Annotated in this window: 53 protein-coding genes; 28 read left to right on the top strand and 25 right to left on the bottom strand. The window is 61.2% G+C overall.

Translation table 11 applies throughout. The features are described 5' to 3' along the window. Positions 1-55 precede the first annotated feature (55 nt). From H585_RS22995 to H585_RS23000, 7 genes are all read right to left on the bottom strand, one after another. Positions 56-304 carry a hypothetical protein gene (locus H585_RS22995; RefSeq protein WP_138708163.1) on the bottom strand — a complete coding sequence of 83 codons (249 nt, stop codon included), beginning with the start codon at positions 302-304 and terminating at the stop codon, positions 56-58. Between the two features lie 72 nt (positions 305-376). Then, positions 377-742 carry a hypothetical protein gene (locus H585_RS0105210; protein WP_027367043.1) on the bottom strand — a complete coding sequence of 122 codons (366 nt, stop codon included), beginning with the start codon at positions 740-742 and terminating at the stop codon, positions 377-379. 405 nt (positions 743-1,147) lie between these two features. Further along, a complete protein-coding gene (locus H585_RS0105215; RefSeq protein WP_027367044.1) occupies positions 1,148-1,489 on the bottom strand; it encodes a DHCW motif cupin fold protein in 342 nt (113 codons plus the stop codon). A 403-nt stretch (positions 1,490-1,892) separates the two neighbouring features. Further along, positions 1,893-3,917 (bottom strand): methyl-accepting chemotaxis protein, encoded by a 2,025-nt coding sequence (locus tag H585_RS0105220; RefSeq protein WP_027367045.1) that lies wholly within the window; start codon positions 3,915-3,917, stop codon positions 1,893-1,895. A gap of 9 nt (positions 3,918-3,926) precedes the next feature. Then, positions 3,927-4,397, bottom strand: coding sequence for a cytochrome c family protein (locus H585_RS0105225; RefSeq protein WP_034627193.1), 471 nt, complete (start codon positions 4,395-4,397; stop codon positions 3,927-3,929). Positions 4,398-4,693: 296 nt separating this feature from the next. After that, on the bottom strand, positions 4,694-5,665 hold the full coding sequence (gluQRS, locus tag H585_RS0105230; RefSeq protein ID WP_027367047.1) for a tRNA glutamyl-Q(34) synthetase GluQRS: 972 nt from the start codon (positions 5,663-5,665) through the stop codon (positions 4,694-4,696). Between the two features lie 241 nt (positions 5,666-5,906). After that, positions 5,907-6,128, bottom strand: a complete 222-nt coding sequence (locus H585_RS23000) for a hypothetical protein (RefSeq protein WP_138708164.1) — start codon at positions 6,126-6,128, stop codon at positions 5,907-5,909. On the opposite strand from H585_RS23000, the gene dapF reads away from it, so the two are divergent. Together dapF and H585_RS0105240 are read left to right on the top strand one after the other, a co-directional pair. Beyond that, positions 6,127-6,975 carry a diaminopimelate epimerase gene (dapF, locus tag H585_RS0105235; protein WP_027367048.1) on the top strand — a complete coding sequence of 283 codons (849 nt, stop codon included), beginning with the start codon at positions 6,127-6,129 and terminating at the stop codon, positions 6,973-6,975. The genes H585_RS23000 and dapF overlap by 2 nt on opposite strands. A gap of 170 nt (positions 6,976-7,145) precedes the next feature. Further along, positions 7,146-8,336 carry an MFS transporter gene (locus H585_RS0105240; protein ID WP_027367049.1) on the top strand — a complete coding sequence of 397 codons (1,191 nt, stop codon included), beginning with the start codon at positions 7,146-7,148 and terminating at the stop codon, positions 8,334-8,336. Between the two features lie 273 nt (positions 8,337-8,609). On the opposite strand, the gene H585_RS0105245 is transcribed toward H585_RS0105240, so the two are convergent. From H585_RS0105245 to H585_RS0105265, 5 genes are all read right to left on the bottom strand, one after another. Next, positions 8,610-9,491 carry a cell division protein FtsX gene (locus H585_RS0105245; RefSeq protein ID WP_027367050.1) on the bottom strand — a complete coding sequence of 294 codons (882 nt, stop codon included), beginning with the start codon at positions 9,489-9,491 and terminating at the stop codon, positions 8,610-8,612. After that, the gene (gene ftsE, locus H585_RS0105250) at positions 9,491-10,192 is read right to left on the bottom strand and encodes a cell division ATP-binding protein FtsE (RefSeq protein ID WP_027367051.1); all 702 of its coding nucleotides are present in this window, start codon (positions 10,190-10,192) and stop codon (positions 9,491-9,493) included. Before ftsE ends, H585_RS0105245 begins: the two co-directional genes overlap by 1 nt. Positions 10,193-10,363: 171 nt before the next feature. Continuing rightward, entirely contained in the window at positions 10,364-10,882 is a 519-nt protein-coding gene (locus H585_RS0105255) for a PH domain-containing protein (RefSeq protein ID WP_014259343.1), read from the bottom strand. A gap of 11 nt (positions 10,883-10,893) precedes the next feature. Then, positions 10,894-11,787 (bottom strand): RluA family pseudouridine synthase, encoded by an 894-nt coding sequence (locus tag H585_RS0105260; protein ID WP_014259342.1) that lies wholly within the window; start codon positions 11,785-11,787, stop codon positions 10,894-10,896. Between the two features lie 46 nt (positions 11,788-11,833). Continuing rightward, positions 11,834-12,997: an ABC transporter substrate-binding protein gene (locus H585_RS0105265; protein ID WP_027367052.1), complete on the bottom strand. Its 1,164-nt coding sequence runs from the start codon at positions 12,995-12,997 to the stop codon at positions 11,834-11,836. Positions 12,998-13,374: 377 nt separating this feature from the next. On the opposite strand from H585_RS0105265, the gene H585_RS0105270 reads away from it, so the two are divergent. The 3 genes from H585_RS0105270 to H585_RS23455 all read left to right on the top strand — a co-directional run bounded on the left by H585_RS0105270 (position 13,375) and on the right by H585_RS23455 (position 14,194). Further along, on the top strand, positions 13,375-13,623 hold the full coding sequence (locus H585_RS0105270) for a hypothetical protein (protein WP_027367053.1): 249 nt from the start codon (positions 13,375-13,377) through the stop codon (positions 13,621-13,623). Next, positions 13,620-13,814, top strand: a complete 195-nt coding sequence (locus H585_RS0105275) for a hypothetical protein (RefSeq protein ID WP_014259339.1) — start codon at positions 13,620-13,622, stop codon at positions 13,812-13,814. Before H585_RS0105270 ends, H585_RS0105275 begins: the two co-directional genes overlap by 4 nt. 215 nt (positions 13,815-14,029) lie before the next feature. Then, a complete protein-coding gene (locus H585_RS23455) occupies positions 14,030-14,194 on the top strand; it encodes a hypothetical protein (protein WP_005984657.1) in 165 nt (54 codons plus the stop codon). A 714-nt stretch (positions 14,195-14,908) separates the two neighbouring features. Here H585_RS23455 and H585_RS0105285 read toward each other — a convergent pair. The 5 genes from H585_RS0105285 to H585_RS0105305 form a co-directional block, all read right to left on the bottom strand. Next, on the bottom strand, positions 14,909-15,805 hold the full coding sequence (locus H585_RS0105285) for a tetratricopeptide repeat protein (RefSeq protein ID WP_027367054.1): 897 nt from the start codon (positions 15,803-15,805) through the stop codon (positions 14,909-14,911). A 37-nt stretch (positions 15,806-15,842) separates the two neighbouring features. After that, on the bottom strand, positions 15,843-18,326 hold the full coding sequence (gyrA, locus tag H585_RS0105290) for a DNA gyrase subunit A (RefSeq protein WP_027367055.1): 2,484 nt from the start codon (positions 18,324-18,326) through the stop codon (positions 15,843-15,845). A 153-nt stretch (positions 18,327-18,479) separates the two neighbouring features. Beyond that, on the bottom strand, positions 18,480-20,903 hold the full coding sequence (gene gyrB, locus H585_RS0105295; RefSeq protein WP_027367056.1) for a DNA topoisomerase (ATP-hydrolyzing) subunit B: 2,424 nt from the start codon (positions 20,901-20,903) through the stop codon (positions 18,480-18,482). Positions 20,904-20,906: 3 nt separating this feature from the next. After that, positions 20,907-22,070 (bottom strand): DNA polymerase III subunit beta, encoded by a 1,164-nt coding sequence (gene dnaN / locus H585_RS0105300; RefSeq protein ID WP_027367057.1) that lies wholly within the window; start codon positions 22,068-22,070, stop codon positions 20,907-20,909. A 135-nt stretch (positions 22,071-22,205) separates the two neighbouring features. Beyond that, positions 22,206-23,516, bottom strand: coding sequence for a DnaA ATPase domain-containing protein (locus H585_RS0105305; RefSeq protein WP_027367058.1), 1,311 nt, complete (start codon positions 23,514-23,516; stop codon positions 22,206-22,208). Between the two features lie 277 nt (positions 23,517-23,793). Between H585_RS0105305 and H585_RS0105310 the strand changes: the two genes are divergently transcribed. After that, positions 23,794-24,966 carry a homocysteine biosynthesis protein gene (locus tag H585_RS0105310; protein WP_027367059.1) on the top strand — a complete coding sequence of 391 codons (1,173 nt, stop codon included), beginning with the start codon at positions 23,794-23,796 and terminating at the stop codon, positions 24,964-24,966. Positions 24,967-25,261: 295 nt separating this feature from the next. On the opposite strand, the gene H585_RS0105315 is transcribed toward H585_RS0105310, so the two are convergent. Beyond that, a complete protein-coding gene (locus H585_RS0105315) occupies positions 25,262-26,089 on the bottom strand; it encodes a hypothetical protein (protein ID WP_138708165.1) in 828 nt (275 codons plus the stop codon). Between the two features lie 738 nt (positions 26,090-26,827). Further along, complete coding sequence (gene rlmN / locus H585_RS0105320) at positions 26,828-27,916, bottom strand: dual-specificity RNA methyltransferase RlmN (RefSeq protein ID WP_027367061.1); 1,089 nt, start codon at positions 27,914-27,916, stop codon at positions 26,828-26,830. Positions 27,917-28,578: 662 nt separating this feature from the next. On the opposite strand from rlmN, the gene H585_RS0105325 reads away from it, so the two are divergent. From H585_RS0105325 to fliQ, 15 genes are all read left to right on the top strand, one after another. After that, positions 28,579-30,582, top strand: coding sequence for a hybrid sensor histidine kinase/response regulator (locus H585_RS0105325; protein WP_081678590.1), 2,004 nt, complete (start codon positions 28,579-28,581; stop codon positions 30,580-30,582). Next, the gene (locus H585_RS0105330; RefSeq protein ID WP_027367063.1) at positions 30,579-32,198 is read left to right on the top strand and encodes a PAS domain-containing sensor histidine kinase; all 1,620 of its coding nucleotides are present in this window, start codon (positions 30,579-30,581) and stop codon (positions 32,196-32,198) included. Before H585_RS0105325 ends, H585_RS0105330 begins: the two co-directional genes overlap by 4 nt. 10 nt (positions 32,199-32,208) lie before the next feature. Then, positions 32,209-32,565 carry a response regulator gene (locus tag H585_RS0105335; RefSeq protein ID WP_027367064.1) on the top strand — a complete coding sequence of 119 codons (357 nt, stop codon included), beginning with the start codon at positions 32,209-32,211 and terminating at the stop codon, positions 32,563-32,565. 341 nt (positions 32,566-32,906) lie between these two features. Continuing rightward, positions 32,907-33,593, top strand: a complete 687-nt coding sequence (locus H585_RS20870) for a carbonic anhydrase (protein ID WP_034627197.1) — start codon at positions 32,907-32,909, stop codon at positions 33,591-33,593. Between the two features lie 256 nt (positions 33,594-33,849). Further along, a complete protein-coding gene (gene era, locus H585_RS0105345) occupies positions 33,850-34,773 on the top strand; it encodes a GTPase Era (RefSeq protein WP_027367065.1) in 924 nt (307 codons plus the stop codon). 66 nt (positions 34,774-34,839) lie between these two features. Then, the gene (locus tag H585_RS0105350; RefSeq protein WP_027367066.1) at positions 34,840-35,556 is read left to right on the top strand and encodes a YggS family pyridoxal phosphate-dependent enzyme; all 717 of its coding nucleotides are present in this window, start codon (positions 34,840-34,842) and stop codon (positions 35,554-35,556) included. Between the two features lie 44 nt (positions 35,557-35,600). Then, the gene (locus H585_RS0105355; protein ID WP_005984686.1) at positions 35,601-36,362 is read left to right on the top strand and encodes a flagellar motor protein; all 762 of its coding nucleotides are present in this window, start codon (positions 35,601-35,603) and stop codon (positions 36,360-36,362) included. A gap of 21 nt (positions 36,363-36,383) precedes the next feature. After that, entirely contained in the window at positions 36,384-37,232 is an 849-nt protein-coding gene (locus H585_RS0105360; protein WP_027367067.1) for an OmpA/MotB family protein, read from the top strand. Positions 37,233-37,235: 3 nt separating this feature from the next. Then, positions 37,236-37,967, top strand: a complete 732-nt coding sequence (locus tag H585_RS0105365) for an OmpA/MotB family protein (protein WP_014259324.1) — start codon at positions 37,236-37,238, stop codon at positions 37,965-37,967. 17 nt (positions 37,968-37,984) lie between these two features. Further along, positions 37,985-38,506, top strand: a complete 522-nt coding sequence (locus H585_RS0105370) for a flagellar basal body-associated FliL family protein (protein ID WP_027367068.1) — start codon at positions 37,985-37,987, stop codon at positions 38,504-38,506. Positions 38,507-38,557: 51 nt separating this feature from the next. Further along, positions 38,558-39,535 carry a flagellar motor switch protein FliM gene (fliM, locus tag H585_RS0105375; protein ID WP_014259322.1) on the top strand — a complete coding sequence of 326 codons (978 nt, stop codon included), beginning with the start codon at positions 38,558-38,560 and terminating at the stop codon, positions 39,533-39,535. Positions 39,536-39,565: 30 nt separating this feature from the next. Next, positions 39,566-40,111, top strand: coding sequence for a flagellar motor switch protein FliN (fliN, locus tag H585_RS0105380; RefSeq protein ID WP_027367069.1), 546 nt, complete (start codon positions 39,566-39,568; stop codon positions 40,109-40,111). Positions 40,112-40,118: 7 nt separating this feature from the next. Next, on the top strand, positions 40,119-40,460 hold the full coding sequence (gene fliO / locus H585_RS0105385) for a flagellar biosynthetic protein FliO (protein WP_027367070.1): 342 nt from the start codon (positions 40,119-40,121) through the stop codon (positions 40,458-40,460). Then, positions 40,390-41,181 (top strand): flagellar type III secretion system pore protein FliP, encoded by a 792-nt coding sequence (gene fliP / locus H585_RS0105390; RefSeq protein WP_027367071.1) that lies wholly within the window; start codon positions 40,390-40,392, stop codon positions 41,179-41,181. Before fliO ends, fliP begins: the two co-directional genes overlap by 71 nt. Before the next feature lie 22 nt (positions 41,182-41,203). Next, positions 41,204-41,473 (top strand): flagellar biosynthesis protein FliQ, encoded by a 270-nt coding sequence (fliQ, locus tag H585_RS0105395; protein ID WP_014259319.1) that lies wholly within the window; start codon positions 41,204-41,206, stop codon positions 41,471-41,473. A 204-nt stretch (positions 41,474-41,677) separates the two neighbouring features. Here the strand turns inward: fliQ and rlmB are convergent, their stop codons facing one another. Continuing rightward, on the bottom strand, positions 41,678-42,466 hold the full coding sequence (gene rlmB / locus H585_RS0105400) for a 23S rRNA (guanosine(2251)-2'-O)-methyltransferase RlmB (protein ID WP_027367072.1): 789 nt from the start codon (positions 42,464-42,466) through the stop codon (positions 41,678-41,680). Positions 42,467-42,703: 237 nt separating this feature from the next. On the opposite strand from rlmB, the gene H585_RS0105405 reads away from it, so the two are divergent. Next, on the top strand, positions 42,704-44,356 hold the full coding sequence (locus H585_RS0105405; RefSeq protein ID WP_027367073.1) for a lytic transglycosylase domain-containing protein: 1,653 nt from the start codon (positions 42,704-42,706) through the stop codon (positions 44,354-44,356). 192 nt (positions 44,357-44,548) lie between these two features. Here the strand turns inward: H585_RS0105405 and aroE are convergent, their stop codons facing one another. Beyond that, positions 44,549-45,466, bottom strand: a complete 918-nt coding sequence (aroE, locus tag H585_RS0105410; RefSeq protein WP_027367074.1) for a shikimate dehydrogenase — start codon at positions 45,464-45,466, stop codon at positions 44,549-44,551. 776 nt (positions 45,467-46,242) lie between these two features. Between aroE and H585_RS0105415 the strand changes: the two genes are divergently transcribed. Continuing rightward, entirely contained in the window at positions 46,243-48,297 is a 2,055-nt protein-coding gene (locus tag H585_RS0105415; RefSeq protein WP_027367075.1) for a methyl-accepting chemotaxis protein, read from the top strand. 173 nt (positions 48,298-48,470) lie between these two features. On the opposite strand, the gene H585_RS0105420 is transcribed toward H585_RS0105415, so the two are convergent. From H585_RS0105420 to H585_RS0105430, 3 genes are all read right to left on the bottom strand, one after another. Further along, complete coding sequence (locus H585_RS0105420) at positions 48,471-49,748, bottom strand: DUF401 family protein (RefSeq protein ID WP_027367076.1); 1,278 nt, start codon at positions 49,746-49,748, stop codon at positions 48,471-48,473. Positions 49,749-49,863: 115 nt separating this feature from the next. Further along, a complete protein-coding gene (locus H585_RS0105425) occupies positions 49,864-50,058 on the bottom strand; it encodes a hypothetical protein (protein WP_027367077.1) in 195 nt (64 codons plus the stop codon). Then, positions 50,055-52,073, bottom strand: coding sequence for a monovalent cation:proton antiporter family protein (locus H585_RS0105430; RefSeq protein WP_027367078.1), 2,019 nt, complete (start codon positions 52,071-52,073; stop codon positions 50,055-50,057). The genes H585_RS0105425 and H585_RS0105430 overlap by 4 nt, the downstream gene beginning before the upstream one ends. A 113-nt stretch (positions 52,074-52,186) precedes the next feature. On the opposite strand from H585_RS0105430, the gene H585_RS0105435 reads away from it, so the two are divergent. The 4 genes from H585_RS0105435 (at position 52,187) to H585_RS0105450 (ending at position 54,526) form a co-directional block, all read left to right on the top strand. Beyond that, positions 52,187-52,879, top strand: coding sequence for a DUF1538 domain-containing protein (locus H585_RS0105435; protein WP_027367079.1), 693 nt, complete (start codon positions 52,187-52,189; stop codon positions 52,877-52,879). Then, on the top strand, positions 52,876-53,604 hold the full coding sequence (locus H585_RS0105440) for a DUF1538 domain-containing protein (protein ID WP_027367080.1): 729 nt from the start codon (positions 52,876-52,878) through the stop codon (positions 53,602-53,604). Before H585_RS0105435 ends, H585_RS0105440 begins: the two co-directional genes overlap by 4 nt. Beyond that, positions 53,601-53,960, top strand: coding sequence for a P-II family nitrogen regulator (locus H585_RS0105445; protein WP_027367081.1), 360 nt, complete (start codon positions 53,601-53,603; stop codon positions 53,958-53,960). The genes H585_RS0105440 and H585_RS0105445 overlap by 4 nt, the downstream gene beginning before the upstream one ends. Positions 53,961-54,058: 98 nt before the next feature. Then, positions 54,059-54,526: a hypothetical protein gene (locus tag H585_RS0105450; RefSeq protein WP_027367082.1), complete on the top strand. Its 468-nt coding sequence runs from the start codon at positions 54,059-54,061 to the stop codon at positions 54,524-54,526. Positions 54,527-54,726: 200 nt separating this feature from the next. Here H585_RS0105450 and H585_RS0105455 read toward each other — a convergent pair whose 3' ends face one another. Further along, positions 54,727-55,716 carry a zinc-dependent alcohol dehydrogenase family protein gene (locus H585_RS0105455; protein ID WP_027367083.1) on the bottom strand — a complete coding sequence of 330 codons (990 nt, stop codon included), beginning with the start codon at positions 55,714-55,716 and terminating at the stop codon, positions 54,727-54,729. A 135-nt stretch (positions 55,717-55,851) separates the two neighbouring features. Here H585_RS0105455 and H585_RS0105460 point away from each other — a divergent pair, with 135 nt between their 5' ends. Then, the gene (locus H585_RS0105460) at positions 55,852-57,039 is read left to right on the top strand and encodes an HDOD domain-containing protein (RefSeq protein ID WP_027367084.1); all 1,188 of its coding nucleotides are present in this window, start codon (positions 55,852-55,854) and stop codon (positions 57,037-57,039) included. Positions 57,040-57,106: the final 67 nt, after the last annotated feature.

The raw sequence follows: 57,106 nt of genomic DNA on the forward strand, positions 1-57,106 counted from the left end.
CCTTTCGATAGATATTAATAAAGCACGAGGCAAAAATGAAGAAGTGGATAAGGATTTAAAAAAGCGCCCGACAACTACTAAGCTTCTCATCAAGCTCTTTTACTAGCTTTTCAGATTCCAGAACAAGATTGATAACATCCGTTTTTAATATATAAATTTTTTCCCCTTCTTTGTTTTTACCATTCCTATGAATTATATCATGCCTAGTAAGTATCCGCTTGCTTAGCTCCTGAATAGATGGAAATTCAATTTTAAATGTAGTGGTGTATATGTCTTTTGCCTTTCCAAGGTTATGCCAACTCATATCAAGAACAAACTCTTCAATTCGGGTGTTTATCGATTCAAATGTCGTATATATTTCCGAGAGTTTAAATTTTTAGCCTTGAAAATCTTTAACACTTTGCACAAAATTACGCTTATATTCTTCGTTAAACCTAACCAAGCTGTAAAATGTATCAGAAAGATATGCTTTTAGAGCTGTAATATCATTTGCATATAACAGCTTATAAGCAGTGTACTCATAGCCTGTTGGATAAGTTGTCTCTAAAAGCTTATTGATATCAATTGTTGCATCCTGAAAGGCATCCAGATGCTTAGCCGAGGAGAAAATCGCCTCTGAGAGGTAGTCATCAAAAAAATCTTCTGTAGGCTTCTTTGTCCAAGCGTCCGATATCTCCTCTAAATCTGATACGAGCTCTTTAATTGTCTCCTCTTCAACAACATCTCCAAACTCATTGCTCAATTCTTCAGCTGCGTCGTAGGGACCGCCATATATGTACTGATATCCACCCTCCCTTGACTCATATGGGGTGCGCTATGCCGGATTCTCATAATGGTCTAAGAACCAATTCCGCATTACATCAATCTTCTCTTCAGCATTCAAACCACTCAGCTCTTTCTTGGACACTGAACGACCAAAAAAATATGGATTCAAATTATTGGACATACAAAATAGCCCCTAATTAGAGATATTCCCAAATTAATGCATGGTTTTACTTCACAAATATGCTTTGTAAATGCCAGTAAAACTCTTAGTGCACAGGAAGACCAAGCAGTATGCCACAAGGAAACGCCTTGACCGACCTAGGGTAACAATTCGTTATGAGAGTAAAAGGCATTTCAAAACCTGAGCACAGCCCCCCTCTCCTCAATCGACTATGAACAACTTGGCTCCCGTCGCGGTGTAGGACTGGTGGGCTTCCGCGTTGTCCGCGACCTGATAGCTCACACCGGGAGTCAGCGTGAATGTCCTGCCGTCCTCCAGGGTGGTCTCCAGCTTGCCCTCCAGACACAGCAGGATGTGCCCCTTGCTGCACCAGTGATCGGCCCGGTAGCCTGGCGAGTATTCGACCATGCGCACCCGGATCGGGTTCTTGGGATCGCCGAAGGAGCGGGTGCGCCAGTAGGCGACGCCCGTGTCTCCCTTGTGCTCCGTCCTCTCCACATTGTCCCAGTCTGTCGTGCCGAACGGGATTTCATCCATTCTCATGGCGCTCTCCAGAAGTATCGGTGATTAGGCTTCAGGTTATCCTTAGCGGGTGGGACAAAAAAAGCAACTTTTGAGCGGTCTAATCGTTTGTAATCTTTAGGAGAGCTGAAGAAAATGAACAAGAGGGAGGGGGTTGTCACGGCTCGCGCAGCGCGGCATCTGCTTGCGCGTGCCGCTAACACGATTCACGCCAGCCCCATGAAGAATGGCTCTTTGACGGGCCACATAAGAAAAGGCCGAAAGGAGCAGGTTTGGCGGATCCTGGGCTGGGTGCCCGGAGGAGGGTGCTCCCTTCGGCCGGTATGAAAGTCGTGTGGAAGGAATCTCATTTATCCTTCCACCGATGGAAAAGCAAGTTATGTATACGCCTTGCACCACAAGGCCTGTGCAGGCTTCGATACGTTTAACTGGTCTGCATCTCACCGATGATGTGCTTGAGGTCGTGCGCCAGGCGCGCAAGATCCTGGATTGCAGAGGCCGACTGATTCATGGCCGAGGCCGTTTCACTGGCTATACGGTTGATGGATTCCGTAGAGCGGTTGATCTGTTCGCTGGCCGCGGATTGCTCTTCGCTGGCCGTGGCGATGGAACGCACCTGGTCGGCGGTCTCCTCTATCATGCGCACGATCTCGTGCAGGGCTTGTCCCGAGAGGTTGGCCTTCTCGGCGCTCAGGGCGATGGCCGCCACGGCTTCCTCGGTATTGTGCACGCTCTTGCGCGTGCTTTCCTGGATGGAAGCGATGTAGTCGCCGACTTCCCTGGTGGCGGCCATGGTCTTTTCGGCCAGCTTGCGCACTTCGTCGGCCACCACGGCGAAACCGCGGCCCGCGTCGCCGGCCCTGGCCGCCTCGATGGCCGCGTTGAGCGCCAGCAGGTTGGTCTGGTCCGCGATATCCTCGATGACCGTGATGATCTTGCCGATGCCCTCGGCCTGCTGACCCAGGTCGGTCATGTCCTTCTTCAGTCCGTCCGTCTGACCGGCCACTCGGTTTATGAGCGCCATGGCCTGCTCGACCACATCCTCGCCCTGCTGGGCCTTGTCCTTGGTTCGTTCGGCCAGTTCGGAAGCCCTGGACGCGGTCTTGGCCACTTCGAGCACCGAGGCGTTCATCTGCTCCATGGCGGTGGCCGCCTCGCCGGTCATGTTTTGCTGGGAATCCGCGCCGTGGCTTGACTGCTCTATCTGGGCCGCCAGTTCTTCGCTGGCCGAGGACACTTGGTCGGCCACGCTGTCCGCCTGCTGCGCCGCCGTGGCGATGCGCTCGTTCTGCTTTTCGATGAGCAACTGCTGGCTGCGGATATCCGTTAGGTCGGAGTACAGGGTGAAGGCGCCGATGAGCTTGCCGTCCAGGTCCAGGAGCGGTGCCACGTCGGCTCTGGCGTATTTCTGCTCGCCGGCCAGGTTCAAGAACTCGAGGTTGTGGTTCTGGATCGCCTTCTTCTCGCGCAGGGCTCGTCCCGTGGAGGTTTGGCGCTTGGGGTCGTTGTGGAAGAATTCGCCGACGATCATGCCGTGGTAGTCCTCGGGTTTGCCCTTGCGGCCGACGAGCGCCAGCGCCGCGGGCGTGACGAAGGTCAGGCGCTCGTTGGTGTCCGTGACCACGCAGGGCAGGGTCATGCCGCTCAGAATGCCCTTGGAGAATCCGAGCTGCTCTTTGAGCTTGGAGACCATGCTGGCGAGGTTGTTGGAAAGCTGGCCCAGCTCGTCGCTGTTGCTGATGTTGAAAGAGGCGGCGAAATCGCCGTCGGCCACGCGGTGGGCGGCGGAGTTGATGGACAGCAGAGGCCGTATGACCACGCGCTGTATGAAATAAAGGACCGCACCCATGAGCACGATCAGGCCGGTCAGGGAGATGGCCGCGGTCTCGAGGGCATTCGCTTGGATGGTGGACATGGTCGAGCTTACGTCCTGCATGACCACAAGCTCGCCCAATATGGGTTCGCTGGCGCCGTGACAGTGGTGACAGGCCGGCTCGTTGGGGATCGACATGGTCCGCGCGAACCAGTCGCGGCCCTCCAGGGTCAGCAGGCGACCCTGCTCCAAAGGCTCCTTGAGGGATGCTTGGATCATTTCCGCCAGCTCAGGAGCGGCGGCGGACAGGAGGTCCTTGCGCAGGATGGACTTGTCGGTGGAGTAGGTGACGTTGCCCTTGTAGTTGGTCAGATGAACGCGCACATCCGGGTATTTTTCAGCCAGGAAAGCGAACTCCGCGTTGGTGCCCTCGTCGTCGCCCACGACCATGGGTTTCTCCACGGCCATGCGGATCAGCTCGGAAGCCCTGGTCACGGAGGCGTCGAGCTGGTCGACCATGCCGTCCCGCTGTAGAAAGGTGGTCATGCCGATGAGACAGATGAACACGACAATGGAAATGCTGCTGATGAGCAACGAAATGCGTACGTTTAGATGGTGTCGGATGTAATCCAGCATTTCGGTCTCCTAATGCGCGCCGCTGTGCACAAGCGGCTTGAAGTTGAACGACCCTACACGCTCGGAGTTATGACAGGCCTCGCAGGCCTTTATGGTGATTTGACGACTGATGTGCGTCGGGTCGCCCGTTTCGGAGTGCTCCTTGCCGGGGCCGTGGCACGTCTCGCAGCCCACGTCCGCCAGGTGGGGCGTCTGCTCGATGCTCACGAAACCGCCCTGGCCGTAGCCTGTGGTGTGGCATGCATAGCACTCTTGCAATTCGTTGGGCTTGAGGTCGGAGGCCATCTTGGTCACGGCCTTCCAGGAGTAGGCCTTCTTGGAATGCTGGCTGTAGGCCGCATATTCGGATTCGTGGCATTGCGCACAGGCCTTGCTGCCCACGTAGGCGCTTCCGAATGCGATATCCGGGGATATGGCTAAAGAAAAAGTAAACAGAAGCAGACTGATCTGCTTGTAAATCCGCAAAGCATTCACTTCCATGCACCATGCCTCTTTTTCAAATGCCATGAGCAAGCTGTAGCAATTAGCCAATTAACCGCACGGACTCCTGGATGCGCCCGTCATCTGCTGAAAATCATGAAGCGAAAAAGACTATCCCAGCTCACATGCAATCCGCCGTGATTAAGAACAGCCTACAAAATTGAAATGTAGCTACTAGTAATCTTGATAAATGTCAAAATTACGGCACAAAAAATGGATAGATCTATTTATGCTGAAATAGACATGAGGTTGAATAACGACGTTGAATGCACGTTCAATATAGTGTGTTGCTGGTGCTATGCGCCCAGGATCATGTATTCCGCGTCGTCTTCCACTTTCAATGGCCTATCGGGAATTCTGGCTGGATTGAAGGGCTCCAAAAGTTCGTGGATCTTTATCGAGCGTAGCTCCGGCATCAATTCGGCTTTCCAGGCCAAATATCCCAGCACTGCCTCGGGGCGTGCGCCGTTCGCACGAAGACGCCGGATCTCAAGGCTGCCGTGACGTTTGGACAGGCGCACACCCGTGCTGTCCACCAGGAGCGGAACGTGCAGGAAGTCAGGCGGATCATAGCCGAGCAGCTTGAACAGGGCGACCTGCGCGGGAGTGGAAGACAGAAGGTCGGCTCCACGCACCACCAGATTTATGTCCATTTCGCCGTCGTCCACCACCACGGCCAACTGGTAGGCATGCACGCCGTCGGAACGGCGCAGGGCGAAATCCCCCGCCGTAAGGGCTGGGTCCACTGTTATTCGCCCATGCAAAAGGTCCGTGAAGCTCACTGATTCGGCAGGGCAGCGCAGGCGCATGGCCGGGCTGCGGCCGGCGCGTTCCTTCTTCCGGCGCTCCTCTACATTGAGCAGTCGGCACGCGCCGCCGTAAATCGGAGCCTCTTCTCCCGCATGCGGGGCCGAGGCAGCCGTGCGCAGTTCCTTGCGCGTGCAGTAGCAGGGATAGACCAGGCCGCGCTCGGCCAACCGGCTCAACGCCTCGTCGTAAAGGGCAAGGCGCTGGGACTGCACATACGGCTCGTACGGGCCGCCCTTGTCCGGTCCTTCGTCCCAATCCAGGCCGAGCCAGGCCAAGTCTTCCAGCAAACCCGCCATATACTCGGGCCGGGAGCGTTCCGGGTCCAGATCCTCGATGCGCAGGACCATGCGCCCGCCTTGGGAACGCACGGCCAGCCAGCCAAGCAGCGCGGCCCAGGCGTTGCCGAGGTGCATGCTGCCCGTGGGGCTGGGGGCGAAACGTCCGCGAATGGCACGCATATATGTCTCTGGATATTAATATGTTGAAGCGCCGTTGGGCGCAGGTTTGGGTCGGCATTGAATCGCCAGCCGCGAGTGATGTCAACGGTTCCAGCCTACGGATGATGCCCGACAAAAGCAGCGGCGGCCGCGACCCGCAATAGTCGAGTCACGGCCGCCGCCATGGGGAGGTGTCGAACGAGTGCGCGGCGGCCCTGGCCCGGTGGGTCGTAGTTCCGCGTTTCAGGTTCGCTTAATACCACTATTTCGGCATTCCCGGCATGCCGAAAAATGCAATTCGCGACCGGCCGGCGACGAAATTGCCGGCAAAGATTGATTCGCGAATCAATCTTTGCCAATCAATACCTTTCACCCGCGCTTTGTCAATGCTTTCCGGACCACCGCGACTTGCCTGCCCTCGACAGAGGCTTGCACTCTCTGTTATTTTGCGAGTCACTTTTGAAGCAGAGAGGCGCAAGCGCATGTTGGATACCCTCGGGCAGCAGATGCCCTTCGTTAAGATGCAGGGCAGTGGCAACGACTTCGTGGTCATCGACAACCGCGACAGGCGCGTGCCGGTGGAAGCCATGGCCGACTGGGCAAAGGCCGTGTGCCGCAGAGCCTTCGGCATCGGCGCCGATGGCATATTTTTTCTTGAGAATCCGCCGGCCGACCGTCTCGGCGTGGATTTCGTCTGGCATTTCTACAACGCGGACGGCTCGCGGGCCGAGATGTGCGGCAACGGCTCGCGTTGCGCCGCACGCCTGGCCTACCTGCTGGGCATGGCCCCGGCGCGCCATGTCATCGGCACCGACGCCGGACCCGTGCGCGCCGAGGTGCTCGACTCCGGCCTGGTCAAAGTGCAGCTAACCCCGGCCAAGGACGCCCGCCTGGACATCGCCCTGCCCGCCGAGGACCAGACCTTGCGCGCCCATTTCGTGAACACCGGCGTGCCGCACACGGTCATCTTCGTGGACAACGTGGCCAAGGTGGACCTGCCCGACCTGGGCCGCACCGTGCGCTACCACGAAACCTTCCGGCCCAAGGGCACCAACGCGAACTTCGCCCAGGTGGTGGACAAGCAGACCATGCTGCTGCGCACCTACGAGCGCGGCGTGGAGGCCGAGACCTACGCCTGCGGCACCGGCGCGTCCGCCGCCGTGTACCTGTCGCACAAGCTTGGGCTGACCGGACCGGAGGTCAACGTGACCACCAGCGGCGGCGAGCAGCTGACCATCAGCGTGGATGGGGACAACGTCTTCCTGGCCGGAGCCGCCACGGTCACGTTCACTGGGGATCTTTTGTTGGAGAGCGTCGGATTGAAGCTGTAGTAGTTTTAGGCTGTAGCCGGAGAGGGGCGTTGCCCCTCTCCGGACCTCTCCCCACCAGGACGTAACGACGCCCTGGACCCCGTGTTTGGGACGTGAAGCCCATTTGTTCGGGTGCCGTCCATCCGCGCCGCCATTTCCTCCCCCACGACTTTCCTGTAAGGCTTCAGCCCATGCGCAAGCTCTATCTTGATCCACGACTGCAGATGGTCTTTGGTGTCACGCTCATGGTCGTACTGGGCGTGTCCTCCATATTTCCCGTCATTCCGGATATCATGGCCGAGTTCGGGCTTTCTCCGGCGGAGGTCGGGCTAATCATCACCGCTTTCACGCTGCCGGGCATCGTCATGGCCCCAGTCGGCGGCATGCTCGCCGACCGCCTGGGACGCAAAGCCGTGCTCGTGCCCGCGCTGGTTCTGTTCGGCGTGGCCGGTACCCTCTGCGCCTTCGCGCCAAGCCTGTCCTGGCTGCTCGGGCTGCGCTTTCTCCAGGGCATGGGTGCGGGCGCGCTGGGCGTTCTGGCCAACACGCTCATCGGCGACTTGTGCCATGGCCCACAACTCACGCAAGCAATGGGCTACAACGCGGGTGTGCTCAGCTTCGGCACGGCGATCTACCCGGCCATCGGCGGCCTGCTCGGGCTTATCGGCTGGCATGTGCCGTTCATTCTGCCCATCGTGGCCCTGCCCTTGGCCTGGGTCATCATGCGCAAGCTGGACGTCTCGCCGCCCGAGCGCAGCGAAAATTTCGGGGCCTACCTGCGCTCGGCCCTGAAAAGCATGCGTAACGGCCCGGTCCGTTATATTTTCCTGGCCACCACGGTTTCCTTCATCCTGCTCTACGGTCCGGTGGTCACCTTTCTGCCCATTCTTTTGAGCAGGCGCTTCGAGGCCTCGCCCGCAACCATCGGCCTGATAGTATCCTCGGCATCGCTGTTCTCGGCCCTGGCCTCCTCGCAACTCGGGCGGCTGTCCATGCGCTTCGGCGAAACCAAGCTGCTCGGCGCGAGCTACGTGTTCTACGCCTTGTCCTTCGGCTTGGTGCCCTTCCTGAACGGCAAGTGGCTTTTCTTCCTTCCCCTGGGACTCTTCGGCATGGCCCAAGGCTTGGCCATGCCCAGCATCACCACGCTCCTCACCAGGCTCGCACCGCGCGAGTACCGTGGCGGCTACATGGCCGTGTACGGCATGCTTCTACGCTTGAGCCAGACCGTGGCCCCGCCGCTCATGGCCGGCGTGCACGCCCTGTTCGGCATCGCCGCCGTATACTGGACCGGCAGCGCACTGGCCCTGGCCATGCTAGTCACGGTGCTCTTGCTCCTGCAGCCATCCGCCTGCCGGGCCGAGGCCGAAGGCAAGCTGTAACGCTTGGCACCCATAATGAAAGAATAAAGGTCGGCTGAAACCGCTACGAAATACGCGGGTCCAGGGCCGCGTCGGCCCTGGTGGGAGGGGTCCGGGGAGGGCAAAGCCCTTCCTGGTCTTAGAGCAGATTGCTTTTAAGACGACCGCTCCGGCGTTGACGGCGCAAGTGAATTGCGCCTACGCCTACGCGGCGGCAAGCCATGCTGACGCATGGCTTGCAAAGCATTTTCAAAAGCAAAATGCTCTAAGCAGTCGGCCTTGGATTGTAGGCGATCAGCGCGAGACGGCCACCCAACTGCTCAGCACGCACACGCCCGTGAGCACGGCGGCCAGGGACAGCACCGTGGTCTGCGGCAGGAACTGGACCTGGATAAGCAGCGGCGGGACATTCAGCATGGAATCGGCCGTGAGTTGCAGGAGCTTGAGCAGCCCCAGGGCCAGAAAGCTGCCCACTGCGCCGAGCACGGCGCCCTCGACCAGGAGCGGCATGCGGATGTAGCTCTCGGTGGCGCCCACCAGGTGCAGTATTTCGAGCTCGCTTCTGCGCGAGTAGAGGGACAGCTTGATGGTGTTGCCCACGGACAGGCCGGCCACCACGGCCAGGAAGCTCACCAGCAGCCAGACCATCCTGTTGCTCAGCCTGCTCCAGGTGCGCGCCATGTCGTACTGCAACGGATTGTAGTGCACTGAATCCAGGCCGGGCAGCTTCCTGAGCTTGTCCAGCATCGCCTTGGCCCAATCCGTTTTCTCCGTGGGCACGCTGAAGTTCAGCAGGGCCGTGGCGGGCAGGAGCTTGTCCGCATCCTTCATCCAACCGAAACGGCCGCCCGTGCCGCCGGCGTTCAGGGACGTCGCCAAGTGATCCAAGGCCTGCTTGGGCGTATAGGTCTGCATGGATTCCAGCCCCTCCAACTGGCGCAGCTCCCGCCATTGCGCCTCCACCTGATTCTGGTTGCCGTCGGAGCGCCAGTAAAGATGGAATTCCACATGGCCCTGGGTCGCGGCGATGCGCTGCTCCAGGTTGTGCAGGAAAAGCAGGAACAGTCCGGCCAGGAAGGCCACCAGCGTCACTGCGGCCAAGGTTAGCAGCTGAGCCCAGGGGTGCAGGGCCATTTCTTTCACGCCGCGCCAGACCAAGCGCAAGAAGGTGCGCATTACAGCCACTCCTCGGGCACGCCCTCGACCTCGTCCAGGGGGAAGCTCGCGGCGGCAATGCCGCCGTGCTCCAGATGCAGAACCTTGGCCTCGGGTTGGGAATGCACGATATCCGGGCTGTGCGTGGCCATGATGATGGTCGTGCCGAAGGTATGGAACTGCTTGAACACGTCCATGAGCCGTGTGGATAGCTCCGGGTCCAGGTTGCCCGTGGGCTCGTCGGCCAGGATGAGTTGCGGATTGATGACCACCGAGCGGGCGATGGCCACGCGTTGCTGCTCTCCGCCCGAAAGCTTCTCGCACTGCACGTGGGCCTTGTCCTCCAGCTCCAGGGCGCGCAGCACGGCCCGCACGCGGCGCTCGACGAGCTGCTGCGGCGTGCCGCGCACCTCCAGGGCCAGGGCCACGTTGTCGAAAGCCGTACGCAGGGGCAGAATCTTGAAGTCTTGGAAGACCACGCCGATCTGCCGACGCAACTGCGGCAACTGCCTGCGGTGGAGCCCCTTGAGTTGAAAGCCGGCCACCTGCGCCAGGCCGCGCGTGAGCGGCAACGCGCCGTACAAAAGACGCAGTAGCGTGGTTTTGCCTGCTCCGGACGGCCCGGTGAGAAAGAGGAAATCGCCCTTGTGCAGGGAGAAGGAGATGTTCTTCAAGGCCCAATTGGACCCGAAATTGTAGGATACCTTTGTCAGCCGGAGCATGAGAAAGAGCCTAAATCGGATCGGCCCAGGAGTCCAGGCGCTATGCAGGAGCGGGCCAGTCAACGCTGAGAGGGCGATCCGCCAAGGCTTTACGCATAGCCAGGGGCATCATCCCGGCAGGAATAAGTCCAAGTCTCCTGCCTTATCGGCACAGCCGCCTTGCAAGTTCCATCAATACCCGGTCAGCGCCTCCAACCGACGGCGGAAGCGGCGCGCCTCGGGCGAATCGATGAGCGGGCAGGCCAACCAGAGATGCTGCAGGAAATCCTGGCGGCCCTTGGGCGAGATATGCACGTGGGCCCTGCGGCCGTCCTTGCTTCGATAATCGATGCGCAGGCGGCGCAGGGACCAGGCCGGCGCGCTCGCGGAGCTGCTGGTAAGCTCTGCTCCATCGATACGCGCCAGCGGGATGACCTGGCGCAGGAAGCCGTGTTTGACGATCAGGCTCGTGTCCGTCAGCTCGTAGCGGATGGGCACGCCGATGGCCAGCAAACCTAGCCCGGCCAGGAGTGGCGGCAACAGGATAATGAGCGCCGAGGATTTCTCTTCGGCCGGAGCGTCGTACAGGTGCCAGATTCCGCCAAGCAGCGGGAGCATGAGAGCCGTGCCGATGGTGACGGCTATCCACAAATCCACTCTGCTGGGGTACGTCTTTGACTCGTGTGTGCGGGCTTCCTGCGTGCGGGCCATATGTCTCCTGATCAAGCCAGACCTTCCGGCGGCATGTAGTCCTGCGGCCAGTCGGGCAACAAGGTAAACTCCCGGTCCGGGAGCCGGAGTTTCCAGGCATGCAAGAGCAGGTGAGTCGCATGCGGGCGGCGTCCGTACTTGCGGTCGCCCAGCACGGGATGGCCGCGGCTGGCCAGCTGGATGCGGATCTGATGCGTGCGGCCGGTGAGCAGTTCCACCGCCAGCAAGGTGGCGTCGGGCCGGCGCGCCATAGGGCGTACGCGAGCCAGGGCCAGCTTGCCCTGCTCGCCATCCGGCGCGTTGTCAGCGCCGATGCGCACGTGGGCCCGGCCGTCCTTGATGATATGGTCCCGCAGCAGGATTTGACCCTGCTCGGGCCATTGGCCCTGAACCCAGGCCAGATATGTCTTGTCCACGCCGCCCGAGGCGAACAGGTCGCCCAGGCGGCGCACGCTTTGGTAGGTCTTGCCGGCCACCAGCAGGCCCGAGGTGTCCATGTCCAGGCGGTGGGCGCAGGAGGGCATGAAATCGGCGCCGGCGTACAGGGCCTTCAGTCGAGTCTGCACCGAGTCTGTCAGGCCGGAGCCGGGCTGGCTGGCCAGGCCAGCGGGCTTGGCGATGACGAGCAGTTCGTCGTCCTCGTGGATGATGGTCAGGGGCCGCGCGCGCAGGGGCTGGCCTTCGGGCTCTACGACCGCCTCATACGGCGGCACACGCACGGTCTGGCCCGCTTCCAGGCGGTCAAAGGGCTTGGCGCGGCGGCCATCCACGCGCAACTGCCCCGTGCGCAGCCACTTCATGACCAGGGCTCGCGGCACGCCCTTGCCGAGCCTGCGCTCAAGGAACTGGAGCAGCTTGTGGCCCGCTTCGGCCGGAGTGACTTCTATGTGGCTGACGGACGGCATGATTGAAACCAAAGACGCCGGAAGGTTCGCCTTCCGGCGTCCCAGCTTACTTGGCCAGGGTGAACTTTCCGTTCCTTACCATCAGCATGGCCAGGGAATCGGTGTCCAGGCCGTTGTGATCCTCGGGGCCGGTGGTGAACACGCCGGAGATGCCTACAACGCCCTTGGCGCTCTCCAGGGCCTGGCGCAGGGCCTCGGGGTCGGCCTTGCCAGCCCTGGTCAGGGCGTCCTTGAGCAGGAGCACGGCATCATAGGCATAGCCCGAGTGCGTGTTGATGGGGAACTGCCTGTCCAGGCCGCGGCGGGCATACTCGGCCAGAAACTTGGTGATGAGCGCCCTCTGAGGGTCGCTGCCGGACAGCTCGGCCGGAATCATGATCTTGGTGCCGGGCATGAGCACGCCCTCGGCCGCCGGGCCTGCAAGCTCAACGAACTTGGGATCGGGCTGGCCGTGGGACTGGATGATGAGCGGCTTCTGGCCCGGCAGGGTGTGAAAGTTCTTGCTGGCGATGGCCCCGGCCGGGCCGATGGTCCAGACAATGACCGCCTCGGGCTTGGCAATGGCGAGCTTGAAGGCCTGGGCCGAGAAATCGTTGCCCTTGGCGTCCATCACCTCGGAAGCCACCACGTTCAGGCCGAACTCCGGGGCAAGTTTTTGGAGCTGCTCGGCGCCGTCCTTGCCGAAGCCGTCGGTAGCCGTAAGCAAGGCGATGCGCGTAACGCCCTTGGCCTTGAGATGGGTGTAGATCTTGCGCACGGCCGTGGAGGTGCGCTGAGGCACCTTGAAGGTCCACTTGTACGGCCCGAAGCGGCCGCCGGCGATGACGGGATCGCCGCCCACGGTCATGAGCACGGGTACGCCGCGCCCCTCGATATACTGCTTCATGGCCATGCCCGAGCCCGTGCTGGTGGGTCCGATGATGGCCAGCACCTTGTCCTGCTCCACGAGCTTGCGGGCATTGCGCAGAGCCAGGTTGGCGTCGGACTCGGTATCATAGATGATCAGCTTGAGCTTCTTGCCCAGCACGCCGCCGGCGGCGTTGATCTCCTCCACGGCCATCTCGGCCACCAAACGGCTGGGCGTGCCCACGAAGGCAGCCGGGCCGGACTCGGCGAACAGCCCGCCCACGAGGATAACGTCTTCGGCCATGGCGGAAGCAGGCGCGGCAATCAGGAACATGATCAGGACAAGCAGCGCTCTATGCAACATGTGAATTATCTCCCGTTTCGGTCACCAAATACGATTGAGGCGTGAAGCGTCAAGGAAAATGTCTCGCGGGGCATTGGCATCAAACCGCGCGGGTGGATGCTGGAGTGAAGAGGCAGGATCATTTCGGATAAGCCCCCTGACCCGTGCGCTTAGAGCATTTTGCTTTTGAAAATGCTCTCTAGCCATGTGTCGGCATGGCTTGCCGCCGCGTAGGCGTAGGCGCAATTCACTTGCGCCGCCAACGCCGGAGCGGGCGTCTTAAAAGCCATCTGCTCTAGTTGGCAGGCACTACAGACGAAGCCAGCAAATTTCCCCTGTCCCTCTTTCCATCGATAGCAAGCCTGCTATGCTGGCCGGAAAACCAGGAGGCGGCAGACATGCCCGACAAAAGGCAAGTCGAGCGCGAGGCCGAGCAGGCCAACAAGGAATTGCGCGACAAGCGCGGTTCCTCGGAGGGCTACGAAGAGGCTCCGGGCATGGAGTTCGAGCGCATGCGCGTGCCTCAGGGCGCGGGCGTGGGAACATGGAGCAGGCAGAAGGCCAAGGAACGCAAGTCGGCTGATGGCAAGGTGGAGCAGGAGATGGAGGAGTTGAAGCGTCAGCGCGAAGAGGAGCAGGAGCCATGACCAAGAAAAAATCGGCAGTCGAAGCCGCTGACGAGATACGCCGCGAGCAGGGCCGCGAACCCGGCGAGGAAATCGAAGCCCAGGCCGAGCATCAGGACCCCGAGGAACGACTAGGTCATCAGGGGCCACTGGAGGATCGGGAAAGCTACGAGCGGAGAACGCGCCGCAAAGGTTGCGGAGAACGGCGCTGAAGACCTGGGCTCGCCAAGGCTGCTTGTCCGGAGCCGTGGATACCTTCGCGTTTTCCTGCCCTCATCGGTTCAGTGCTGGCCAACCCTGGACCTGCGCAACTTATGGCGGATTGCCGTAGCGGCAGTGAAGCCTTCTCTCAAGACCCGCCTGACACCGGATCGCAACGAAGAACGAGCCGCGCCTGGTTTAATTTGTCATTTCACAGGAGGCCGTCATGTCCAAGCTTGCGCTGTTTCTGCTCGTGCTTCTGGCTCTGGCCCTGATCTTCTGGGTCCTGGAGGCTATTCACATAGGACCGCAAAGTCTGCGCATCGGGGCTTACTCGGTGCTGGCCCTGGTGGCCGTGGGTTTGCTGGCCCGTTTGGCCATCCGCAAGTAAAAGCGGAGCAACGCACCATACCACCCATGCGCATTCAGCCTCGACCCATGCATGCGCATTTAAGCTCTGTAAGCTTTCATCAAAAGGCATCCAGGTGATGTCTTGGGTTTTTCCGATGAACAAATAATTCCATGGCGAGGCCCTTGAACGTAACCTGCTTTCAACGAGGTGGCATAGCCAAGAGGAAGGCGGGGGGTCTGCAACACTCCCTTGGTTTGGTTCAACTCCAAATGCCACCTCCACTTCCGATTCCAACAGCGGCCGGCAAAACGCCGGCCGCTGCTTTTGTGCAATACGCTAAAGCTTGGTCGCTAAAAGTTAAAATGATGGGATAGCCTGGCAAAAAGAGGCTATCCCATCATTTTATAGCAGTTTGCAAAAAGAAACGAGAAAATGCGGGTCCAGGGAAATCATTTCCCTGGCGGGTGAGAGTCCGAGAGAGGGCAGCGCCCTCTCTCGGGTCAAATGCTAGTTGCTCTAGAGCAGATTGCTTTTAAGACGCCCGCTCCGGCGTTGACGGCGCAAGTGAATTGCGCCTACGCCTACGCGGCGGCAAGCCATGCCGACGCATGGCTTGCAGAGCATTTTCAAAAGCAAAATGCTCTAATCCGCAGATGAACCGCACGGGGCAAAAGACACGCCTTGCCTGGAAATGGCCCAGACAAGTTGGACCTGCGCAGGCCCAAGCCCTTCCCGGCTCTTGCTCGTGCTGATCTACAGCTTCCTATAGAATCTTCCTTCCTCATCCGGTCGGGCCACCAGATCCTCGGGATTCATTTCCTCGATGACGGGCTTGGGCCGCGTTTTATGGGAAAGGATTTCCTTGTCCAGGTAATCCAGCTTGACCTCCACGGCCAGCGGATTGGGATGGGAGCTGCTCACGGATTCCAGGAGATCCCTGGCCTTATCCAACTCACCGAAGTGGATGAGCACGTCGGCAAGCAGGCACGTGGCCACGGCATGATCCTCGCTCGGCAGATCGCCCGAGGCCAGGACCTCTTCCAGCATCTTGCGCGACTTGTCCCAATTCTCCAGGAAGGTGTAGGTCATGGCCAGATCATACTTGCAGGCGGCCACGGACTTGGAGTCCTTCAAACCCTTCATGCCGTACGCCAGCGTCTCGCGGGCCATGTCGTAGTTGTGCATGGCCCTGTAGGCCCGGGCCATGCGCAGCAGGAAAGGCCATTGGCTGTCCACTTGCTGGCCCGAGAGCCGACGGCCCTTGGCCCACTTCTCGATGGCCTTGTCCCATTGTTTCTGTTCCGCATAGAAATCGCCGATGCGCTGGAGCACGTAGGCGGCCTTTTCCTGGTCCTCGCCGTATTCCAGCAGCATGGCCTCCAGCAGGATAACTCCCTTTTCCTGATCGTTCTTTATGGAAAAGGTTATATCCAAGAGTCGGCCCCAGGCCTCCCAGCGGGCCGGGTGCTGCGAATGCTCCTGCAGGAAGCGCTCGTAGTCGGCCTCGGCCTCCAGGTACAGGCCCTGGTTGTAGGCGTTTCTGGCCTTTTCCAGCCTCACGGACGCGGCATCCTTTCCGTCGCCGCAGCCGGCGGCGAGCGTAAGGCTCAATCCCACGGCCAATATGATGCGTTTCAGAGCTTTGGGCATTGCTCCATTCTCCGGAGAGGTTCCGTCCTCGCCGCGGTTACTCGAGTTCGCACGCGCCGTCCGAGACAATAAGGCTGTCCTTGATGAGATCGAAGGCCGCCACGCGATCCTCCTCCTCCATGCGCACCAGGCGCACGCCCTGGGTGGCCCGGCCGATGACGCTGATATCCTCTGAACTCAGGCGGATTACCTTGTTGCCCGAGGTCAGCAGGATGACCTCTTCCTTGCTTTCATAGGTAACCACCGCGCCCACGACGCGGCCCGTCTTGGGCGTAACCTTCATGTTGATGATGCCCTTGCCGCCGCGCGACTGACCCCGGTACTGGTTCACGGGCGTGCGCTTGCCGTAGCCCTTCTCGGAGATGGTCAGCACCAGTCTCCTGTCTTCGCCGGAGGCGTCCACGGCTTCCTCGTCGGGCCGCACCACCACTCCCGCCACAACCTCGTCGCTGCCGCGCAGGGCAATGCCCTTGACGCCAGTGGCGCCGCGGCCGATGGGCCGGATTTCGGCCGAGGTGAAGCGGATGGACGTGCCCTCGGCCGTGACCAGGATGAGCTCGTCGCGGCCGTTGATCTCGCGCACCATGATCAGCTCGTCGTCATCGCGCAGGTTGACGGCGCGCACGCCCGAGGAGCGCACGTTGGCGTACAGCGAGGCGCTGGTCTTCTTGATCATGCCGCGCTTGGTCACGAACATGAAGTAGTTGTGCTCGGCGAACTCGCGCACCGTGAGCGCCGTGGTCACATGCTCGTCCTTGTCCAGGGGCAGCAGGTTGGCGATATGCGAACCCTTGGCGTAGCGGCCGCCCTCGGGCACCTGGTGCACCTTGAGCTGGTGCATGCGGCCCCGGTTGGTGAACAGCAGGAGGTACTGGTGGTTGCTCGTGCTGCAGAAGGTGTGCACGAAATCGTCGTCGCCGGTCAGCACGCCCGAGATGCCCTTGCCGCCGCGCTTCTGCTGCTGGTAGCTGTCCAGGGTCGTGCGCTTGATGTACCCGCGCCGCGACAGGGTCAGCACGACTTCCTCGTCGGCGATGAGGTCCTCGATATCGATGCTGTCCAGGTCCTGCTCCAGGATGACCGTCTTGCGCGGCGTGGCGAAGATCCTGCGCACCTCGCGCAGCTCCTCGCGGATGACGCCCTTGAGGACTTCCTCGTTGGTCAGGATGGACTTCAAGTACTCGATCTTCTTAAGCAGTTCGGCGAACTCCTCGCGCAACTTCTCTTGCTCGAGGTTCACCAGGCGCTGCAGACGCATGTCCAGGATGGCCTGGGACTGGACGTCGGACAGGCCGAAGCGCTCCATGAGCCGGGACTTGGCTTCCAGGGCAGTGGCCGACGAGCGGATGATACGCACCACTTCGTCGATGTTGTCCAGGGCGATGAGCAGGCCTTCCAAGATGTGCGCGCGCTTCTCGGCCTTGTCCAGGTCGAAGCGCGTGCGCCGAAGGATGACCTCGCGCCTGTGCTGCAGGAAGTAATCCAGGATGCTCTTCAGGTTCAGCAGCATGGGCCTGGACCCGACCACGGCCATCATGTTGATGCCGAAGCTGCTTTCCAGCGGCGTGAACTTGTAGAGCATGTTGATGATGATGTCCGGAATCGCCCCCTTCTTGAGGTCGAGGACGATGCGGATGCCCTTGCGGTCCGATTCGTCGCGCAGGTCGGACACCCCGTCGATGCGCTTGTCGTTGATAAGCGCGGCGATCTTCTCCACCAGGCTCGACTTGTTGAGCGCGAAGGGGATCTCGCTAATGACGATGGACTCGCGGCCGCCCTTCTTCTCCTCCACGGCCACGGTGCCGCGTATTTTGATGGAGCCGCGACCGGTCTCGTAGGCGTCCATGAGCCCGCGACCGCCGTAGCAGGAGGCGGCAGTGGGGAAGTCCGGGCCCTTGACGAAGGCCGTCAGGTCGCGCGGGGTGCACTCCGGGTTGTCCAGCAGGTGCAGCGTGGCGTCCATGAGCTCGCCCAGGTTGTGGGGCGGGATGTTCGTGGCCATGCCGACCGCGATGCCGCTGGTGCCGTTGAGCAGCAGGTTGGGCACCTTGGTGGGCAGGACCGCGGGCTCCTGCAAGGAGTTGTCGTAGTTGGGCCGGAAATCGACGGTTTCCTTCTCGATGTCGGCCAAAAATTCCGAGGCCAGCCGCGACATGCGCACTTCGGTGTAACGCATGGCAGCCGCGGCGTCGCCGTCGATGGAGCCGAAGTTGCCCTGGCCGTCCACGACCAGGTCTCGCATGGAGAAGTCCTGGGCCATGCGCACCAAGGCGTCGTAGACCGACTGGTCGCCGTGCGGATGGTACTTGCCGATGACGTCGCCGACCACGCGCGCGGACTTCTTGTAGGCGCGGTTGTACGAGTTTCCGAGCTCGTGCATGGCGTACAGGATGCGCCTGTGCACGGGCTTGAGGCCGTCGCGCACGTCTGGAATGGCGCGGCCGATGATGACCGAGAGGGAGTACTCTAGATACGATTTCTCGATCTCGGATTTAATGCTGACTGTGTTGTTCGTGGTCATTTACTCTCCCTAGTCTGGAACCGAGGGGAAACCTTTCTGAAGAAAGGTTCTCCCCCCGGACCCCCTTTCCAAAGACTTTTAGTATCTTTGAAAGCCCTCAAGGGCCGGGGAAGCTTGCTCCCTTGGCCGCCGGAGGCTGATGAACTACAAGCCTTAAATATCCAGCTCACTCACGCTGAGCGCGTTCCTCTCGATGAACTGCCGCCTCGGCTCGACCTGGTCGCCCATGAGATCCGAGAAGATCTTGTCCGCTTCCTCGGCGTCCTCCACGGACACCTGGAACATGGTGCGGTTCTCGGGGTTCATGGTCGTTTCCCAGAGCTGCTCGGGGTTCATTTCGCCCAAGCCCTTATAGCGCTGGATGTTGTACTCCTTGTGCGCCTCGTCGATGACCGCGCGCAGGGCATGGAAATAGCCGTTGACCTTGTAGGACTGCTCGCGCTTGCGCAGGGTCAGTTCATGGCCGCCGGTCGTCTGGCGGATGGTGTCCAGGGCGTCGTAGGCGTAGCGATAGAGCTTGGAGTTGAAGAACTCCACGCCGATGCGGGTGCGCTGAGCGTTCTCGTTCTCGAAGATGACGAAGGTGCGCAGCTCGTCCAGCTCCATCTCCTGCTCGGTCCAGACCAGATGGCCCTTGCTCGACAGGTATGTGCGCAGGGACTCCAACTCGCCGTCCTGGAACGAGGCGGGCGTCAGGCGCGTGCCGTACTCCAGCACGCTCAGCAGCAGCTCGTCGCTGAAGCCGTAGGCCCCGGCCTCGCGCACCTTGGCTTCCAGATAGGCGATCTTCTCCAGCAGGCGTTCGAGTTTCTTCTTGCTGATCTCCTGCTCATTGGGGGCAATCAAGGTCACCTCGCCGGCAATGGCCTCGATGAGGTGCGAGCGCAGGGTGGGCTCGTCCACGATGTATTTTTCGTTCTTGCCCTTCTGCACACGGAACAGCGGCGGCTGGGCGATGTACAGGAAGCCGTTGTCGATGAGCTGCCTGTACTGCCGGAAGAAGAAGGTCAGCAGGAGCGTGCGGATGTGCGCGCCGTCCACGTCGGCGTCGGTCATGATGACGATCTTGTGGTAGCGCAGCCTCTCCAGGTCCATGTCCTCGTCGATGCCCGCGCCCATGGCCGTGATCATGGCCCGGATTTCCTTGTTGCCGAGCATCTTGTCGAAACGCGTCCTCTCCACGTTCAGGATCTTGCCGCGCAGGGGCAGGATGGCCTGAAAGCGCGGGTCGCGGCCCTGCTTGGCCGAGCCGCCGGCCGAATCGCCCTCGACGATGAACAGCTCGGATTCCTCGGGCTTCTTGGACTGGCAGTCGGCCAGCTTGCCGGGCAGGGAATGGTCGGACAGGGCGCCCTTGCGCCGCACCAGATCGCGGGCCTTGCGCGCTGCCTCGCGGGCGCGGGCCGAGTCCACGATCTTCTCTATGATGGCCTTGGCGTCGTTCGGGTTCTCTTCGAAGAAGGTCATGAGCCGCTCATAGACCTGCGAAGAGACTATGCCGGCGATCTCGGAGTTGCCGAGCTTGGTCTTGGTCTGGCCCTCGAACTGCGGGTTGGGCAACTTGACGCTGACCACGGCGGTCAGGCCTTCGCGCACGTCGTCGCCCGAGACCTTCTGCTTGAGCTTCTTAGGCAGGTCGCCCTTTTCCACGTAGTTGTTCACCGCGCGGGTCAGGGCGGTCTTGAAGCCGACCAGGTGCGTGCCGCCTTCCTTAGTGCGTATGTTGTTGGCGAAGGTGAGGACGTTTTCCTTGTAGCCCGCGTTGTACTGCATGGCCAGGCTGACTATGACCGAGTCCACTTCGCCCGAGACGTCGATGATGTCGTGCAGGAAGCCCTGGCCCTCGTTCAGGTCGCGTACGAAGGACACGATACCGCCATGGTAGCAGTAGGCTTCTTCCTTGGACTCGCGCTCGTCCTTGAACTCGATGGTCAGGCCGTCGTTCAGGTAGGCCAGTTCCTGAAAACGCTTGGAGAGCGTCTCGTAGGAAAACTGGTTGGTCTCGAAAATTTCCTCGTCGGGACGAAAGCGCACCGTGGTGCCGGTGGCGGTCTCGCCTTCGCCGATCACCGTGAGCTGGCCCACGGTCACGCCGCGTTCGAAGCGCAGATGATGGCGCTTGCCGTCGCGCTTGACGAAGACCTCCAGGTACTCGGACAGGGCGTTGACGCAGGACACGCCCACGCCGTGCAAGCCGCCGGACACCTTATATGAGCCGGAGTCGAACTTGCCGCCGGCATGCAGCTTGGTCATGACGACCTCGACCGCCGGCTTGCCCTCCTTGGGGTGCATGTCCACGGGGATGCCGCGGCCATTGTCCGAGACGGTCACGGAGTTGTCCAGATGCAACACGACCCTGATGCGGTCGCAGTAGCCGGCCATGGCTTCGTCGATGGAGTTGTCCACCACCTCATAGACAAGATGGTGCAGGCCGCGAATGTCCGTGGAGCCGATGTACATGGCCGGGCGCTTGCGTACGGCCGCCAGGCCCTCCAGCACGGTAATGGAATCCGCGGTGTAGCCGCCGTTGCCAGAAGTCTTGGCCGCGCCGTTCTGAAGCAGGTTCTCGTTAGACATGGATTAGTCGTTTTCCTCTTTAAAGTAAGTCTCTTCGACGATCTTCATGGGCATGATGATGACCAGGTAGTCCTTGTCCTGTTCGCTCCTGATGCCGCAGGGGCCTTCGGAGCCGGTCAGGGTGAAGCTCACCTGGTCGGAGCTGTAATGCCCAAGAATCTCGATTAGGTTGCGGGTCGGGAAGGCGATTTTCTCCAACTCCCCGGCAAATACCACTTGAATGGACTCCGAGGCCTGTCCCACGTCCTGGCCTTGGGAAAAGAGCGTCAACTCCTGGCCGTTGAACACGAAGTTCACGCAGCGGTTGGTCTCGGAATTGAAAATCATGATGCGGTCCAGTGACTCGATCATTTCCGTGCGCGCGAAACTGAGGGATGACGCGCCATTGCCCTGCACCTTGGCCAGGAAGCCCTGATAGTCCGGATATTGATAATAGGACAGCGGCAGACTGAAGGTCTCGCGCCGGTCACCGGTGCGGCAGAACAACCGCTTGTCGCTTATGGCCAGCTCAATCTCGTCGGCGGTCAGCCATTTCTTGAGTTCAGAGACGTATTTCTTCTGCACCAGGATGCCGTTTTCCGGGAGCAAGCCGGCGATGTCGTCATTCACGAAGCGTACCATGGCGAATTGATGGCCATTCAGGCCGCAAACTTCCACCACCTTCTCGCCTTCCACGTCCTTGGCCACCATGTTCATGCAGGCGATGGCCTCCATGGTGTCCTCGTCGCTGATGCAGAAGGCCACGCGATCGATGAGCTCCTGGAGGAAATCGCCCGACCAGAAAACGCCGCCGCTTTCCGGGTAGTCGGAAAACTTCTGGAACCAGGAAGGATCGTTGACCGGCAGCTTGTATTTGCGGCTGCCCTGCTCGATTATAGCATTCTTGGTGGCCTCATCGGTGCGGATGGTTATCTGGCCAGAAGGCAGTTTGCGCATCAGATCGTAGAAAGCCCTGCCCTGTACGCCGGCCAGACCCTCTTGCACGATCTCCGCCTTATAGCTGCCGCAGAACTCCAGGTTCGAGTCCGTGGCCATGATCTTGAGCGCCCCGTCCTCTGCCTTGAGCCAGATGGTTCTCAGGAATGCCGCCCCCGTCTTGGCCGGGATGATGCTCGCCGACTTCTGCAGGCCTTCGATGATATCATCTCGGAATACTCTTACAAACATGATATCTCCTTGTTGTTAGCTGTAGAGGGCGGTCACTTCGTGCATAAGTGGATCAACTGTCTATTTAAACAGGAGAAACAAGGAACACGGTAAGGCACCCTAAAGGAACTTTCGAGCATCGCGGAAGGCGACATTTCAGATTTCCTCCTGAGAGAGGCACTTCTCGCGTAAACTTATCAACAGGCGTTTCATATCCGGGTCATCCTGCTGCAATTCCTTTATCTTTTTCACGGCGTAAAGAACAGTGGAGTGGTCCTTGCCGCCGAAGAGCCGGCCCAGGGCCGGATATGAGCTGCCCAGGAGCTTGCGGCACAGATACATGGCCATCTGTCTGGCCATGACCACTTCCTGGTGCCGGCGGCTGCCCGTGACGTCCTTGACCGGCAGCTTGAAGTGGTCGGCCACGGCCTTGAGCACGGCCTCGGGCGTGAGGGCCGGCTTGGTCACGTCCTCGGTGTGGCTGAGGATTTGCTCGAACTCGCGCTCGCGGATGTCGCGGTTCATCAGCTCCTTGAAGGCGAACAGCTTGAGCAGGATGCCTTGCAAGAAACGGAAATCCGTGAAGCGCTGAGACAGGGTCAGGATTTGTTCCTGGTTCAGTTGGAGCTTGCGTAGTTTGAGCTGCTGCTGGATGTAGCGCACGCGGATGTCCAAGTCGGGCGCTTCCAGGTGCACGATGAGGCCCCATTCCAGGCGCGACTTGAGCTTTGGGTCCAGGAAGTCGTAGCTGGAAAGTCGGCCCGTGCAGGAAAAGACCATCTGCTTGCGGCGGTCGTGGAGGGCGTTGAAGATCAGGATGAGTTCCTGTTGCAGGTCCGGATGGTTCCTGATCTGCTGCAGGTCGTCCACGAAAAGGTAATCGAAGGCCCCCAGGTGGTTCCTGGCCTTGTGCGGATCGTTTCTGAAGCGCGAGGCGTAGAGCTGGTTCATGTCCTCCACGGAGCCGGAGAATATGCGCTCGATGCCGCATGACTTGCTGATTTCGTTGGCCACGGCGCGCAGCAGGTGCGTCTTGCCCGAGCCGGCTTCGCCGCAGATGACGAAAGGGCTGTAGGTGCTGTTGCCCTTGGTGGCCACTTCCCGCGCCGAGGCTATGGGAAAGGAGTTCTTGCGGTTGACCAGGAAGTTATCCAAAGTGAACTGGTGGCCAAAAGGGAAGTTCACGCTCTGGGCTGGCTTCATGGCCAGATGTTGCGGGCGGTTGCCGATGCCGGCGCTATTCTCGTAGCGCACAAGAAAACCGGGTCCCAAAAAGCGGGCCACCTCCGCCTCGAAGCGGCTGCGGGCGTGCGTGTCGAACCAGTCGCCGAAGAATGCGTGCGGAAAGGCCACGCACACGCGCTTCTCATCCGACGATACGTCCACCTTCAGGGGATCGAACCAGCGTTTGAGCTCCGGGTCGGAGAAAAATTTGGACAGGTGCTTCCTGAGAGAGGCTTTGGACACTAATATTCGCCTATCGTTATTGAAAACTGAACAGAGGTCGCGTAAGTGTTCAACTCCCAGGGGGGGAGCGGTGAGGCGGCCTGCAGCAGGCCAGCTCTCGGGCGCACGGCGCGCCAGCCTCTCTTAAGCATCCTTTTAGCCTAAAACAAGTTTTTAGCCAAGTTTTCCTTTGCGCCCGTATCCCCCTGCGTGGTCCTAAAAAACAGGCCGAATTTACAATCCTAGAGCTCTAAACGAGTATTTTCAAAATAATCCATTTATTATTGGGAGAAAGGAAATGGCCGGAGCGAGCCAGACCCTGAGGACGATTGCCGAAATCAACGAGCGCATCAAAAAAGGCAAAGCCGTGGTGGTCAACGCCAGCGAAATGACCGAAATCGTTCGCCGCGAGGGCAAGGCTAAGGCCGCCCGCGAGGTGGACGTGGTCACCACCGGCACCTTCTCGCCCATGTGCTCCTCGGGTCTGTTCTTCAATATCGGTCAGAGCGGGCCTGTCATTAGGGCCAGCCGCATCAAGCTCAACAACGTGCCGGCCTACGGCGGAATCGCCGCCGTGGACGGATACATCGGAGCCACCGAGCCAACCGAGGACGATCCGCTCAACAAGGTCTATCCCGGACGCTTCCACTACGGCGGAGGCCATGTCATCGAGGATCTGGTCGCGGGCAAGAGCGTGCACCTGAAGGCCGAGAGCTACGTTACGGACTGCTACCCAAGGAAGGTAGTGGAGCGCGACATAACCCTGGCCGACCTGCCCTTTGCCGAGCTGCTGAATCCGCGCAACTGCTACCAGAACTACAACGCGGCCGTGAACCTGACCAGCCGCACCATCTACACGTACATGGGTCCGCTCAAGCCCGATGCTCGCAACTGCAACTTCGCGACCGCCGGCGAACTGTCCCCGCTGTTCAACGATCCGTACCTGCGCACCATCGGCCTGGGCACACGCATCTTCCTGGGCGGCGGCATCGGCTACGTCATCGGCGCGGGCACCCAGCACAATTCCAAGCCCCAGCGCAACGAGCGGGGCATCCCGCTCACGCCCTCGGGCACGCTCATGGTCAAGGGCGATCTGAAAGGTATGCAGGAACGCTATCTGCGCGGCATTAGTTTCCTGGGCTACGGCTGCTCGCTGTCCCTGGGCGTGGGCATTCCTATTCCGATCCTGGACGAGGAGCTGGCTTGGTTCACCGGCGTGGCCGATTCGGACATCCTCATGCCGGTCAAGGACTATGGCCACGATTATCCCAACGGAATACACAAGATCCTGGCCCACGCGCCTTTCAGCGAACTCAAATCCGGCGAGATCAAGCTTGACGGCAAGCGCGTGCCCACGGTGCCCCTTACCAGCCATGTAATGTCCCTGGAGGTCGCCGACAAACTCAAGGAATGGATTCAACAGGGCAAGTTCCTGCTCAGCGAGCCGGTCGAGTCCATTCCGTCGCGCTAAGATACAAGGCGTAAGAGCTGGGAAGGGCGTTGCCCTCCCCAGACCCCACCCACCAGGGAGCGCGGCCCCCTGGACCCCATATTCAGAGCCGGCTGATTTCGATGGAAGAACCATCGAAATCAGCCGGCTCTGCTTGCATTTGGGAGAGAGTAGCACCCTCTCCCAATCCTGCGTCCGACGGAGCGGACGCGCTCCTGAATCCGTTTCCGCCAGGGCCGTATTGGATACGGTGCTCCTGTCTCTGCGCTCAGTTCATGTGCAGGGTCCCATAATAGGAGTTACCCTTACGCAGGATCTATATCGAGACAGCGCCTCCAACCCGCCCGGCTCGCCCACCCAGGCCTGCGGCCAGGGCTCCGAGCAGCAGGGCAAGAAAAGCCCAGATCGCCGCTTGGCCAAGGGCCTGGGCCACGTCCTCCGCGGTTCGCGCCACCTGCTGCCCGACCTGCCCAAGCTGCTGCTTTGCCTGCTGGAAGGATGATACCCAGCGGCTCACGGTCGACTGGGCTTCCTGTTGGCTCATGTCGGTGTACTTGCCGAGCAGATCGGCGAGGCGCTGTTGATCCGCCTGCGTGATCTCGGCATCGCTGAACACTTCACGAATGGCGTTCGTAAGTTCGTTGACTGCCTGTTCGCCGCCCTTCTGCCGGACTTGCTCGATAGTCTGCTGGGCCTCCTGCATGATGGTCTGAACCGGATTCTGCTGCCCGGGGATGGCCTGAGTAGGACCAGGCAGCGCGGATACGGCCTGCCCAGCCGCGCCGAGGGCGCTCTTTGCGACACTGAATGCCCCTCCCACCACGGTTCCAATGATGTTGGTGAGGAGCAGCAAGATAACCAGTGTTGTCAGGGCCCAAGTGACGAAGCCATGCAGCATGCCATCGTTCGTGCGCTGCAATCCGGCGAATCTGCTGGTGACCCAGCCTCCGAAGAAAAGCGCGACAATCCAGCTCAGCACCCACCATATATAGGAGCCTACTCCCATTCCGCCCAATGGGTTCTCCTCCGTGGCCACGTTCAGGGCGAAAAAGCCGATGGCCATGCCAAGCAGCACCATCAGCATGAGAGTCGTGATCGCCAGCGCCGTTCCGCCGAATACGGCTCCCCAAGAAAGTCTTGACACCGAACCTACTGTCGGCATCGCCTTGTCGGGATGAATGCTAGCCATAGGAACTCCTTTTGATTTGTCCGCTCCTTCGGGAGCGGGTTTGGTTGGCGCCCCCACGCTTGCTGAAACGATGCTTGCCCTCCCGAGCTTCATTCACCCTCGGTGCTCCTTAGCCCCTATAGAATAACAGGTTGAGGTTAGCATACCTGTGGAAGGATGGCACACTATGCATATCAACGGGCGACATGACCTTTCCGGCCAGGCCCAAGTCGCTAGTAACGGTCTATATTGCAGTTTTCCCGCGAACCTCCTTCGCCTGCGCGTGCGGACGGAAGACACCTCCGGGCGTGATCCTGGACTCGCTCACGCCCATATTCCCGCATGCGGTTATGCACGTAAAAGTATTTAATTTCTAAGTATTACACGCATTGCATCGGATGATTCCGACAAGGCTTTGAAAGATCGTCCGAATTACCAAGGGGACGTTGTCAGGGGTAACGAGAAGTCTCAATCCGCGCGTAATGCGTGAGAGGGTGGGCTGACTTATGAGATCGCTTCTCGATCATATGCGAAACGGCTCAAAAACAGCCTCTTATGTGGGCGGGACAGAAATCAGGAAGCGGCGATGTCCATGTTGATGTCCTCCAGTCGTCTCCTTTGCGAGGGGCGACTGGAGGATGAGAGGACGTTTGCTCTGTAATCCTCTCCTGAATGAGGAGGATTCCCCTCCCGGCAGCCGGAGGCATCTTGCACTTACGCGTCAGCCTGCTCGGTCCGGGCCTGTTCCTTCTGCTTTTGGGTAACCAGTTGTCCGCAGGCAGCTTCGATATCCTGGCCCTTGGACTTGCGCAGCATGGCGACCAGGCCCTTGTCGCGCAGGACCTGCTGGAAGGCTTCTATGGCCTCCATGGTCGGAGCCGCGAAGGGCGAGTCCTTGGCCGGGTTGCAGGCGATGAGGTTGATCTTGGCGCGCACGTGGGACAGCAGGCGCACCAGCTCGCGGGCGTGCTGCGGCGTATCGTTGAGCCCGCCGATCAGGATGTACTCGAAGGTGGTGCGTTCCTGTGGCCTGAGAGGCAGCTTTTTCAACTCCTCCATGAGCGCGGGGAGCGGGTGCATGCGCGCGGCCCTGGGCATGATCCGCTCGCGCAACTCCTGGGTGGGCGCGTGCAGTGACACGGCCAGTCGGGCCAGTCCGGAGGTCACGAGTTCGGTCATCCTGCCGGGCACGCCGGCCGTGGACACGGTCATGCGCCGCGATGAGAAGCCGAAGGCCTTGTCGTCGCGCAGGGTGTGCAGGCTTTTGACCAGCGTGTCGTAGTTCATGAGCGGCTCGCCCATGCCCATGAACACGAGGTTGCGCAGGCTGCGTTCCCCTTTGTCCTGGCTGTTTTTCTGCTCCAGCCACTTCCTGCCCAAGAGGACTTGGCCGCAGATCTCGGAGTGCGCCAGGTTGCGCGCGAGGCCCATGGTTCCGGTCGAGCAGAAGGCGCAGCCCATGGCGCAGCCGACCTGCGTGGACAGGCATTGGGTGTAGTGCGTCCTCGACGGGAGCAGCACGGTTTCGATGAGCGCTCCGTCGGCCAGGCGCAGGAGGAACTTGACCGTGCCGTCGTCGCTTTCACGCACCGTGTCGATGGTCGGCGGGAGTATTACGGCATGTTCGGCCAGCTTGGTGCGCAGGGCCTTGGAAACGTTGCTCATCTCTTCGAAATCACTGACTCCCTTCTGCCACATCCATTGCCAGACCTGCTCGGCCCGGAAGCGTGGCTCTCTCAGTTCGGCTATGAAGCCGCGCAGTTCGTCCAGGGAGAGATCCAGCAGGTTAATCTTGGTGTCCATGGCCAGCCTGTACTTGAAAACCGCTCGTCGCGAAAGTGGTCCGGCAATGCCTGAAGCCGTTGCGAAACACGTTGCGCAATGCGGTCGGTGCGTCGCAAGCTGCCGGCAATGCCGATTCCAGGCTGCGGCGGTGTTGCGCGATAGGCGATCTTCCGTATTGGCCCGCCACATGCAATTGAGGGTTAGAGCATTTTGCTTTTGAAAATGCTCTGCAAGGCATGCGTCGGCATGGCTTGCCGCTAGCTTCGGCGTAGGCGCAATTCATTTGCGCCGTCAACTCCGGAGCGGGCGTCTTAAAAAGCGATCTGCTCTAAAAGGCAGCTTTGCGGGAAGCCTGTAATGCCTGTCGCTGGGCCCCGGGCTTTGCGTATGCTTTGAAAGGTGAATGAAAATTGGTTGAGTAATCAAGTGGATTGGTTTATAAACCAATCTATGGAGCATGTATGCTGGCTGCAGGTCGGCCCAAATCCACCCCCGCAGGTGAGTAAGGGCGATTCCGCCGGGTCCAGGGGAATGGCGCGGTGGAAAAGATCACGGCCGGGCTCTCTGCGAGGGAGTATGCGCATAGCGTTGTATGGATGCGCTCCAAGTGGATGAATCCATGGAATAATATTTGCGGGATCGCCGGAGTTGCCCGGCTTTCCCACCTTGAGCCGAGAATCATGGCGATGAATATGAAGCTTCTGCTTATCGACGACGAGGAAGGTATCCGCCGCATGCTCGGCATGTCACTGGCCGATCTGGGCTACGACGTGCATACCGCGGCCGACGGCCAGGAAGGGCTTAATCTCTTCGACTGGCTCGCGCCTGACATAGTGCTGCTTGATATCAAGATGCCCGGCATGGACGGCATCGAGGTCCTGCGCAACATCAAGGCCCGTAAGATCGACGCCGAGGTTATCATGATCTCGGGCCACGGCGATCTGGACCTGGCCATCAAGAGTTTGCAGCTCGACGCCGTGGATTTCGTGACCAAGCCCATCCGCGACGAGATCCTGCAGATCGCCCTCAAGCGCGCCCGCGACAAGCTGTCTATGCGCCGCGAAATCAAGGCCAATACCGACAACCTGGAGCGCCTGGTGGCGGAGAAGTCCGCCCGCGTGGTGGAGCTCGAGCGCCAGGTGGCCGTGGGCCAGGTGGTGGAGAGCCTGACCGAGGCCATGAGCGCCCTGGCCGGAGACATAGGCAACGCCGCGAACTCCGGCGGCGAGGGCGGGCAGGCTCCCGGCCCGTTCAACGAGATTCCCTGCTTCGTATCGGTGCATAACCGCTACCTGGAGATTGTGGCCACCAACCGCCTGTACCGCGAGCGCCTTGGCGACAAGGTGGGCTGCAACAGCTGGGAGGTCTATTCGGGCCGTCTGGGCCGGGGCAACGGCTGCCCAGTGTGGATGGCCATCGAGACGGGCAAGGGCCAGCGCAGGCGCGAGCTGCTGGTGGACCGCGGCGGCCAGGAGATTCCGGCCATCGTGCACACCGCACCCATCACGGGCCGCGACGGCAAGGTCGAATTCGTGCTGGAGTTTTCGGTGGACGTGACCGAGGTCAAACGCTTGCAGGACGAGCTGCGCACCGCCCAGCAGAAGTACCAGGAGATATTCGACGCCTCGCCCGCTTTCATCTCAGTGCATGGCCTGGACTTTCGCATCCGCGAGGCCAACCGCATGTTCCGCGAGTGCTTCGGCGCTGGCGTGGGCGAGCGCTGTTTCGAGGTCTACAAGCACCGCGACCGGCCCTGCACCGAATGTCTCGTGCACAAGACGGTCAAGGAAGGCCACACCGTGGAGACCGAGACCGTGGTCACGGACCGCGAAGGCCAGCCCATCAACGTGCTCATCCGCACCTCGCCCATCCGCGACGAGAAGGGCGATATCGTGGAGGTCATGGAGATGGCCACGGACATCACCCAGCTCCGACAGCTCCAGGACCACCTGTCCAATCTCGGACTCATGATCGGCTCCATGTCCCATGGCGTGAAGGGGCTACTCACGGCCCTGGACGGCGGCGTGTACAAGGTCGAGCGCGGGCTGGCTAAGGGCGACCAGGCCAAGGTCGTGGAAGGTTGGGCCGTGGTGACCTCCATGGTCGGGCGCATCAAGAAGCTCGTGCTGGACATCCTGTACTACGCCAAGTCGCGCCACCTGAACCACGAGTCCGTGGAAGTGGCGGGCTTCGCCCAGTCGCTGGCTGAGATCGTCGGCCCCAAGGCCGAGCGCCAGGGACTGTCCTTCGGCCTGGACCTCGCGGGGAGCCTGGGCGCTTTCGAGATCGACGAGGTGGCCCTGTCCTCGGCCATGGTCAACTTCCTGGAGAACGCCATGGACGCCTGCACGAGCGACGCCTCCAAGGCCGGGCACAAGGTCGTGCTGAGGGCGCGCGCCGACGCCGAGGCTGTCTATTTCGAGATCAACGACAACGGCATCGGCATGGATCGCGAGACGCGCGAGAAGATGTTCACCTTGTTCTTCTCCTCCAAGGGCGCCAAGGGCACGGGTCTTGGCACGTACATCTCGGGCCGGATCATCGCCCAGCACGGCGGGCGGGTGCGCGTGGAATCAGCCTTTGGCCAGGGCACGACGATCCATGTGGCCGTGCCCCGCTTCAAGGCCGACATTCGGCCCATGGATCCGGCCGAGCGCCAGATAGCGCGGGAGGCCTGCCAGTGAGCGAGGCGATCTTGCCCAACAAGAGCAAGCCCATGGTCGAGCTGCAGGCCTGCCCATCCCTCGGCGGCTTGCGGCCAGAGGAGATGTACCGCAACATCTTCGAGGGCGTGCCCTGTCTGGTGGCCGTGCTGGACCGCAACTTCCGTCTGGTGAGCTGGAACAGGACCTTCTCGGAGCACATGAAGGTCAAGCCCGGCGACTGCTGCTATCAGGCCTTCTGGGGCAGGGACTGCAAATGCGTCCGTTGCCCGGTGGAGGAGACCTTCGCCGACGGCCGCTTCCATACCAGCGAGGAGACCGGCGCCTACAAGGACGGCTCCCTGGCCCACTGGATCGTGACCACCGCGCCCGTGACCGACGCCAGCGGCGAGATCGTGGGGGCCATCAAGATGTGCCTGGACATCACCTCGCGCAAGGCGCTGGAAGAAAAGCTCAAGCGCTCGGAGGAGAAGTACCACGCCATTTTCAGCGACTTCCCCTACTCCATCTTTCTATTGGATACCGAGAGCCTGGCCATCATCGACTGCAACGCCAGGACCACGGCCTCCTACGGCTTCAGCCATGACGAGCTGGTAGGCACCTGCTTCCTCGATTTGTTCCGCGACGGGGACAAGCAGGCCATAGCCGCGGACCTGCTGCGCTCGGGCCACATCCACCAGGCCCGCCACGGCCGCAAGAACGGCCAGGCCTTCTACGTGGCCATCCGCGCCTCGCGCTGCGAGTATCCCGGCCGCAAGGTGCTGCTGGTCACCACCAGCGACATCACCAAGCGCCTGGAAACCGAGCAGCAGCTCATCCAGGCCAGCAAGATGGCCACCTTGGGCGAAATGGCCACGGGCATGGCCCACGAGCTCAACCAGCCGCTCACGGTCATCCAGTCGGGCGTGGACCTCATCCTGCGCAAGCTCGGTCAGGGGCAGGCCCCTGACAGTGGAACCCTGCGCAACGTGGCCGAGCTCATGGCCGAGCACGTGGACCGCGCAGCGAACATCATCAACCACATGCGCGAATTCGGCCGCAAGTCCGATCTGCGCCGCGAGCCCGTGCAGGCCGGCGAGGTGTTGCGCAGGGCCTTCGACATCTTCCGCGAGCAGTTCGCCCTGCGCGGCATCGAGGTCCGTTTCGAGCTGGACGACGGCCTGCCCGACATCCTGGCCGACCGCAACCGGCTGGAGCAGGTCTTCATCAACATACTCATCAACGCCCGCGACGCCCTCGAAGCGGAATGCGCGGGTGGGCCCGACGCTTCCGACTCCTGGGCCGTGGAGGCCGGTCCGGCGGACAAGCGCCTCATGCTGACCGCCACGGCCCAGGACGATTGGGTGCTCATCCGCATTCGCGACACGGGCGTGGGCGTGCCGCCTGCCCTGCGCGAGAAGATTTTCGAGCCCTTCTTCACCACCAAGGAGGTGGGCAAGGGCACTGGACTCGGGCTGTCCATCACCTACGGCATCGTCAAGGACCACGGCGGGAACGTGGAGGTGGAACCCACCGCAGGCCCCGGGACCTGCTTCCTGCTGCGTTTCCCGGTCATACTGTCGGCAACGGCCGCCTCGCCCGAGGCGGCTTCCAGCCATACAAGCGAACCCAAGAACCCAAGTAAGCCAAGATCGTGAGAGGTGCATCATGGCCAAGAAGATCCTCATTGTAGACGACGACCAGAACATCTGCGACTACCTGTCCGACATCCTAACCGAGGCTGGATACGCCACAGTCACCGCCGGCGACGGCGATGCGGCCATGAAGGCCATCGAGCAGGAGAACCCGGACCTCATCACCCTGGACATCGAGATGCCCGGCGTGTCCGGCCCCATGTTCAACCGCAAGCTGACCAAGAAGGGCACGGACAAGGCCATTCCCATCATCGTCATCACCGGCCACCCCGGCTTCAAGTACGCCATCCCCAACGCCGTGGCCGAGTTCGACAAGCCGTTCGAGCCCAAGGACGTGCTTTTCAAGGTGCAGTCCACCCTGGGCAAGTAGTTCCGCTTGTGCCCGCGCGGTGAGGCTGCCTGCCTCACCGCGCGGGCAAGGTTTCCCGTGAAACTGCCTCCGGCGGCCAAAGGGGCGTGACCCCTTTGGAATCCCTCTTTCCGGCCTCGGCTGGTCCATGGACATGCGCTCGTCACGGCTCGGGGTCGCTGGATGGTTATCAGAAAAATCGCGGGGTCCAGGGGGATCATCCCCCTGGCGGGTGAGGGTCTGGGAGAGGGCGGCGCCCTCTCCCAGTTCCCACGCGGCGCGCTTCGCGCTGTTGCCCAGGGGGGCATGTGCGCATATATTTCAGCTCTTGAACGAGTCATGCATCATTACCAGGAGAAGCAATGCCCACTTCGAATCTCGGAAAGTTAATCCGCGGCTTCGAGCGTTTTCGGCAGGATTATTTCCGCGGCAACACGGAACTTTTCGACAAGCTGCGCCACGGCCAGGACCCGGACGCGCTGGTCATCTCCTGCTGCGATTCGCGCGTGGACCCGGCCATCATCACCAACTGCGCTCCCGGCGACCTGTTCGTGGCCCGCGACGTGGCCAACCTCGTGCCGCCTTACGAGCCGGACGGCGGCCATCACGGCGTGAGCGCGGCCATCGAGTACGCAGTGCTGACACTCGGCGTTGAGCACATCGTCGTGCTCGGCCACAGCCAGTGCGGCGGCATCGGGGCGCTGGTGGACGGCGGAGCCCATGGCGCGGGCGGCGAGTTCATCGGCCCCTGGATGTCCATCTGCCAGGAAGAAGTGCGGGCCGTGTTGGAAGCCACAGTGGGCGAACCCGACGACAAGCGGCGTCGGGCCTGCGAGCAGGCCGTCATCCTCGTGTCCCTGCGCAACCTCATGTCTTTCCCCTGGGTGCGCGAGCGCGTGGAGGCGGGGCGGCTGTGCCTGCATGGCTGGTATTTCGATATCCGGCGCGGCGAATTGTCGGTCTACGCGCCCGAGGAGCTGGCTTTTCGGCCTCTCGTGAGCAGCGAGGAACGCCTGCGCGCGTCAAAGCAGGCGAGCACCGCCGGCTAGCAGCCTGTTGAAAAACGTGCCGTGCGGGCCAGGAAAGCCCGCCGGATGCGTAGCATGCGTATGCAATGCTTGAGCTTGGCTCAAGCATTGCGGATTTGAAATAGTAAGCTGCTTTTCTTGCCTTCGCCGCCCGATTTCTTCACGCCTGCCGCAGTATGACGAGGTCTTCGGCTTGCAGCGGCCGCGAAGCCATGACACAATAGCCGATCGCAATGTAACGTGCGCAAAACCGAGCCAAAGCAGCCGTGGAGCTTGCATGCATGATGATTCCAACCGCAAGTTTGGGATGGTGGCCCTTATGGGTCCGCCCAACGCGGGCAAATCGACCTTTCTGAATCACGTCCTGGGCCAGAAGGTGGCCATTGTTTCCCCCAAGCCGCAGACCACGCGCAACCAGATAAGCGGTATCTGGACCACCGAGCGTGGACAGGTGGTCTTCCTGGATACTCCGGGCGTGCACCAGCTTCGGGGCAAGATGAACAAATTCCTCCTGCAGTCCGCCTGGCAGGCGGTGGCCCAGTCCAACGTCGTGCTGGTTTTCCTGGATGCCGCGGCCTATGCCGGACGGCTGGAGAAGTTTTCCTCGGAGAGTTCCCCGCTGATGCAGGGGCTGCAGAAGCCCGGCTTGCCGCTGATCGTGGCCGTGAACAAGGTGGACAAGGTCAAGAACAAGGCCGACCTGCTCAGCCTCATGGCGCGCATAGCCGAGGTCTGGCCCGGCGCGGAGATATTCCCCATTTCGGCCCTCACGGGCGACGGCGTGCCCGAACTCCTGGAGCATGTGCTGGCCAAACTGCCGGAAGGCACGGCCATGTTCCCCGAGGATCAGATCTCGACCGTCCCCATGCGTTTCATGGCCGCGGAGACCGTGCGCGAGAAGCTCTTCATCGCCCTGCGTCAGGAGCTGCCATATTCCACGGCCGTGGAGATTGAGCAATGGGAGGAGGAGCCCGAGCGCAACTTTACGCGCATCGGCGCGGTCATTTACACTTCCCGGCCCAGCCATAAGGCCATGATTATCGGCAAACAGGGTTCGCTGCTCAAGCAGATCGGCCAGGAGGCCCGCCTGGAGCTGGAAGAAATGCTTGAGGGCAAGGTCTTCCTGGAGCTGTGGGTCAAGGTCAAGGAAGGCTGGACCGAGGATCCCGGTTTCTTGCGCTCCATCGGGCTTGGCGAATAAGCGATTGCTGCCCACAAGATAATGGATAAAAAATTGACGCCACCAGAACAGGGGCGGTGAGGAGACATGGCTCCACCAGTGTCTGCCGAACGATCCCTGGAGCTGCGCCGCAACCTGGAGGCTGTGCTCGCAGGGGTGAACGAGGCCGCCGTGGCCTGCGGGCGCACGTCCGACGAGGTGACCTTGGTGGCCGTGTCAAAGTTCCACCCGGCGCAGGACGTGCGCGCCCTGGCCGGCTTCGGGCAAATGGACTTCGGGGAAAGCTATGTCCAGGAGGCCCTGGCCAAGCGCGAGGAATTGCAGGACCTGGACCTGCGCTGGCATTTCATCGGCAGGCTGCAGACCAATAAGGCGCGCCATGTGGCCGGAAGCTTCAGCCTGGTGCACTCCGTGGACTCCCTGAAGTTGGCCCAGACGTTGCATAAAAGGGCGCAAGCATTGCAGACCGTGCAGGAGGTGCTCCTGCAGGTCAACCTGGCTGGCGAAGGGCAGAAGGCCGGAGCCGCTGCCGACGAAGCTCGCCGTTTGGCCCAGGAAGTGCGGGGGCTTGATTCGCTCGCCTTGCGCGGGCTCATGCTCCTGCCGCCCATGGTCGACGAGCCCGAGCAGGCGCGTCCCTGGTTTGCCGCATTGCGTGAGCTGCGCGACAGCCTGGAGCGTGAGCTTGGCGTACGGCTGCCCCACCTGTCCATGGGCATGACCGGCGATTTCCGCCAGGCCATAGCCGAGGGAGCGACCATTGTGCGCATCGGCGCGCGCATTTTCGGTGAAAGGGCTTACTGAGCTGGCATACAACCTTCGAGATTTCTGACAGGACCCTACGCGCCATGGATCTCGCGACAATTATCGGCCTTGTCCTTGCCTTCGGCCTGGTGGTAGCCGGCATCATGATGAACAGCACGCTGCTCATCTACATCGACATTCCATCGGCCGTAATCGTTCTCGGCGGCACCATCGGCGCTGCGCTGGTCAACTATCCCATCGGGCACATGATGAGCGTGCTCAAGGTCTGCCGCAAGACCTTGTTCGCCAGCATGGACGATCCCAAGGATATCATCAGCCGTTTCATGGACTATGCCAACCGCGCCCGCCGCGAAGGCATCCTGTCCCTAGAGCCGATCCTCAAAGAAATCGACGACGAGTACCTTAAAAAAGGTCTTCAGCTCACTGTCGACGGCCTGGAGCCCCAGACCATCCAGGAGATCATGGAGACCGAGATTCATTATCTGGAGTCCCGGCACGAAACTGGCGCCGAGATTCTGGGCGCCATGGGCAACTACGCCCCGGCCTTGGGCATGATCGGCACGGTCATCGGCCTGGTGGCCATGCTGTCGACCATGAGCGACCCCTCGACCATCGGCCCGGCCATGGCCGTGGCACTCATCACGACCTTCTACGGCGCCCTGCTGGCCAACCTTGTCTTCAACCCCATGGCGGGCAAGCTCAAGCTGCGCAGCAGGCAGGAAGTGCTGCTGCGGGAAATGGTCCTGGAGGGCATCCTGGCCATCTCCAAGGGCGAGAACCCGCGCATCATCGAAGAGAAGCTCAACAGCTATCTTGCGCCCAGCGAACGCAAGATCCGCGATTAGCAAGACGCGCGGGGCATCAGCGTGAGCAGGCGGAAAAAAAGCAAGGAGGAGCCCGGCATTCCGGCTTGGATGCTGACGTTCTCCGATCTGATGACCCTGCTGCTCACGTTTTTCGTGCTCCTGGTGTCCATGGCCGTCATCGACGAGCAGCGCAAGCTGGTCGTGCTGGGTTCCATCGTCGGCACCTTCGGCGCAAGCCCGGAGACCGAGAACTACTTGGCCCGACATGACGAGCGCAAAACGCGCGAGATCGGGCCCATGAACGATATCAAGGATCTGGAGCTGCTCAAGCCCCTCTTGTACGAGGATGCCCGTGACGACATCCGTTTCGCCGAGAACAAGCTCATCCAGATCATGTCCATAAGCTCCGACATACTCTTCGAACCAGGCCAGACCAAGCTTTCGGAGCGCGGACGCGATCTGGTCGGCCGCATGGCGCCCGTGCTGCGCGAGCTTCCCCAGCCGTTTTTGCTGGCCGGGCATACGTCCACCCTGCGCGACGAGTTGAAAACCGAATACCTCGATTACAAGCCCAAGGACGGCGAGCCAAATCCGGGCTGGCGCATATCCCTGGGACGCGCCATGGCCATGTATCGCGAGCTTCTTGTTCACGGCGTCCCGGCCGAGCGCATGCGCGTGGAGGCTTTCGCGGACTATCGCCCGCGCTTCGGCAATGAGACGGCGGCGGAGCGGCGCATGAACAGGCGCGTGGACATCGTGCTCGATAAACGGGGTGCGCCGGACAGCGGCAAGATCCGCCAGACTCAGCCCGCCGAACAGCCCAAGAACTACATGGACTACCAAGGCTTCAGATTCGGCTACGACAGGCAGTCTGAACCGGCTGGAACGGTTCGTCCGGAGCAGGAGTAGGCCATGCCGCCACGCGCGCGCCAACGCAAGTCGGGGCTCCCTCCAGCGTCCTGGATGCTGACCTTCTCCGACCTCATGACGCTTCTGCTGACATTTTTCGTGCTGCTGCTCAGCATGTCCACCATGGACAGGAGCTATTTGACGCGAGTGACGATTTTCACCTCGGACGTGAGCCTCATGACGGTGCGGGCCGCGGGGCGCATCCCGACCAAGATGCAGGTCGTCATCGAACTGCTGGAGAACCCGCGCGAGGCCATGCGCAAGCAGCAGCGCATAAAGGACCTGCTCTTTCCCGACGACATCATGCCTTCGCAGGTAGACCGTGCGCTGTTGGAAGAGAATTTGCAGATACTCGCCAGGGACGAGGGCGTGGCCCTTGTGCTTTCCGACAAGCTTCTGTTCGCCATGGGCGAGGCCAAGCTCAAGGATTCGGCGTTGCCCATCCTGGAGCGCATAGCCTACGTGCTCGCCTTCATGACCGCCCCGGTGAACGTCGCCGGTCACTCGGACATGGTGGGCGGGCGCAGCGACGGAAACTACGCCATTTCGGCCAACAGGGCCATGGAAGTGCTCCAGTTCCTCCAAGAGTACGGGCTGGACAACCGCAGGCTGTCGGTTTCGGCCTTCGGCCCGGATCAGCCCCTGCTGGAGGGGAATGGGCCGGCGGTGTGGAACAAGAACAGGCGGGTTGAGATCCTGGTCAAGACCACGCCCAACATTGGCGGCTATTCGTAAGCTGAAGGAGATCAAACGTGGCAGACGAAGCCCTCGATACACAGGCAACTAACAAGAAGTCCGGCGCGACCAAATGGATCATCCTAGTGGTCCTGCTCATCGTCCTGGGAGTGGGCGGCTGGTTCGCTTGGGACATGTTCCTCAAGGAAAAGCTCATGGGCGGCGATCCCCAGGCGGCCGCGGGCGAGCAGGCCCCGCCCGAGGGCCAGCCCATCGGCACGCCCATAGCGACCGGAAACGAGCAGCTGGTCTCCCTGCCGACGTTCATCGTCAACCTGGCCGACCCCCTGGGCCGCAGGTATCTGAAGATCACCTTGGACGTGGAAGTGATCAACGACAAGGCGGCCAGGGATTTGACGGCCAAGGAAGCCAGGATACGCGACGCCGTCATCCTGCTCCTGTCCAGCAAGAGTTACCAGGACCTGTCCACCATGGAGAGCAAGATCCTGCTCAAGAAAGAGGTGGCCGAACGGCTCAACCAGGCTCTGGGCGGTCCGCAGGTTCTACGGGTCTACATCACGGAGATGGTCGTCCAGTAACCGTCAACATAGCACCCACTGGGCGGCCGGCCGTCCCAAGGATGCCCGCATATGAGTAAGATACTTAGTCAAGACGAAGTCGATGCCCTGCTCCGGGGCCTCTCCGGCGGAGAGGTCGAAGCCGACGAGGAAACCTTTCAGGAGGACGACGGGGCCGTAACCTTCGACCTCTCGAACCAGGATCGCATCATCCGCGGCCGCATGCCGGTCATGGAGATCATAAACGACCGTTTCGCGCGTCTGGCCACCAACGCGCTGGCCAACGCCATGCGCAAGCGCGTGGACGTGAACCCCATCTCCATCGACATGTCCAAGTTCGGCGATTTCATGCGTTCGCTGCCGGTGCCCACCAGCATCAACATATTCAAGATGGAGCCGCTACGCGGCAACGCCCTGTGCGTGGTGGACTCGCGCCTGGTTTTCGCCCTGGTGGAGAACTTCTTCGGCGGTTCCGGCACCCAGCCCAAGGTCGAAGGCCGTGATTTCACGCATATCGAGCAGGCCATCATCGGCAAGGTGGTGGACCTAGCCCTGACCAACATGGAAGAGGCCTGGGCGCCGGTTCACGAGGTGCACATCGAGCTCATCCGCGCGGAGATAAATCCGCAGTTCGCCGCCATCGTGCCGCCCAGCGAAGTGGTCGTGGTGGTCACCTACGAGGTGGAGCTGGAGAACGCCATCGGCTCGTTCATCGTATGCTTGCCCTACGCCACCATCGAGCCCATCCGCGCCAAGCTGTACGCATCCTTCCAGTCGGAACGGCTTGAGGTGGACCACGCCTGGATCTCCCGCTTCAAGGAGCGCCTCATGGAGACCCCGGTCGAGATGGTCGTGCGCATGGGCAAGACGAGCATCACCGGACGTCAGCTTCTGAACATGGATATCGGCGATATCCTGCTCCTGGATACGGATGTGGACGATCTGCTGGTTGCCGAAGTGGACGGCGTGCGCAAGTTCCACGGCATTCCCGGCCGGGTCAAGGGCAACCGGGCCTTCCAGGTGCTCAAGGAAGAAGAAGTCAGATTCTAACGCTAACGAAAACAAGGGATGGATACACGCATGACTCCGGATCAGTTCGATCAGGACAAGCTGGCGGAAGAGTGGGCCTCGGCTCTCGGCGATTCGGATGAGGGCTCCGAGGGAGCAGGCGGCGGGCAGGATTTCGCGCCTGCCGACGACAAGGATTCCGGTGGCTTGGCCTCGGAATGGGCTCAGGCCCTGGCGGATGAAGAGGAAAAGAATATCAAGGCCGAAAAGCGTCAGGAATTCCTTTCCTCCAAGAGCCAAGTGGCCGAGTTCAAGGATTTGACGCATGAAGCCAAATCTCCCAGGCCTGAACAGACCAAGCGCGACCTGGATTTCATCCTGGACATCCCGCTGGAAGTTTCGGCGGAGCTGGGCCGCACCAAGTTGCTCATCAACGAACTCCTGCAGCTCGGCCAAGGCTCGGTCGTGGAGCTGAACAAGCTGGCCGGCGAGCCGCTGGAGATCTACGTCAACGGCAAGCTCGTGGCCAGAGGCGAGGCCGTGGTCATCAACGAGAAGTTCGGCATCCGCCTGACCGACATCATAAGCCCCATCGAGCGAGTGAAGCAGCTTGGATAATCCCGCCATGCCCCAAGGCAGTTACCTTCCGGAACTGCTCCAGGTGGCTGGATCTCTGCTCCTGCTGCTTGGAGTCCTCTTCCTGGCGCTTTACCTGCTCAAGCGCTTCGGACCTAAGGCCGGATTGGGCGTCTTTGGCCGCGGTGACCTCAAGCTGGAAGGGCAATTGGCCCTGGGTCCGCGCCGCAGCGTTGTCGTGGTCCGCTATTTGAATAAGCATCTGGTGCTCGGAGTAACTGAAACGAGCATCAATTTGCTCACGGAGATGGAATCAGGCCATGACCCTGAACGTGCTGACTTCCAGGATACCCTGGTTCGGGAAACCGGCCGGGGCGCTCCTCATACTTAGCTTCGCGCTGCTCCTGGCGCCGGGCCTGGCCTTGGCCCAGGACATCCCCCACTTCTCGATGAGCATCTCGGGCGGCCAGCCCGAGCCCGAGCAGGTATCGCTGCTGCTCGAGATCATCTTCCTGCTGACGGTCCTGTCGCTGGCGCCGGCTATCATAATGACGATGACATCCTTCACGCGGATCATCATCGTCTTCCATTTCCTGCGCCAAGCCCTTGGCACTCAGCAGATGCCGCCAAGCCAGATCCTCATCAGCCTGGCCATTTTCATGACCTTCGTGATCATGATGCCCACGGCCATGGCGATCAACAACACGGCCCTGCAGCCGTACATGGAAGAGCGCATCGGCTTCAAGGAGGCCTTGGATAACGCCCAGAAGCCCCTGCGTGAGTTCATGTTTAAGCATACGCGCGAGAAGGATCTCTCGGTGTTCTATTCCATCGCCAAGATAGAGCGCCCTGATAACCGCGAGCAGGTGCCCACCATGCTCCTGACGGCGGCCTTCGTCATCAGCGAGCTGAAAACCGGCTTCATCATCGGCTTCCTGATCTATATACCATTCCTCATCCTGGACATGGTCGTGGCCTCCATCCTGCTGGCCATGGGCATGATGATGCTGCCTCCGGTAATGATTTCCCTGCCGTTCAAGGTGCTTCTGTTCGTTATGGTCGATGGCTGGAATCTGCTCACGGCCTCGTTAGTGAACAGTTTCGCCAAATGATTCCCACGCGAGGTAATGCGCCATGACCCCGGAATTCGTCATCGGCTTCGCCCGGCAGGCCATTGAGCTGACCTTGACCATCTCCCTGCCGCTCCTGGGCATCGGCATGATCGTGGGCATCTTCGTCAGTGTCTTGCAGGCCGCGACGCAGATCCAGGAAATGACCCTGACTTTCGTGCCCAAGATCATTGCGATATTCATCGCCCTGCTGCTGTTCTTTCCATGGATCATGGACAAAATGATCACTTATACGCGCGACCTGCTCATCAATTTCCCTTCCTATCTGAATTGAATCAACGTGCATGAGAACTGGGAAGGGCTTTGCCCTCCCCAGACCCCACCCACCAGGGGGACGCCCCCCTGGGCCCGCGATTTTTCTTATGATTATTCAGCGACCCCGAGCCGTGACAAGCGCATGTCCATGGGCCAGCCGCTGCCGGGAAAAGGGATTCCAAAGGGGCCAAGCCCCTTTGGCCGCCGGAGGCTTCCCCGTGACCTAGGTTTTGCCGGCTTGGCCGGCTGCGTCGCGCAGGGCCTTGGCGCGGGCGAAGTGTCCAGTGATCAGGGCTCCGGCCTGGGCTACGTTGAGCGAATCGAAGCCATGCTGCAGGGGAATGCGCAACGTGAAGTCGCAGCGCTTGGCTACTCCCGGCCGCATGCCTTTTTCCTCTCCCCCCAGAACCACGACAGCCGGAAGCCGAGGTTCCAGGAAGAATAGATTCTCGCCCGCCTCGCCTTGGGTTCCGTAGATCGTGTAGCCCGCCTCCGCACATTCCTCCAGCGCGCGCGCCAAATTCGTAACCCTGGCGATGGGCAGGCGCAAAAGAGCGCCGGCCGAAGCCTTGAGCGCCCCGGTTCCCAGGCGTGCGGCGTGATGCTTGGGCACCAGCAGCCCGGCCCCGCCAAGGGCGTACACGGTGCGCACCAGGGCCCCGACGTTGCCCGGATCGAGCACTTGGTCCAGCGCCACGAGCAGAGGAAGCGGGGATTGGCGAGCTGTTTGCAAGAGTTCATGCAGTTCCGTGTATCCGGCCTCGAAGATGTCCGCGAGGACACCTTGGTGGTTGCCTGGAAACTGACGGTCCAGCTCATGCCGCTCTACAAAGCGGAAGCGCACGCCGCGTTGGCGGCAGAGGTCGAGAATCTGCTCAATGGGGCCGCCTTTTGCTCCTTTTTGCAGCATGACCCCCTCCACGCGCTCGGGCGCAGTGGATAGAAGCTCCAGCACAGGTTTGCGCCCAGCCACCAGACGCAGGGATTCACTTGATTGATGCTCGTTGTCCATGCAGGCACCTCCGTGGGCACATCAACGCCCGGTAAGCCTTATACGGATTGCCCTGACTCTTGCAAAGCCATGGACAATCGGCTAGGGACGGGCCTTAGAAGCCATTGAACAGTAGCCAGCTTGGCGGAAGCCGGCTCATGGGCCATGTTTGTCCGATATGTGCATGGCCATTCTTGATAAAGACACAACATGTCTGACCACAGCAACGTTTCTTAATTGGGTTCCGGGAGCCAGCACATGAGGATCGCATCCGCGGTAATGATCAGTCTTGTCCTTCTTGCAACGGCTTGCGCCACGCGCGAGACAGGACCAACCACCTCGTCCTCCGGGGCGCAACTCCCGCCAAGCCCGTTTCTGGAAGCCAATCAGTGTTCCCTGGATGAGGAGCAGAAACTTGCCGGCGAGCCGGAAGTCCAGGATCTGGATCCCGAGCTGAGCGCCGAGCCCTCCGATCTGTCCGGGGAACTCACTGCCGAGGAACGCGAAGCGCTTAAGAACGAGCCGGAAATCCAATTCCAGCTTACGGTCACAGAGAACGAAGCTTTTGCCAAGTATTTCCACTTCTTCACCGCCAAAGACAAGGACGGGAATCCCGGCAAGGGGCGAAAAGCCTTCGAACTCTGGCTGGAGCGGTCGCAGCAGTTCCTGCCCTACGTTCGGCAGGTCTTCCGCGAGCGCGGCTTGCCCGAGGACCTCGTGTTCCTGCCCTTTGCCGAGAGCGGCTACAACGCCTGGGCCTATTCCCGCGCCGGCGCGGCGGGCATGTGGCAGTTCATGCCTTTCACGGGCCGCAAATTCGGCCTGACCGTGGACTGGTGGAGCGACGAACGCCGCGATCCATACAAGGCCACGCATGCCGCGGCGGACTACCTGACCGTGCTGCATAACATGTTCGGTGATTGGTACCTGGCCCTTGCCGCGTACAACGCGGGCGAAGGCAGGATTTCACGAGCCCTGCGCAAGAGCGGCACCGACAACTTCTTCGATCTGGCCAAGGACAGGCGCCTGCTGGCCCTGGAAACCCGCGACTACGTGCCCAAGTTCCTGGCCATCATCAAGATCGTCAAGAACCTCGAGAGCCTGGGCTTCAAGCCCCTGAATTGGAACGAGGCGCCCCAGTTGGAAACCGTGGAAGTCCAGGGCGGCACGGATTTGCTGGCCATGTCCACATCCTGCGATATCGACTGGAAGCAGTTCCAGACGCTTAATCCCGCCTTCCGCCGGCATGTGAGCAACCCCGAGCAGAAGTGCACGGTCTATCTCCCGGCCGAAAAGCTTACGGCGGTCAACGACTACCTGTCCAAGCCAAACGCCAGGCCATACGCCGGCTGGTTAAGCTACCGGGTACGCAGTGGTGATTCCTGGTGGGCCCTTTCCCGACGCTTCGACACGCCTATCGCCGTGCTCAAGAAGCTCAACAACATGTCCAGCAACACGCTGCGTCCCGGCGCGCACCTCATGATCCCCGGCAAGGGCGGAGCCAAATACGCCGCCAAATACTCCGCGCCAGCTCCCGCGCGCGCCAAGACGCAAGCCATAGCCCAGAAGCGTGCCAACTACGTTGTCCAGACCGGCGATACGTTGTGGGATATCGCACAACACCACAATGTCAGCCTGAATACCTTACGCAAGGCCAATGGCCTGAGCAGTGGCAGGAATCTCAGCGTGGGCCAGCGTCTGTATATACCCGATACCGGCGGGGTGAAGCAGCGCATAGAAGATCAGAGCGACGGCAACCGCCTCGTGACCCACAAGGTGCGCCGCGGCGACACGCTTTGGGATATCGCCCGCCGTTACAACGTCACGCCGCAGCGTCTCATGACCTGGAACAATTTGAACAAGCGTAGCGTCATTCGGCCGGGCGACAAGCTCAAGGTCTACGTCGAATAATTGACTCCGGTAGGCTCGAAAATCGAAAGGCCCTGCGCAAGCGGGGCCTTTTTTGTTTCGCTTCATCTAGGGCAGATTGCTTTTAAGACGCCCGCTCCGGCGTTGACAGCGCAAGTGAATTGCGCCTACGCCTACGCGGCGGCAAGCCATGCCGACGCATGGCTTGCAGAGCATTTTCAAAAGCAAAATGCTCTAAGTCAGCCCCAGGAACTGCTTGAGCAGGCGTCTTGCTCCATCCAGGGGCAGCTCTTCATCCGTCCACAGCCGGAATTGCGCCGCGGCTTGGTGCAGGAACATCTCCAGGCCTGGTATGACCGCGCAGCCGGCCTGACGGGCCTCGACCAGGAAGCGGGTATTGATCGGGTTGTAGATCAGATCGTAGACGATCTGCCCACGCTTGAAGTGTTCCGCCGGCCATGGCGTCGCGTCCTGCCGCTCGCCCAGCATCCCGAGCGGGGTGGCGTTGACCAGCAGTTCGGCCTGGACATTCGTGCGCTCCTCCCAGGCCACGCCTTGGCAACGCATATGGTTGCACAGGGTTCGCGCGGCTTCGGGCGTCCGGTTGGCGACATGAATGGCGCGCACGCCCCATTCGCGCAGACCGGCGATGACGGCCCTGGCCGCGCCGCCCGCGCCTAGGATCAGGGCCGAGGCGGGCTTGATGCCGATCTCGGCGAGCGGAGCCAGGAAACCCTGCACATCCGTGTTTTCGCCGCACAAGAGCCCTTTTTTCCAGTGCAGCGTGTTTACCGCGCCAGCGGCCCTGCAGCGGCCGGACAGCTCCTCACAGAACTTCATGATCCCGGTCTTGTGCGGAATGGTCACGCTCACGCCCCAGATGGGCAGGGTCAGGACCGCGGCCATGAAGTCGTCCAAACTCTCCGGTGGCATGGGCCAAGCCATGTAGGTTCCGGCCACGCCTACCTCGCGGAAGGCCCAGTTGTGCAGCACGGGGCTCAGGCTATGCCCCAAGGGGTTGCCGATGATGCCACAGAGCATCTGGGGAATGATAGGCAAGTCCATGCGTTCTCCGCCTGGCATCATGAAGCCGTCTTCGTTCGGATTCATCTGGGCGGCTCCGCCATCACCGCGGGCTTGTAGCTCGGACAAAAGTCCCTCCTTGGCTGAGGTCATCGCAAAATACTACGCCAGCACGCCGAAGTAGGCCACCGTGAATAACAACAAAAATGCGTAGGGGGCCAGGCTGCCGGTTGTGAGATGGCGAATTGGCGTCTTTAGGTAGAGGACGAAGCCGCGCACTGCTTAGTCTACCAAGATTCCAGGACCTTGCCAGCCAGCTTTCAAATGTTCTTTAATCGGCCGCTATTCCCTGTGCAACGGTGTTTCTGACCTGAGTCAGGTTTCGAGCATTATGTTTTTGAAAATACTATGCAAGCCATGCGTCGGCATTGCTTGCCGCTAGCTTCGGCGTAGGCGCAATTCACTTGCGCCGTCAACGCCGGAGTGGGCGTCTTAAAAGCAATTTGCGCCATAAGAAGGCCGACCGTCTACTGGCTGATAAAATAGTCAATGCCTGTATAGGCAAGCTTGTTATGGGCCCATGATGAACGTCCTTTGAGTTGGTCTTCTGTTTCTATCGCATATCCAAGCATATCAAATGTTGTGCACAGCACTTCAGAAATGGCGTGCTTTTTAGCTCCAAAAACATTATAAAATTGCTTTATTATTTTATTACAGTATATTGTGAGTTTGTTTTTTTAGGAATGATGCTTGCAGCTTGTATTTATTTTTCTATAACTTACGTCAGACTCGCTGGTCCAAGCTCATGCACGCTGGGACGCGTTAACACGCAGCTTACTGCTCCATCCAAGGACCCAGGCTTCAACCAGCGCTTATGACGTGCAACCTGAATAGAGGATAGCAACGTGCGACTAAGCCTCAAGACCAAGTTTCTCATTCCCACACTATCGCTCATCGCCATGGGCATGCTGCTGCTTGCGTGGATGAACTTTGCCCGGATGGAGCAAGGTTTCTCGGACATGCTTGGCAGCAACATGGTAAATCTCGCCGAATGCATGTCCGGTCACATCAGTGATAACGTAGGTACCAAACTCAAGCTCGTCGCGGCCTGGACGACAAATCCAGATATCCAGGCCCTGGCCATCAGTGGAGAATCAGACACCTCTGGAGTAGCTAGCGCCTTCCTGCATTCTTGTATGGGTTCCGTGGACGGCCTGCTTTACATGAATCTCACCAACCTGAAAGGCCAGGTCATCGCCTCCACCAGCGCAAAAGCGGTTGGCAAGCTGAACGTTTCAGACCGGTACTGGTTCAAGGCCGTGGTTCATGACAAGCGAGCAAACGTCGTTTCCAAGGCTGTGGTCAGCAAGACAACCAACGAAGCCAATGTGGCCGTCGCCCAACCCGTCTACGATGCGCACGGGCGGTTGCTGGGGGCCATGAACGCCGGCATCGACCTGGCCTACCTCACGAACAAAACGGCTTCGGTCAAGATCGGCAGCACCGGTTTTTCATATATAATCGATGAAGATGGCATGTACTTGGCCCATCCGCAGCGCGAGCTGTTTCTGGCTACCGAGCTGCCTAAGAAGCCTTGGGGCAAGGATATCATGTCAGTGTCCGGGACCAGCTATGTTCAGTACATTGAAAACGACGAACTCAAGCTGGCCTCGGTGACGAAGGATCAGACGACCGGCTGGACCTTCGTGGTCATGGCGCCTCATGAGGACATGTCCACGCTGCTGGCTGGCATAACCAAGCAGAGCGCCCTGGTCATGTCGGGTATAGCCCTCTTCCTCATGGCCATCATCTGGTACCTGCTGAACAGGATCATCATCTCGCCCGTATCGGCATGTGTCGACTTTGCCCAGCACGTCACGAAGGGCGATCTTGAATCAAACCTGGAGATAAAACGGAAAGATGAACTGGGTGCGCTCGCCGCAGCCCTCGGGGAGATGGTAAAGGCCATCAAGACCAGCCTGGACGAGGCTCGCAACCAGCGCGCCGAGGCCCAGAAACAGGGGCTGGCCGCTCGGCAAGCCCTTGAAGCTGCGGAAGAGGCTGGTCGCAAAGCCGAAGCCGCCAAGCGGGAAGGCACGCGCGAGGCCGTGCTCAAGCTCCAGGGTGTGGTCGAGACGTTGAACTCGGCCTCGGACCGGCTCTCCGTGCACATGGAGCAGGTCCTGCGGATCGTCGAAGGCCAGGAGCGTCTAGCCGCCGAGACCGCCACGGCCATGGAGGAGATGAACTCCGCTGTAATCGAGGTGGCCAGGAATGCCGGGGAGGCCTCCGACCATTCGGACCAAACGAGGAGCAAGGCCCAGGAGGGCGGGCTAGTCACGGAGCAGTCCCTCAAGGCCATCCACCGCGTGGAATCGCTGGCCGCGGACCTGGAAACGGAGATGAGCAGCCTGGGTGCCAAGGCTCAGGCCATCGACCACATCATGAGCGTGATCTCGGATATCGCCGATCAGACCAACCTGCTGGCCTTGAATGCGGCCATTGAAGCGGCCCGGGCCGGAGACGCCGGCAGGGGCTTCGCCGTGGTAGCCGACGAGGTTCGCAAGCTGGCGGAAAAGACCATGTCCGCCACCAAGGAAGTCGGAGGTGTCATCGGCGCGATCCAGAGCGGCACCCATGAGAACGTGGTCAAGGTCAAGGAGGCAGCTGCAGCCGTGCAGCAGGCAGCGATGCTTGCCAAACAGTCCGAGAGCTCCTTGCGCGAGATCACCGGGTTGGTGGAGATGTCCACCGGACAGGTCCAGTATATAGCTCAGGCTGCTGGGCAGCAGTCTACAGCCAGCGACGAGATCAACAGGACCGTGCTGGAAATGAGCGGCCACGCCACGAAGATTTTCGAGGGAGTGCGTGAGTCTAAGCGCACTGTGGAGGATCTCACCGAGCAGGCCCGTGAGCTTCAGGCTGTCATCAACTCGTTGCAGGAACAGGCTGGGGCATAGCCGAAATCAGCCATGGAGAATCCGTCGTCTGCTAGATCCAGATTCTCTTGTCAATGCATCGTGAGGAGGGCTTAGCCCTCCTCACGCCTTTCAGGGGCTAACGCCCCTGGCCTATATCAAATCTGTATTGAATAATCCGACCAGCCGGCCCTATGCACGGTCACGTGGGCGACCTACGCCAGCACGCGAAAGTATGCCACCGCGAAGGCCATCAGAAGCGCACAGGGAGCCAGGAGCTTGCGCCAGGGCCTGCCCAGGCCCACCTCGAAGTACTGGCAGGACAGCACGTAGCAGATGTGCAAGGGCGAGGACATCACGCCCAGGAAGCCGGAAAAGAGGCTGAGCACCATGTAGGGGATGAGGCTGTCCATGGCCCCGGCCTGCTGTAGAAGGCCCAGCATGAGCGGGAAGGTCGCGCCCACGAAAGCCATGGTGATGCCCGAAACCAGACCAACCAGGTAGGGCAGCAGGACCGAGGCGGCGAACATGGCCATGGCGCCGCCCGCGGATGCGGACAAAGCCTCCACGACACCGGAGCCGGCCATGACGTCCTTGAATACAAAGATGCTGGCGATGGCCAGCAGCATGCCGAGCAGCTTTCGCTGCAGGAGCACCTTGGCCAGGAAGCCGAGTTTCAGTCCGTTCTGGAGCATGGTCCAGGCGATGGCCGTGGCAAGACCGGCTATGATGCCCCACTCGTAAGGCACATCCGGCCGTGCGGCCGAGAGCAGGCCTTCCAGCCCCAGGGAGCCCACGATGGCCACGAGCAAAGGCAGACCGTGCAGCAGCGCCTTACGGGCGTTGCGCGGCTTGCGCTCGCTGACGGCCTCGATCGGCAGGGGCAGGCGCGAGGGCCGCAGCAGGAACCACCAGCCCAGGACGGTGAAGAAGATCATGCCCGGCAAGGTATAGGCGATGAGTGTGATCAGCGGCACGCCGGACAGGGACGAGGCCAGGATGATGCCCGGATACAGGGGCCAGATCAGTTCCCACATGTGCCGGAACCAGTAGTTGAGCATGACCTTGTCTTCGGGCCGGATATTCATGCCCTCGGCCACGCTGCCCAGCATGGGCGCGGAGAAGACCGCCCCACCGGGCATGGGCAAAAGCCCGATGAGCGAGGGAAAGAAGGCCAAACGCAGGCGTGGGCTGGTAAGATAGCCGGAAAAGGCGTCCATGAGCCGCCGGTTTTGGCCGCTCAGCTCAAGGATGTCGCTGAGCACGAGGATGAGGATGACCACGACGGCCAGCAGCAGCGTCTTGGCCGTGGTCAAGGCCACTCCGGCCGTGGTCAGCCAAACCGGCAGCGGCATGCCGAAGGCCAGTCCAAGCAGCAGGCTGCCGCCCAGGACCGAAGGCCACAGGCCCAGGCGGTAGCGGATGCCCGCCAGCATGGCGGCGAAGACGCAGAATAGCTTGATGAGGGGCAGGGAGCCCGCGAATGTGTCCATGAATGGTAACCTCGATGCCCGTGACAAGGGCAAAGCTTGTCATGCACCTGCAAGAATGGCGAATCAAGGGGATTCTCGGCGGCTCGAGCCAATCAGCCTGGAGCCGTTACCGATCTCAATCCTCTCGAAAGGGCCGGCCGCTGTCGCCGGCCTTGTCCTTGTCGGACTCGTCTTCGCTTACGCAACGCGGACAATATCCCCGATCCCCCGGAACAGGCCGGTAGCCACGGCCGCAGGAGGCGCAACGGCGTTCGCCGGGCCTGCCCAGTTTGCCCATAATGCGCATGACCGTCTGCACGATAAGACTCATGCCGGCACCTCCTCACGGCGACGGTCGCCTTCCAGCTTGGCCGCGGCGAACAGCCCAGCCTTGTCGAGGACCTCGGCGTGCTCCCCGAAGATGTAGGCCACATCACCGCCTTGCAGCCGGAAGCCGGCGCCGGGATTGGCGATCATCTTGCCTTCCCGGTTGATCGCCACCAGAGTCAGGCCATGTGTCTTGCGCAGCTCGGCTTCCTTGAGGTTCTTGCCGTCCAGAAAAGAGCCCGCATCGACTTTGAGAGCGGTGACCTCGAAGCCCGAGCACACGCCGCTCAGGTCGCAGTACGGTTCGCGGGCCAGGCCCGGCTTGCGCAGCAGGCCGTAGCCCTCGGCGCGCACATCGAAGGTGAAACGCTCGATGTCCCGGCGGGGCACGAGATAGGCCGAGAGCACGCGGGTGAATATCTCAACGGATGTCTCGAATTCCTCGGGAATGACCTCGTTGGCCCCAAGGGCCTTGAGGGGCTCGATCTCGGCCACGAAGCGCGTGCGCACCACGATGCGCAGGGCGGGATTGGCTTTGCGCGCGGCCTCGGTGATGCGACGGATAGCCGCGGGATCGGCGATGACCACGGCCAGGATGCGCGCCCGGCTCAGGCCCGCGTGCTCCATTACCGCCGGCTGGGCCGCGTCGCCGTAGAAGATGGGCTCGCCCTTGGCCGCCTCGTTGCGCACCGTATCCGGATTCATTTCCACGATGACATAGCGGATGCCGGCCATCTGGGCCGCGCGGGCCAGATGCCTGCCGCCTACGCCGAAACCAACGATTACCAGGTGGTCGCTCAAGGTCTCGGTCTCGCACTCCGTTCCTGCCGGGACCAGCGGGCCGCCGGACAGCGGGGCCTTGCGGGCCAGGAAGGCGGACACGCGCGGCGCGGCCATGATGAGGAAGGGCGTCAGGGCCATGGTCATGATGGCCGCTGCCAGGAACAACTGGTACTCGGACCCGGCCAGCAGGCCATAGGATACGCCCACTCCCGCCAGCACGAAGGAGAACTCGCCGATCTGGCCCAGGGCCAGGCCGGCCTGGACCGTCACGCGCAGCGGGTAGCCCAGCACCAGGCCCGCGCCGGTGGCCAGCACGGACTTGACCACCAGGACGGCCAGCGTGACCAGGACCACCACGCCCAAGTTGTCTATGAAGTAGCCCATATCCAACAGCATGCCGATGGACACGAAGAACACGCTGGTGAACACGTCGCGGAAGGGCAGGATGCCCTCCAGGGCGCTCAGGCTGTACTCGGACTCGCTCATGAGCAAACCGGCCAGGAACGCGCCCAGGGACAGGGACAGGCCCACGGCCGAGGTCAGCATGGCCACGGAGAAGCACAGGCCCAGGGTGGTCATGAGGAACAGCTCGCGGCTGCGCGTGCGCACGACCATGAGCAGCACGCGCGGGATGACCCACTTGGCCAGCACCCACAGGATCAGGATGATTACCACGGTCTTGATGGCCAGAAGCATTAACGATGCCCCCAGGTTGCCCGCCCGTCCGGAAAGGAAGGGAATCAGCAGCATCATGGGCACCACGACAATGTCCTGGAAGATGAGGATGCCCAGCGCGATGCGTCCGTGCGGCGCATCCAGCTCGGCCCTTTCGGACAGCAGCTTGAGCACCACGGCCGTGCTGGACAAGGCCGCCAGGAAGCCGGCGAACACGGCGTGTCCCGCGGACGCCCCCAGCAGCATGGACAAACCGTCGAAGACGATTATGGTCAGCAGCACCTGGGCCGCTCCGCCCAGAAATACCGGCTTCTTGAGCCGCAATAGTTCCTTGAAGGACAGCTCCATGCCGATGACGAACAACAGCAGGATGACGCCGATCTCGGCCAGCACTTCGACCTCATGGGCCGCGCTTACCAGGCCCAGGCCATGCGGGCCTGCCAGCACGCCGGTCAGCAGAAAGCCGATGATGGCCGGTATGCGGAAACGATGGCAAACGATGATGACGCCGATGGACAGGCCGAATATGACGACCGCTTCCTTGAGTATGGGGAGTTCCATGCTGATGCCTTGCGCGGGCTTTGGGTTTCAGTGTAACGTGTAAAAAAGGGAACGCGATATTCTGCCCGGCCCTTGCCCAAAAGTACAGGCCGCCTTCAGCGAAATCGGATACCATGAAACGCCGAATCCTAGCTCTCCTGGCCGAGGTCGCCTCCGCCATTCTGCCCATCACGGGCATCGTGCTGCTCTTGCACCTGTTCGCGACTCCCTTGGACGACGAGCACCTCGCCCGCTTCCTCGGCGGCGCGGCCATGATGTCCCTGGGACTCATGTTCTTTTTCGTGGGCGTGCGCACGGGCTTTCTGCCCATGGGAGAAACCGTGGGCAACGACTTGCCCAAGATCGCCTCCGTGATCATCATCGTTGTCATGGTCTTCGCGTTGGGCGCAATGATGGCCTTGGCCGAGCCGACCGTGCGCGTCCTGGCCCATCAGGTGGGGTTGGCGTCCAATGGCCGGATTGGAGGGAATGTCCTGATATTCACCATCGCAACGGGCGTGGGCATCTGCGTGAGCGCGGCCGTGATCCGCATCTTCCTCGGCTTTCCGATTTCTCGCCTGCTCGCCGGCGGATACATCGTGGCCTTGCTGCTGGCTTTCCTCGGACCTTCCGATTTCGTGGGCCTGGCCTTCGACGCAGGCGGTGTGGCCACCGGGCCAATCACGGTCCCGTTCGTGATGGCCTTGGGATTGGGCGTCGCCGCGGTCTTGGGCGGCAAGTCGGCCTTCTCCGACGGCTTCGGGCTGGTGGGCCTGGCCTGCCTTGGGCCCATTTTGGGCGTCCTGTTGCTCGGGGTGCTGGCATGAGTCTGCTGCTTGAATTCCTCGACGTGCGTCAGACCGCCTGGGGCGTACTGCAATCCCTCGGCCCTATCCTTTTGTTTTTTCTGGCCTTGCAAGCCTTGCGTTTTCGTCTGCCGCGCGAATATCTGCTCGGGATCATCAAGGGCGTGGTCTTGACCTTCGCTGGCCTTGTCCTTTTCCTGCAGGGCGTGCAGGTGGGCTTTCTTCCCGCGGGCGAGTCCCTGGGCCGGTCCCTTGGCCAAATAGGCAGCCTGTGGCTGCTGATGCCCGTGGGCTTCTGCCTCGGCTTCGCGGCCACCATCGCCGAGCCGTCCGTGCGCGTGCTGGGTTACGAGGTGGAGAAGGCCTCCCTGGGCCGGATCAAGGGACGGGTCATCGTCCTGACGCTCTCCCTGGGCGTGGCGACCCTGATGGCCCTGGCCATGCTGCGTGTCACGCAGGGCATCTCCATCCTTTACTTCCTCGTCCCTGGGTATCTTGCCGCCATCGTGCTAATGTGTTGCGCTCCTCCGGCCTTCGTGGGGATTGCCTTCGACTCCGGGGCCGCATCCACCGGACCCATGACCGCGACCTTCGTCATGTCGCTCATGCTGGGGATCGCGGCCCAGATGGAAGGGAGAGATCCCATTCGCGACGGCTTCGGCCTGATCGCCATGGTCACCATGGCCCCCATTATCGCCATAATGTGCCTGGGTTGCATCCAGGCCTTCATAGGGAGAGAACGATGAAGCTGCAGACCAACCAGGACCTCATCGTGACCATCGTGAACAAGGGCTGGAGCGAGCGGGTCATCAAGTCCTCCAAGGCGGCCGGAGCCGAGGGCGGCACCATCCTTTTCGCCCGCGGAACCGGAGTTCGCGAGAAAACAAGTTTTCTCGGCATCTCCGTGGAGCCGGAAAAGGAAATGATCCTGACCATCGTCCCGAACTCGCTGACGGAGAAAGTGCTGCAGGCCATCGTCGACGGAGCCGGCCTGGAAAAGCCCGGCGCGGGCATCGCTTTCGTGCTGCCGCTCAAGGCCGTGGCCGGCATCTGCCATCTTCCGCCCAAAGCCATGTCCATCGATGAGGTGGTCTGCGACTGAACGAGGTTTCCCTCGGCCGGCCTGTTGCCCGCCCTTGTGGCTTGGATTACTGTGGCCGATCGCCCGCGTGGCGAAATCCCCTGCCCAGGAGGTAGGCCATGACCCTGAATCCCGCCGACGCGGATCGTCTGCGCAAGCATATCATCGAGGTTATCCTGGAGCACGTGTCGCGCGACGAGGCCCGCCGCCGCGAGGCCCTGAGCGAGTTCTTCGGCGTGACCCTGCCGGCCGTGGACGACGCCCAGACCCAGCGGCTGGCCGAGCTCGTGCCGCCGCTCCTGCCCGTGCTGTACGAGAAGTGGGCCAACATGTTCGCCGACCGGCTCTTCGAGACCGTGCCCGAGGAGCAGATCGAGGATCTCTGCCGCTCCGGCGAGAAGAACCGCGCCACGCTCCTGCTCGTGTACATCATGTTCATGGAGTCCGAGCGCATGGAAAAGCAGGTCGCCCAGGATTTGCGCGCGCACGGCCTGCAATTGGCCCCCGAGGCCGGGCAGGACGCCGTGGCCAGCTACTTGCGCGCCCGCCTGAGCAGCCTGGCCGCCGAGGCTCGCAAGCTGCAGTAGAGGCGCGCAGGGAGAAGCCTCCGGCGGCCAAAGGGGCCAGGCCCCTTTGGAATCCTTTTTCCCGGCAACGGCTCGCCCATGGATATGCGCTCGTCACGGCTTTGGGCCGCTGAATAATTTTTCAGAAAATTCGCGGGTCCAGGGGGGCGTCCCCCCTGGCGGGAGAGGGTCTGGGAGAGGGCGGAGCCCTCTCCCAGCTCTTACCTCCATTCGAGCACGATCTTGCCCCGGTGCTTGCCGCTGGCCCAGTATTCGTGCGCCTCGTTGGCCTCGGTGACGGCGAAGCGGCGGCTGTCCAGCAGCGGCCGCAGGCTGCCGTCCTCGGCCCATGCCGTCAGGCGGCGCAGGACTTGGCCGTAATGGGCTCGGTCCTGGCCCGTGACCAGTGGCAGCAGCATGAACACGCAGTGGATGGTCAGGCCGCGCGCGTGAGCCAGGGACAGGTCGTGGTCGCCGCGCGCCACGGTGGTCACCACATGGCCGTAGAGCTTGGTGGCCGGGAAGCAGGCCTCCAGGTTCTTGCCGCCCACTGTGTCCATCACCACGTCGAAGCCCTGGCCGTCCGTGAGCCGCCGCACGTATTCTTCCACCGGCTCCTGCTTGTAATCGATGACCTCCTCCACGCCCAGGCTGCGGGCCACTTCGGCCTTATCGGCACTGCCAACAGTGCCGGCAACGCGCGCGCCCAGGTTCTTGGCGACCTGCACGGCCACGTGGCCCACGCCGCCAGTAGCGCCGTGCACCAGGACATGCGCGCCTTTGACCACGCTGGCCATGTCGTGCAGCCCTTGCCAGGCCGTGAGGCTCACCAGGGGCAGGGCGGCCGACTCGGCAAAGCCCAGGTTGCCGGGCATGGGTGCCAGCAAGTCCGCGTCGGCCAGCATGTATTCGGCCAGCGCGCCGCCCGTGTTGCGCACGCCTCCGGCGCAGCCGTAGACTTTGTCTCCGGGCTTGAGGGCAGTCACGCTCTGGCCCACTTCCTCCACCACTCCCGCCACGTCGCCGTGCAGCACGGCCGGCAGCTCCGGACCGAAGTCCGGGCCCAGGGTGCGGATCTTGTAGTCCACGGGGTTGAAGCTCGCGGCCTTGACTTGGATGAGCACATGGCCGGGCTTTGTCCGTGGTTGTGGGATGTCTTCTTCGCGGAACCTAGCAGCCTCGCCGTATTCGTGCAGCAGCATCGCCTTCATGGTACGTCTCCTGGTTCAGAGGTTCAGCATGCATAGCATGCCGCCGCGCCCGTGGGAAACCAAGGCCTGGCCAGCGCATCCACCTTCTTGCGCCTCGCGCGCTTGTGTGATCTAGGATTGGGCGAGGAGTCCAGCATGAGCCAAACCTCTTCCGAATGTGCCAAGAAAGACCCGGACGATTTCCTGTTTCTAGTGGAACAGGGACAGGGGCTTCCGGAATTGCGGCAGACTACCCGCGAGCTGATCGACCTTTTCTGGAGGCAGGACGCCACGGCCCGCGACCTGATCCGTATCCTGGCTTCGGATCAGGAGCTTTCCCAGTCCATCGTGGATACCTCCAACCGCAAGTACTTCCAGGGCCTTTTCGTGGCCTCCACTCCGCGTCAGGCCGTGGCCCGCATGGGCTTCCGCTTCAGCAAGGCCATGGCCCTGGTCACGACACTGGGCATGGACCTGCAGCCGCTCATGGCCGACAATGGCATGCGCAACGATTTCGTCACCCGCGCCATGTGCCGAGCCGTCACGGCGCGGGAAATGGAGGATTACGCGCGCTGCATCGACATGGAAGAGGCCCTGGTGCTGGGCTTTGTCTGGGGCGTGGGCGATCTGCTCTGGCAACCGCTTCTGGGCGGCCATCCACAAGACGCTTGCCCCCTGGATCTGGCCTCCCTGGAGGAATGCCTGCGACGTGAGCGCTTGCAGGCCGGCGTTGACCACCTGCAGCTCGCGGCAGCGGCCCTGCGCCACTGGGGATTTCCGCCGCGCGCCACGGCCTGCATGCTGTGCGCCGAGGAGGCCGGTCCCGAGGCCGTGTCCCTGCGCGCGTGCTGCGAGGTGGCCGATCTGTTCACCAGGCTGCTCTTTTCGGGCTTTCAGGACGTGTACGCGGTCTTTGCCAAAGGCCGCGAGCACTTTAACCTGGAGGCCGACGAACTGGGCGATGTCCTGCTCACCAGCCTGGGCGAGCTGGCCCGCATGACCGAAACACTCATCATCGACCTGGATATGCAGTCCGGCCTGCGCGAGCTGCTGCGCAAATCCAGCCGCTCCATCGGCAAATTGCAAGGCAACTCGGTTACCGCAACCAGGCTGCCGGCCTTCGAAGCCCTGGCCCAGTCTTCCGACAGCAGGTCCGATCAGGTCCTGCAGGCCGTGGCCCACGAGGTGCGCAATCCGCTCATGGCCGTGGCCGGCTTCGCCCGCAAGCTCGTGGCCACGGTCAATCCAACTTCGCGCGAGAGCGAGTACGCGCAGGTCATTCTGGAGGAAGGTCAGCGCCTGGAAGCGGTCCTGGCCAGGATGCACGGCGGATTGCGGCCCTGAGGCGAATCGCGCGATATCCGAGCCGTGCTTTTCGAATCGCCACTGTGCGCCGATCGATATCGTAATC

The sequence above is a fragment of the Desulfocurvibacter africanus subsp. africanus DSM 2603 genome, assembly GCF_000422545.1.
Classification (GTDB): domain Bacteria; phylum Desulfobacterota; class Desulfovibrionia; order Desulfovibrionales; family Desulfovibrionaceae; genus Desulfocurvibacter; species Desulfocurvibacter africanus.

Coding starts and splice junctions, on each gene's coding strand:
- H585_RS22995 (WP_138708163.1), bottom strand. CDS start 304: ATGAGTTGGCATAACCTTGGAAAGGCAAAAGACATATACACCACTACA.
- H585_RS0105215 (WP_027367044.1), bottom strand. CDS start 1,489: ATGAGAATGGATGAAATCCCGTTCGGCACGACAGACTGGGACAATGTG.
- H585_RS0105220 (WP_027367045.1), bottom strand. CDS start 3,917: ATGCTGGATTACATCCGACACCATCTAAACGTACGCATTTCGTTGCTC.
- H585_RS0105225 (WP_034627193.1), bottom strand. CDS start 4,397: ATGGAAGTGAATGCTTTGCGGATTTACAAGCAGATCAGTCTGCTTCTG.
- gluQRS (WP_027367047.1), bottom strand. CDS start 5,665: ATGCGTGCCATTCGCGGACGTTTCGCCCCCAGCCCCACGGGCAGCATG.
- dapF (WP_027367048.1), top strand. CDS start 6,127: ATGTTGGATACCCTCGGGCAGCAGATGCCCTTCGTTAAGATGCAGGGC.
- H585_RS23000 (WP_138708164.1), bottom strand. CDS start 6,128: ATGCGCTTGCGCCTCTCTGCTTCAAAAGTGACTCGCAAAATAACAGAG.
- H585_RS0105240 (WP_027367049.1), top strand. CDS start 7,146: ATGCGCAAGCTCTATCTTGATCCACGACTGCAGATGGTCTTTGGTGTC.
- H585_RS0105245 (WP_027367050.1), bottom strand. CDS start 9,491: ATGCGCACCTTCTTGCGCTTGGTCTGGCGCGGCGTGAAAGAAATGGCC.
- ftsE (WP_027367051.1), bottom strand. CDS start 10,192: ATGCTCCGGCTGACAAAGGTATCCTACAATTTCGGGTCCAATTGGGCC.
- H585_RS0105255 (WP_014259343.1), bottom strand. CDS start 10,882: ATGGCCCGCACGCAGGAAGCCCGCACACACGAGTCAAAGACGTACCCC.
- H585_RS0105260 (WP_014259342.1), bottom strand. CDS start 11,787: ATGCCGTCCGTCAGCCACATAGAAGTCACTCCGGCCGAAGCGGGCCAC.
- H585_RS0105265 (WP_027367052.1), bottom strand. CDS start 12,997: ATGTTGCATAGAGCGCTGCTTGTCCTGATCATGTTCCTGATTGCCGCG.
- H585_RS0105270 (WP_027367053.1), top strand. CDS start 13,375: ATGCCCGACAAAAGGCAAGTCGAGCGCGAGGCCGAGCAGGCCAACAAG.
- H585_RS0105275 (WP_014259339.1), top strand. CDS start 13,620: ATGACCAAGAAAAAATCGGCAGTCGAAGCCGCTGACGAGATACGCCGC.
- H585_RS23455 (WP_005984657.1), top strand. CDS start 14,030: ATGTCCAAGCTTGCGCTGTTTCTGCTCGTGCTTCTGGCTCTGGCCCTG.
- H585_RS0105285 (WP_027367054.1), bottom strand. CDS start 15,805: ATGCCCAAAGCTCTGAAACGCATCATATTGGCCGTGGGATTGAGCCTT.
- gyrA (WP_027367055.1), bottom strand. CDS start 18,326: ATGACCACGAACAACACAGTCAGCATTAAATCCGAGATCGAGAAATCG.
- gyrB (WP_027367056.1), bottom strand. CDS start 20,903: ATGTCTAACGAGAACCTGCTTCAGAACGGCGCGGCCAAGACTTCTGGC.
- dnaN (WP_027367057.1), bottom strand. CDS start 22,070: ATGTTTGTAAGAGTATTCCGAGATGATATCATCGAAGGCCTGCAGAAG.
- H585_RS0105310 (WP_027367059.1), top strand. CDS start 23,794: ATGGCCGGAGCGAGCCAGACCCTGAGGACGATTGCCGAAATCAACGAG.
- rlmN (WP_027367061.1), bottom strand. CDS start 27,916: ATGGACACCAAGATTAACCTGCTGGATCTCTCCCTGGACGAACTGCGC.
- H585_RS0105325 (WP_081678590.1), top strand. CDS start 28,579: ATGGCGATGAATATGAAGCTTCTGCTTATCGACGACGAGGAAGGTATC.
- H585_RS0105335 (WP_027367064.1), top strand. CDS start 32,209: ATGGCCAAGAAGATCCTCATTGTAGACGACGACCAGAACATCTGCGAC.
- H585_RS20870 (WP_034627197.1), top strand. CDS start 32,907: ATGCCCACTTCGAATCTCGGAAAGTTAATCCGCGGCTTCGAGCGTTTT.
- era (WP_027367065.1), top strand. CDS start 33,850: ATGCATGATGATTCCAACCGCAAGTTTGGGATGGTGGCCCTTATGGGT.
- H585_RS0105350 (WP_027367066.1), top strand. CDS start 34,840: ATGGCTCCACCAGTGTCTGCCGAACGATCCCTGGAGCTGCGCCGCAAC.
- H585_RS0105355 (WP_005984686.1), top strand. CDS start 35,601: ATGGATCTCGCGACAATTATCGGCCTTGTCCTTGCCTTCGGCCTGGTG.
- H585_RS0105365 (WP_014259324.1), top strand. CDS start 37,236: ATGCCGCCACGCGCGCGCCAACGCAAGTCGGGGCTCCCTCCAGCGTCC.
- fliM (WP_014259322.1), top strand. CDS start 38,558: ATGAGTAAGATACTTAGTCAAGACGAAGTCGATGCCCTGCTCCGGGGC.
- fliN (WP_027367069.1), top strand. CDS start 39,566: ATGACTCCGGATCAGTTCGATCAGGACAAGCTGGCGGAAGAGTGGGCC.
- fliO (WP_027367070.1), top strand. CDS start 40,119: ATGCCCCAAGGCAGTTACCTTCCGGAACTGCTCCAGGTGGCTGGATCT.
- fliP (WP_027367071.1), top strand. CDS start 40,390: ATGACCCTGAACGTGCTGACTTCCAGGATACCCTGGTTCGGGAAACCG.
- fliQ (WP_014259319.1), top strand. CDS start 41,204: ATGACCCCGGAATTCGTCATCGGCTTCGCCCGGCAGGCCATTGAGCTG.
- rlmB (WP_027367072.1), bottom strand. CDS start 42,466: ATGGACAACGAGCATCAATCAAGTGAATCCCTGCGTCTGGTGGCTGGG.
- H585_RS0105405 (WP_027367073.1), top strand. CDS start 42,704: ATGAGGATCGCATCCGCGGTAATGATCAGTCTTGTCCTTCTTGCAACG.
- H585_RS0105420 (WP_027367076.1), bottom strand. CDS start 49,748: ATGGACACATTCGCGGGCTCCCTGCCCCTCATCAAGCTATTCTGCGTC.
- H585_RS0105425 (WP_027367077.1), bottom strand. CDS start 50,058: ATGAGTCTTATCGTGCAGACGGTCATGCGCATTATGGGCAAACTGGGC.
- H585_RS0105430 (WP_027367078.1), bottom strand. CDS start 52,073: ATGGAACTCCCCATACTCAAGGAAGCGGTCGTCATATTCGGCCTGTCC.
- H585_RS0105435 (WP_027367079.1), top strand. CDS start 52,187: ATGAAACGCCGAATCCTAGCTCTCCTGGCCGAGGTCGCCTCCGCCATT.
- H585_RS0105440 (WP_027367080.1), top strand. CDS start 52,876: ATGAGTCTGCTGCTTGAATTCCTCGACGTGCGTCAGACCGCCTGGGGC.
- H585_RS0105445 (WP_027367081.1), top strand. CDS start 53,601: ATGAAGCTGCAGACCAACCAGGACCTCATCGTGACCATCGTGAACAAG.
- H585_RS0105450 (WP_027367082.1), top strand. CDS start 54,059: ATGACCCTGAATCCCGCCGACGCGGATCGTCTGCGCAAGCATATCATC.
- H585_RS0105455 (WP_027367083.1), bottom strand. CDS start 55,716: ATGAAGGCGATGCTGCTGCACGAATACGGCGAGGCTGCTAGGTTCCGC.
- H585_RS0105460 (WP_027367084.1), top strand. CDS start 55,852: ATGAGCCAAACCTCTTCCGAATGTGCCAAGAAAGACCCGGACGATTTC.